Consider the following 56,099-nt stretch of genomic DNA (forward strand, 5'->3'; position numbering starts at 1 on the left):
GTCCTGATTCCGTCGGCCGGTCGGCGGATGCGCGCCGATCGGGCCGTGCTTCGGCACGCTATGAGGTAATCGCTGCCTACGGATCGCTGCCTGCGGTCGGTCGGGGCTGCGAGCGGTGTCCGCACCGCTGCTCCGGTGGAGACGGAGCCGTCAGGCAACCGGCGCGGGGCTTCGCCCCTGGCCTGGGCGTTGATCGCCAGAGAGGCGGAGGGGCGAGCGGCCCGCAGCTACGCCGTCAGTTCGAGACGGGGCAATCCGCATACGGCCGTCTGAACACGGGGGGCTGTGTTGACCCGGGCGGTTGAGCCGGCTCGCCTCTCACCTCCGATCCGGGAGCGGATTCAGCAGACACCCGTCGGGCGGGTTCAGCCGCCCGTGGTGCGGCGACGCAGGAAGTTCAGCACGGTGGCCTTGAAGACGGGTCTGCCCGCCGGGTCGAGCAGCTCGGCGAGCGAGCGGACGAGCCCGCGATCGGGCTTGGAGTTCGAGGCCTTGGCCTCCAGCACGGTGACGCGAAGGGTCAACACGTCGCCCGGGCGGACGGGGCGCAGCCAGCGCAGCTCGTCCGCGCCGGGGCCACCCAGGCTCGCCACGCTGGACAGGTAGTGCCGGGCGAACAGCCGCATCATCAGCGCCGCGGTCTGCCAACCGCTCGCGATCAGGCCGCCGAACGGCCCGTCGGCCGCGGCGACCGGATCGACGTGGAAGAACTGCGGGTCGTATTCCTTGGCGAACTCGACGATTTGCCTCTCGTCGACGGTCGCGGTGCCGAACACATAGGTCGAACCCGGCACGTAGTCTTCGAAGTAGCGCTGGTCGATCGGGGTGGTCAACAACTGCTCATCGGTGGCCTGAACCATACCGCTGTGATTCCTTCCCTGCGTCGACTCTGAACGCCGGCAGTCTAGGTGTTTTCCCCAGAAGTTGTGTCGACCACTGGGCCGTTTCAGTTCGGGCACTGGTCGGGTGATGCGGCCGAGGTGAAATCCTGCGCGATCACTCCCGGCCGGCGCCGGACGGGACGGCAAGGGTGCCACCGGCGCCGAGGCAGCCAGGACCGAGACTCCCGTAAGTCGACAGGGTGTCCGGAAGCTCCGTCTATCCGGTGTGCGTCGATTTCCGTTCCGCGGGGAGGAAATCCGTGTCCGCGGCCGGGGAGGACGGGATATCGATCGGCCGGGTAAGTGACAACAACGGTCCGGTCATCGCCGTGGTGACGACCGCCATCACCACCATGAGCGAATACAGTTCGCCGTCGAGCAGGCCGAGCTGGCGGCCGGTGGTGAGAATGATCAGTTCGGTCAGCCCGCGGGTGTTCATCAGGGCGCCCATGCCCCACGCCTGCCGGTTTCTCAGCCCGGCGAGACGGGCGCCGAGGAATCCGCCGCCGATCTTGCCGCTGACGGCGACCACCAGGATCAACGCGAGTACGCCGGCCCCGTTCCCGTCAATGCTGGAGAGATCCACCTGCAACCCGGCGACGACGAAGTAGACCGGAAGCAGCAGGCCGCCCATCCGCTTGGCGAAGTGGGCGATTTCGGCGCAGCCTTCGGGGTCGTCGCGCGGCAGCAGGAGACCGAAGACGAACGCGCCGAAGATGAAGTGCTGGCCGAGGAGTTCGGTGATCCCGCCTGAGGCCAGCGCGCCGACGAAGACCACAGCGAACCGGTCCCGGTGCGGCTGCCGCGCATCCCACAGCAGGCGGCGCAGCAGGGGGCGGGCCGCGAGCAGCACGGCCGCGTACGGGGCGAGGAGCAGCAGCCGCCACGGGCTCGCCCCGGAGGGGTTGACCACGGTGACGACGAGGATCAGCAGTGACCAGGCGACCACATCGGCGATCGACGCCGCCGCCAGCGCGAGCGTGCCCAGCCTGGTGTGCTGCATCGCGTGGTCGGTCAGGATCCGGGCCAGCACCGGGAACGCGGTGACCGATAGTGCCACGGCGAGGAACAGGACGAACCCCATGGGCTCGCGCGGGTGGTATCGCCCGGCGAGTAGTAGGCCGAGGCCACCGCCGAGCAGCAGTGGCAGCGCCGTGGCCGTCAACGCGACGCTCACCGCCGCCCGCATGCCGCCGGTGCGGCCGTGGTCGACCTCGAGCCCTATGGCGAACATGAACAGCGCGACACCGATGCCGGCCAGTGCGCCCAGCGCGGGCCGCACCTCCGTCGGGATCAGCGTCCTTGCGAGCTCGCCGTGCAGCATTGTGGGACCGAGCAGGATGCCGGCGACGATCTCGCCGACCACCGCGGGCTGGGCGAGCCGCACGGCAAGCGCGCCGCACAGCCGGGCCAGCACCACGATCAGGACCACGTCGGCGAACAGCAAGGCGGCTGCGCTCATCGATCCCTCCTCACCTCGTCGGAGAACTCGGTGAACAACACGTTGACCTCGCTGGGACGTGCGAGGAACCGAGGTGTCCGCAGCCCCGCAGCTCCGTAGTTGGCGCGGATGATGGCGCGGGCGGCCGCGGCGCCCTCGGCGGGCGGCATGATGACGTCCCGGCGCTCACCGCCCGTACCGTGACGCCGTAGGACAGGGTGAGTCCGGCCGGCTCTCCTTCTGTCGCGAAGCCGCCGTCCCGTGTCCCGCCGGGGGTCAGCGCTCTTCGCGGCCGATGCCGAGCGGCTTGGTTACCAGGTAGAGGCCCGACGCGGCGTCGTGGAGGTCGCTCGGGTCGATACGCAGCGGCGCGAGGTTCGAGGGGCCTGCCTCGTCCGCATCCACCCGCCGCTGTGCCCGCTCCGCCTCCTCGATCAGCTCGGTCATGGCCCCGGTACCGTCGGTGCCCCCCGCGTCGCGCAAGTCGCTCAGGCCGGCCACGATCTCGACGAAGGCGGCGTTCGACCGGTCGCCGGTGAGCCGTTCCTTCTCCCGCACCATGCGTTGGGCCAGCCAGAAGTAGCTGTCTTTGCCCTCGTACTGCTCATAGACACCGGAAACCAGCACCAGCAGCCGCGCGTAGGCGTTGCGGTACAGCGTTTCGTAGAACGCCGTGGCCTCGGTCTCGGTGACCTCGCCGCGGAGGGTGGCAAGGATCGACGCCGAAGCGAGCATGGCGCTGTAGAGCGCGAGGTGCACGCCGGTGGACAGCAGCGGGTCTAGGAAGCAGGCGGCGTCGCCCACCTCGAAGAACCCCGGGCCGCAGAACCGGTCGGCGACGTAGGAGAAGTCCTGTTCGACCCGTACGGGCTCGGTGAACTCCGCTCCGGCCATCAAGTCGCGGACGGTCGGGGACTCGTCTACGACGCTCAGCAGCATCTCGCGCGAAGTCCCGTACTTCGGGCGTTTCTCGAGGAAGCTCTTCTGGTGCGTGACGAATCCGACGCTGTGCACACCGCCGCGCAGTGGGATCACCCAGTACCAGCCCTCGGGGTGCGAGATGACGTCGATCCCGCCGGCCGGGGTGTTCGGCAGAGTCTTGCCGCCCTTCCAGTAGCCCCAGATCGCCACATTGCGGAAGATCTCGTGCGGACTCCGGTTCCGGAAGTGCTGAGCCGAGAGCACTCCGGCCCGCCCGGACGCGTCGATGACGTAGTCGCACTGGGTCCGGACGATCCGTCCCCCCTGCGCGGGGTCGGTCCATTCCACGGCGCACGCGCGGGCACCGTCGAAGACCACGCGCTTGACGGTGGCGCCTTCGCGCACATCGGCGCCTTGCCCGGCCGCATGGTCCAGCAGAATCTTGTCGAAGTGGTCTCGCTCCACCTGCCACGAGGAGACGTTGGTGCCGAACAGTTCCGACCAGTCGATGGTCCAGTCCTCCTCGGCGCCCCAGCGCAACAGAGCGCCGCGCTTGGCCGGGTAGCCCTGCGCGTCGATCTTGTCCACGACACCGGACAGCCCGAGCACGACCCGGCAGGACGAGGCGAGCGATTCACCGATGTGGTAGCGCGGGAACCGTTCGCGCTCCAGGAGCAGTACGTCGACTCCGTTGCGGGCGAGCAGTGCCGCCGCAGTCGAGCCGCCGGGGCCGCCCCCGATCACCAGCACCTTCTTGGTCATATGACTCCCTTCGCCGTGAGTGGTGTTCCGGACACCGGCGCGCACCGGGTTACCGATAATTCGGTCCTCCCGGCGGAATGCGGAATGGGCTCGCGAATTCACCGAGCTCGTCGCCAGCCGACCATATTGACGACCATTCCGGGATGTCAAGGCGGAATTGATTTACTGTTGCGCCAGGACCGCTTAATGGTCGTTAAAGCGACTCTTTAGCGGTCCCTGATAACGTCCACGGACTATCCGCTGACGCATGTTGGTGTAATTTCCGCTCGGTTGCTTTGGGGGGTTCATGTCCAGCGTCGACGAACATTCCGGCTGCGCCTTCGTGACCGGCGTTTCGCGGGGTATCGGCCGCGCTGTCGCCCTGCGGCTGGCCCGGGAGGGCCATGACGTCGCCGGGTGCTTCCGATCGGGTGCCGAGGAGGCGGCGGCGGTGGCGGACGAGGTCGAGAAGCTGGGTCGGCGCGCTCTGTTCGCCGCTTGCGACGTCGGCGACCGCGAAGCGGTCGAGGAGCTGGTGGCGCGGGTGGAAGACGACGTGGGGCCCATCACGGCGCTGGTGCCCAACGCTGGGATCACCCGCAACAGCCCGGCTGCGTTCATGCCGCCCCAGGCCTGGCAGGACGTCATGGACGTGAACCTGAACGGGGTGTGGCACGTCTGCCAGCCGGTGCTGTTCCGGATGATGCGCCGCCGGCGTGGTGCCATCGTCACGATCTCCTCGATCGTCGGCATTCGCGGGTTCGTCACGATGGCCAATTATGCGGCGGGTAAGGCCGGACTTATCGGACTGAGCAAGGCGCTGGCGAAGGAGGCCGCGCCCCACGGAATCCGGGTCAACGTCGTCGCGCCGGGGATAACGGAAACCGCGTTGCTGGCGGACATTCCGGAGAAGGCGCGGCCCAAGGCGCTGGAGAATATCCCGCTCGGCCGTTTCGCCAAGGCGGAGGAGATCGCCGACGCCGTCATGTTCCTGCTGTCGGACCGGGCGTCCTACGTGACCGGGCAGGTGCTTCAGGTGGACGGTGGCGCCGCGATGTAGCTGCGCTGCCCCGGCGAGACGGGAGTGACATGGCTATCGGCATTTTAGGCCTCGACTCGTACCTGCCCGACCGGGTGGTGACGAACGCCGAGGTCGCGGACTGGGCGGGCACGACCGAGGAGTGGATCAAGGCCACGACCGGCGTCGAGGAGCGCCGCTATGCGGCGGCGGAGGAGGCGACGTCCGATCTGGCCGTCGCCGCCGCGCTGAAGGTGCTCGACGAGGAGACGCGGGGGAACCTGGCCGCGATCGTGCTGGCGACTTCCACCCCGGACCAGCCGCAGCCCGCGACGGCCGCGCTCGTGCAGCGGAAGTTGGGCCTGCCGGGCGTGCCCGCGTTCGACCTGAACGCGGTGTGCTCGGGATTCCTCTACGCGCTGACCGTGGCCGAAGCGGTGCTCGCCCGCTGGTCGCCCGAGGCGCGTGCGTTGGTGATCGGCGCCGACAAGTACTCAACGATCATGAACCGGGCCGACCGGCGCACGGTGAGCCTGTTCGGCGACGCCGCCGGGACGGTCGTGCTGGGCCGGGTCCCCGACGGGTTCGGCATCCAAGCCGCGCACCTGGTCACCGACGGGCAGTACAGCGAGATGATCGAGGTACGGGCGGGCGGGACAAGGATGCCGGACGGGACGCCGGAGGAACGGCTGTTCCGGATGAACGGGTTCACCGTCCGGGAGTACGTGCTGAACGCGCTGCCCAAGGCCGTGCGCCAGGTGCTCGACGAGACCGGAACGGCACTCGGCGAGATCGACCGGTTCGTGCTGCACCAGGCGAATCCGTACCTGGTCGAGAGCTGCGCGGCGGAACTGGGTGTGCCGCTGGAGAAGTTCCCGCTCACCTGTGTGGAGCTGGGCAACACCGCGGTCGCATCGGTGCCGGTGACGCTTGCCGCGGCACACCGGCAGCGGCCGCTGCGCCGCGGCGAGCGGATCCTGCTGGCCAGCGTGGGAGGCGGGCTGAGCACCGGCGTCGTCCTGCTCACGTGGTACTGAAAAAAATCCCTTTGATGCGAGGAGGAGCTGAACACCATGGCAACGAACGCGGGCTGGCACGAAGTGGAGCAGTGGGTACTGGACCAGCAGGACGCCCGGGACCGCCGGGACTCACTCGAAGCGGACCTCGACCTCTTCGACACCGGAATCCTCACGTCCCTGCAGGCGATAGAGCTGCTGGTGGTGATCGAGCGGGCCGGCGGCGAGAAGGTGGACCGGATGTCGATCGAGCCGGACGATTTCCGGACGCTGCAGGCGATGCGGCAGAGGTTCTTCCCCGACCGGACACACCAGGCTTCCTGAACTCGTGGACAGCTATGTGCTGCACGCGGAGCGGCCCGGTGACATGGACAGCCTGGCCGCCCGCCACCGGCCCCGGCGCGCGCCGGGGCCGGGTGAGGTCGAGATCGAGGTGCGGGCGGCCGGGGTGAACTTCGCCGACGTGCTGGTCGTACTCGGTATGGGGACGGTGTTCGGCGAGAGCGACGCGCACGAGCTCGGCCTGGACGGGGTGGGCACGGTGGTCCGGGTCGGGTCCGGTGCGCCTGGGGCGCACGTCGGTGACCGGGTGCTCTTCTTCCACGAGGGTGCGTTCGCGTCGCATGTGACGGTGCCGGCCGAGCTCGTGGTGGCCGCGCCGGCCGCGCTGTCCGACGCCGAGGCGGCCACCCTGCCCGTGGCCTACCTGACCGCCTGGTATGCGCTCGTCCGGTTGGCCGGGCTCGGTGCCGGGGAGACAGCGCTGATCCAGTCGGCGGCGGGCGGCGTCGGGCTCGCAGCGATGAACGTGGCGCGCTTGCACGGGGCCAGGGTGCTGGCGACGAGCGGGACCGAGCGGAAGCGGCAGTACCTGCGGGAGCTCGGCGTCGAGCATGTGCTGGACTCGAGGTCGGTCGCGTTTGCCGACGGGGTGCGGGAGATCAGCCCGGACGGCGTCGACGTGGTGCTCAACTCGCTGGCCGGCAAGGCGCAGCAGGCCGGGCTCGGCCTGCTGCGCCTGCACGGCCGGTTCGTCGAGATCGGCAAGCGGGACATCTACGGCGGCGGCACGGTCGAGCTGGCACCCTTCCGGCACAACATCAGCATGCACAGCGTCGATCTGCTGCTGTTGTCGCGGGTGGACCGGCCGCTGGTACAGGCGCTGTTGGCCGAGCTGTCGCCGTTGTGGGCGGACGGGCGCCTCGAACCGTTGGCGCACGAGGTGTATCCGATGCGGGAGGCGCCGACCGCGATCCGGACGCTGACGACCGGGCGGCACGTGGGCAAGGTGATCCTCACCGTGGACGGGCTGTGAAGGTGTTCGCGGCCGCGCCTCCGCCATGGCGGACACCGGAGCCCCGGCTCACCGGACCTCAGGGTCCGGCTTGGGCCAGGACCTCGCCGAGCCGGTCGCACATCCAGTCCAGTTGGTCGGGCTCGATGATGAGGGGTGGGGCGAGTCGGATGGTGGAGCCGTGGGTGTCCTTGGCGAGTACGCCGTGGTTCAGGAGATGGAGGCAGGTCTCGCGGCCGGTGGTGAGTGCGGGGTCGAGGTCGATGCCGGCCCACAGGCCGCGGGACCTGACCGCGACCACGCCGCGGCCGGTCAGAGCCTCCAGCCGATTGCGCAGCCGTTCGCCCGATGTGGCCGCACGGGCCTGGTATTCACCGCTGCGCAGCAGCTCCACCACGGCATGGCCGACGGCGGCGGCGAGCGGGTTGCCGCCGAAGGTGGAGCCGTGGCTGCCGGGGCGGATGACGTCGAGGACGTCGTGGCGGGAGACCACGGCGGACACCGGCACGATGCCTCCGCCGAGGGCCTTGCCGAGGATGTAGACGTCGGGGGTGACGTCCTCGGCGTCGCAGGCGAAGGTGGTGCCGGTACGGCCGAGTCCGGACTGGATCTCGTCCGCGAGGAACAGCACGTTCTCGCGGGTGCAGACATCCCGCACGGCCTGGAGGTAGCCGGGCGGGGGGATGAGTACGCCGGCTTCGCCCTGGATGGGTTCGAGGAGCACGGCCACGGTGGTCTCGTCGACCGCCGCCTCCAGCGCCGCGCTGTCGCCGTAGGGAACGCTGCGGAAGCCGGGGGTGAAGGGGCCGAAGCCGTCGCGGGCGACGGGGTCGGTGGAGAAGCTGACGATCGTGGTGGTGCGTCCGTGGAAGTTGCCGTCGGCGACGATGATCGTGGCGCGGTCCGGGGCTACGCCCTTGCGGTCGGCACCCCATTTGCGGGCGACCTTGATCGCGGTCTCGACGGCCTCGGCACCGGTGTTCATCGGCAGCACGAGATCCATGCCGGCCAGGTCGGCGAGGTCCCGGCAGAACGGACCGAGGCGGTCGTTGTGGAAGGCCCGGCTGGTCAGGGTGAGGCGGGCCAGCTGCTCCTGGGCCGCGGCCGTCAGCCGGGGGTGGGCGTGGCCGAAGTTGAGGGCGGAGTATCCGGCCAGGCAGTCGAGGTAGCGGCGGCCCTCGACATCGGTGACCCAGGCGCCCTGGCCGGAGGCCAGCACCACGGGCAGGGGAGTGTAGTTGCGGGCGGTGGTCGTCTCGGCCAGCGATACGTGGTGCCGAGTGGCGGAGCCGGGGTGGGGCATGCCGTGCGCTTCGGTGGTGGTCATGAGGTGGTCCTTGGGTGCGGAGGTGCGGAGGGGGAAGCGCGCTAAGGGCGCTAACGGCGCGGAGGCGCACCGGAGTTCAGGCGAGTGGTTCCGCGGCGGCCAGGTAGCCGGCGAGCATGGCGTGGGCGACGTCGAGGATCCGCTCGTCGGGGGGCAGGAACGTGGGCGAGTGCAGTTGTTCGGTGCCGCCGTGGGTGCCGACGAACAGCATCAGCGACGGCAGATGTGCGCAGAAGAAGGAGAAGTCGTCGGAGCCGGCGGAGCGCAGGTCGTCACCGGCGCTCAGGCCGAGCGTGCCGAGCAGCGGTCTGGTGGCGGCGGTCAGCGCCGGGTCGTTGTCGAGCACGGGCTCGCCGCGGATGATGTCCGTCTGCGCGGTGCAGCCATGGGTCTGTGCCACCAGTCCGGCGACCTCCGCCAGCCGGGTGTGCAGCATCTCGCGGTCGTCGTTGCCCAGCGCGCGCAGGGTGCCGCGGGCTTCGGCGGTGCCGGGGATGACGTTGGCGGCGGTACCGGCCGCGAGGGTGCCGACCGTGAGTACCACATGCGACATGGGGTCGGTACCGCGGCTGACCAGGCTCTGCAGGGCGACGACGACATGGGCCAGGGCCACGACGGGGTCGCGGGTGAGGTGCGGGTAGGCGGCGTGGCCGCTGCGGCCCCGCACCGTGATCGTGAACTCGTCGGCCGAGGCGTTGACGCCGCCGGGGGTGCAGGCGACGGTGCCGGGCGGCAGCAGCGGCTGCACATGCGCTCCGATCACCGCCCGGCACTGCTCCCGCTCGAGGATGCCGTCCTCGACGATGTCCCGGGCGCCGGAGGGGTAGGTCTCCTCCCTCGGTTGCAGGACGGCCAGCAGGGGGGCCGGGCCGCCGGTGCGGTCGACGGCCCGGGCCAGGGCGGTGAGCGCGGCCAGGTGTACGTCGTGGCCGCAGGCGTGCATGAGGCCGGGGTGTGCGGACGCCCATGCCGCGCCGCTCTTCTCCTCTACCGCGAGGGCGTCGAGTTCGGCGCGGACGGCGACGGCGGGGCCCGGTCCGCCGATCCGGACGACGGCGCCGGTGTCGGCGACCTTGGTGGCGGAGCCTGCGGGCAGCGCGGCGAGCACCAGGTCACGGGTGGGGGCTTCGGCGCCGGACAGGCAGGGGCGGGCGTGGATGCGGTGGCGCAGTGCCGCGGCGGCCGGGAGCTCCTCATCGAGCGCGGCGGCCAGGGCGGGCAGGTGGGGGCCGGTCATGCGTGGTCCTCCAGCCGGTAGACGCGGCGGGCGTTGTCGTGGCCGGTCATGCGCACCACCTTGAGCGCTTCATCGACGTCCCACTCCCCGCTCTCGGTCCACGCGGCGAGGGCCTTGGCCATGCCGCGACGCCACAGCAGGGCGCCGAGGTGGTGCAGTTCCGGCGGCCCCCAGGCGTCGGAGGAGAAGAGGATCTTGGCGAAGGGGGCGAGTTCCAGTGATTCGGCGATGACGGCGGCGGAGCGTACGCCGGTGTAGTTGATGCCGAGGCCGACGTCGAAGTACACGTGCGGGAACACCTGGGCGAGGTAGCCCGCGTTGCGCTGGAAGGGATAGCAGTGCAACAGCAGCAGGTCGGTGCCGTGCGGTTCCACGTTCTTGATGAACCGGGTGAGCAACAGCGGGTCGCAGCGGTGGAGTTCGACGTCCGGGTCGCCGTATCCGGCGTGCAGCTGGATCGGCAGACCGCGGTCGACACCGCACCACAGGGCGAAGCGCAGCAGTACCGGGTGGCTCACGCGGAGGGTGCCGGTGGCTTCGTACTCGGCGAGCCAGGCGCCCGCGGCGGCGGTCACCTCGTGGTCGTCGGGGCGTCCGGGGTCGAAGTCGAAGCCGTGGCGGTAGGCGATGATGCTCTTGAGGCCGACCGCGGTGACCGTGCGCGCGGCCAGGGCCGCCCGGAACCGGTCGGGGAGTCCGGCGGCGGTGACCCCCTCGCGCACCACGTCCTCCAGCACGGCTTCCAGGCGCACCACCTCGTCGACAGGGCGCCTTGAGGCGGCCGCCATGCCCTGGAGGCCGAGGATGTTCTCCCCCTTGTAGCCGGTCTCCAGCAAGTAGTGGCCGATGCCCGAGGCTTCGAGCAGTCTGCGGTTGACCTCGTCGGTGCCGAGTGCGGAGCGCCTGGCCAGGTAGGCCTCGGGGTCGGCGTGCGGTTCGAGGCCGAGGACCGGGGCGCACCAGCGGCGGACGGCGAAGCCGATCTGCGAGTCGAACTGGGTCATCCACGGCGGGATCGGGCGGTCGGACTCGGTGAGCAGCTGCTCCAGGGCCCCGCGGTCGGCGTCGTGGCGGAGGGCTCCGTGGACGTGGTGGTCCACCAGGGGGAGCCGGGTGATCTCCGCGAGGAGTCGTTCAGTAGACATTGCGGACCTTCCGAATGCGTGCGGCGTCGTCCAGACCGTCCAGCTGGGCGAGTTCGGAGCGTTTGACCGAGAGGTGCGTGGCCAGCAGGTGTGGGTCGAACCAGGACCGGACGACGTGGTCCTTCTCCAGGGCCTCCAGGGCCTCCTCCAGGGTGGCGGGCAGAGGCGGCGCCGACGCGAGAGCGGACCGGTCGGTGTCCTCGGGCCACACGGTGGGCTCGTCGTAGTCCCCGGTGAGACCGGCCAGGCCGGCCCGGACGAGGACGGCCAGGGCGAGCCAGGGGTTGGCCGTGGCGTCGGCGGCCCGGTATTCGAGGTTGAACTGGGCGGCGGGGCCGGAGCCGGCGAGCTCGGTGGTGGGGCAGATGCGCAGCAGCGCCTCGCGGTTGCGCTCGGCCAGGAACGCACCGGCGGCGCTCCAGCGGTCCGGGGTCAGGCGCAGGAAGGACACCGGGCTCGGCGCGGTGAGGGCCGTGAGCGCCGGGGCGTGGGCCAGGACGCCGGCGCTGAAACGGGCGCCGAGCGCGGAGAGCCGGCCGGGGCGCTGCGGGTCGTACAGCGCGGGGCGCCCGTCGGCGTCGCGCAGACTCAGATGGAGGTGAACGCCGTTGCCCACGCCCGCGGCGTCCAGGAGCGGGGCGAAGGTGACGGGCAGGCCACGGCGGCGGGCCAGGTCGCGGACGAGTTCCCTGAGGAGGACGGCCCGGTCGGCCGCGACCGCGGCAGCGGCGGGGCGCAGGGTGACCTCGAACTGGCCGTCGCCGTACTCCGGAATCCAGGTCTCCGGTTCGAGGCCGGCGTGCTCCAGCAGCCGTACCAGATCGGATCCGAAGGGTTCGGCCTCCCGGAAGCGCCGGAGCGAGAACGGAGCACTCGCGGGCAGGCCGTCCAGCACGAATTCGTGCTCGAAGGCGGCGACAACCTCCAGGCCGGTGCGTTCGCGCAGCTCCGCGAGGGCGTCCCGCAGGAAGGTGCGCGGGCAGCATCCCCAGGACTGCCCGTCCGGCAGCGTCTGGTCGGCGAGGTAGAGCAGCATCCCCGGAGCGGTGCCGTCCGCCGGGATGCCGACCGCGGTGCCGGCGTCGGGGACCAGCCGCAGGTCGCCCCGGGAGCCGAAGACGTTGTCGGGGGCGATCGGGCCGAACGAGGAGATCGCGAGGTTCGCGGGGACCCAGCCGGTGCCGCTGCGCAGGACCGCGTCGTGTTCCGAGGGCGGCACGGCACGTCCCCGTACCTGACCGGCCAGATCGCAGGTGGCGACGAAGACCGTCGCGTAGTCGTCGGCGCGGGGAGTCATGAGATCACCTTCATGTTGTCGGCGGCCGGAGGCTCCGGGCTCCGCTCCTGGTGGGGGCCCTGGCCTCCGTTCAGTTCACTGGTGAGACGGGCGCCGATGCGCCCGGCGAGGGAGGGGGCGAACAGGACCACGGCGAGTCCTGTCGCGCACCAGGCGGCGGCGATCCAGGGGAAGTAGCTGTAGGGCGCGCCCTGGCCGGTGGACTGCCGGTAGAAGACGAAGCAGAGGTAGCCCAGACCGGCGAGCGGGATGACCAGTTCGCGGCGGGGGATGGCGCCGCGGCGCGAGAGGGTGAAGACGATCACGCCCGCGCCGGCGACCGCGTAGACGACCAGGACGCACAGCACGCCGATGGTCGCGTACCAGTAGTAGGTGTCGAAGGCGGTGGTGCCCAGGCCGTACATGACGGCCGTGAGTGCGGCGGCCAGGGCCCCGCACAGCCACAGGGCCCTGGTGGGGGCGCCGGTGACCGGTTCGGTGCGGGCGAGCCCGGCCGGACCGAAGCCGTCCCGGGCCAGCGCCGAGACCATGCGGGCCGCGGCGGCGGACGAGGACAGTGCGGCGGCGAAGGCGGAGGCGACCGCGGTGAAGGCGATGACGAGCGAGAACCAGGTGCCGAGGTAGTCGTCGGAGAGCGTCACCAGAGCCGATTCCGCCCCGGCGAACTCCTTCACGCCCTTGCCGTCGGTGCCGAACCCGATGGTCTGGACGAACATCATCAGGAGGTACAGCACGCCGGTGAGCAGCACGCTTCCCGTCAGGGCGCGCGGGATGTTGCGCCTGGGGTCGTCGGTCTCCTCGCCCAGTGACGCGCATGCCTCGAAGCCCGCCCAGGACAGGAAGGCGAAGACGGTCGCCGTCATGACGGCGCCGAAGGAGGCCCCGCCGGGGGTGAAGACCGACAGGTCGAGGGACTGGTGGCGGGGTGCTGATCCGGTGCCGGTACGCCCGATGACGACGAGGGCGAGGACCAGCATCGCCGCGATGCCGATGCCTTCGGTGATCAGCAGGGTGCGGGCGGTGAGGCGGGTGTCGCGTGAGTTGAGCAGGGTGACGCCCAGGGCGGCGACGACCGCGACGGCCGCCCACGGGCCGGTGGAGGTCAGGCCCAGCGCGTGCAGAAAGGCGTGGGCGAAGACCCCGGTCGCGGCGAGCGTGCACACCAGGAAGGCGAGGTAGGTGCCGAGCAGGGCGAACCCGCCGAAGAAGCCGGCGCGGGGCCCGATGGTGGCTCCGGCCAGGGCGTAGACGGAGCCGGCGTGGTGGAAGTGCTGGGTCAGCCGCCAGAAGCCGTAGCCCACGAGGCCGACACCGAGCAGACCGAGCAGGAAGACCAGGGGCACGGCCTTGCCCACGGTGGCCGCGACGCCGGCCCCGTTGAGGCCCATCGCCAGGGTCGGCCCCATGAGGCCGACGGAGAGGGCCAGGGCTTCCCACAGCCGCAGTTTGCGTGAGGGATGAGGATGATCGGGCACAACACACTCCCGAGCAGGAGGGGGGCCGCAGGGGCGCGGCCCGAGACACCCTCATGAAATATTCGTTACAAGTGGAGCGTCAAGGGGCGTGTTGAAATGAATTTTTCATTCCCCGGCCTCTCCGGACCACTCCTCCTCCGCGGCCCGCATCCGCTCGTCGGCCGCCGCTCCCAGGCGCGCATGCACCGCGGCGACCAGGGCGTCGACGAGCGCCAGGGGTGCGACGATGCTGTCGAACGGACTCGGCGCCTCGACGCGCGCCGGGAGCACCACATCGGCGAACTCGGCCACCGGTGAGAGCCACGGGTCGGTGAACAGCACGATCTTGGCCCCGCGTTCGTGCGCGTGCCGGGCGAGGCGCACGGTGTCGTCCTGGTAGCGGCGGAAGTCGAAGACCACGCACACGTCCCGTCGGCTCAAATCGAGGCGGAATCCCGCATCGCGTCCCGGTGCCGCGGAGTGCAGGAGGGTCCCCGGACGCAGCAGCCGCAGGTGCAGGTCGAGGTATTCGGCCAGGAGCTGCGAAAAGCGTCCGCCGAAGCAGGCGATCCGCTTGGCCGGGTCACAGATCAAACCGACCGCTTGGTCGAACTCCTGCTCGGGGAGGGCGGTGAAGGTCTGGCTCAGCGTCGCGCTGCTCACCTGTTGCGCCGCCTCGACCAGTTCGGAGGTGGGGGACTCCGCGCCGATCACCGGCGCCAGGGTCAGCGGAGAGGCGTGCCGTGCCTGCACCTCCTCGCGCAGCGACTGCTGGAAGTGCCGGTAGCCGTCGAAGCCGAGCCGGGCGACGAACCGCACCACGGTGGGTGCGCTGACGCCGGCCCGGGAGGCGAGTCCCGAGGCGGACTCCAGCCCGGCCGCCGGGTAGTTGGCCGTCAGTGCCCGGGCGATCTTCCGCTCGGCAGGAGACAGGCCTCCCTCGACCTGCCGCACCCGCTCGGCCACGGTCGCCCCCGGGCCGGTGTCCGCCCCCCGGCCGGCGTCCCGCTCCGCCGGCTCCGGGTCCGCGCCGCCCTCCGTGTGCTTGCTGTGCTCTGCGGCCCGACCAGCCATGCGTGTCCCCTCTCCGGCCTGCGTGACGCGACGATCGTGACACAGCCGGGAAACCGGGCGCCGCAGTGGACCGCGGGGGTTTCGAGGCCCGCCGCGCCCTCCGCGCGCGGCTTCGGCGCGGTGATCCGGCCCGGCCGAGAAAAAGTGTGAATAACCTGTTCCATCCCCTTTGTGAGGGAGTACCCTGAATCTAGGCCTACGGGGCGAGCGAGGGAGTCCGACCGGACTGGCCTCGGGGAAGGCAGCTCTGGTTGCCGCCGAGGACGTGAAGGAAGGCCGGGCTGAGAGGCCGGAAGGTTGGAAGACCGGACGGCGACCCCTAGCACCTGATCCGGACAATGCCGGCGAAGGGAGCCCACCTCGTAGGTCGTTCGTGTGCGTGGAGCAGCTGCGCGTCGCTCAGTCGCTGCGCATCAGATCCGCACACTTCTCCCCGATCATCATCGTGGTGATGCAGGGGTTCACGGCCGGCAGGAACGGCATCACCGAAGCGTCGGCCACCCGCAGGCCGGTCACGCCCTTCACGCGCAGGTGGGGGTCGAGGGGCGTCGCCTGATCATCGGGGGCACCCATCTGAACGGTGCACGCGGGGTGGTAGACGGTGTTGTGCGTGGCGCGGATGTAGTCGAACAGGTCGGCGTCGGAGTGGGTCGACGGGCCGGGGGCGAGTTCGGTACCGGCCCACTGGACCATGGGCGCCTGGGAGACGATCTCGCGGGCGAGGCGCAGGCCGTGGGTCATCACGCGGATGTCGTGGTCGTGGGTGAAGTACCGCGGGTCGACCTTGGGCTTGTCGCGGAAGTCGCGGGTGCGCAGCCGCACCGTGCCCAGCGAGCGGGCGCGGGTGACATTCGGGGTGAGGCAGAAGGCGTTCTCCGAGGTGGGATAGCCATGCCGGTAGGTGTTCATGTCGAAGGGCACCTGGCCGTAATGGAACATCAGGTCCGGACGGTCGAGGCCGGGCTCGGTGTTCGTGAAGATGCCGATCTCCCACCACTGGGTGGACGAGTTGACCATGGGCTGCTTGGCGTTCCACATGATCACGCCCTCCGGGTGGTCCTGGAGACAGGAGCCGACGCCGGGGGAGTCGACGATCGGCTCGACACCGGTGGCCCGCAGATGGGTGGCCGGGCCGATACCGGAGAGCATGAGGAGTTTCGGGGAGTCGATGGCGCCGCAGCAGACGACGGTCTCGCGGCGGGCCTTGACGGTGCGGGTGTGGATCAGGTCGGGGGCGAGGTAGTCCACGCCGGTGCAGTGCCGGGCGGAGTCGAAATTCAGACGCTTGGCCTGGAGCCCGGTGCGCACCTCCAGGTTCCGGCGGGTGCCCATGAGCGGGTGGAGGTAGGACACCGAAGCGGACGAACGAGTCCCGTCCGGACGGCAGTTGATCTGGAACCAGTTCGCGCCCCGGACGACGGTCTGACCGGTGTTGAACGGTGTGGTCGGGATGCCGGCCGCGACGCAGGCCTCCAGGAGGGCCACCCCGCACGGGTCGTGGGGCGGGACGGTGCGCAGGGTGACCGGACCGCTGCGGCCGTGGTGGTCGCCGGGGGCGTCGTTGTTCTCCAGCCGCTGGTAGAGCGGGAAGCAGTCGGCCGCGCTCCAGCCCGTACAGCCCATCGCGGCCCATTCGTCAAGGTCCTCGGCCGGGGCCCAGAAGGCGATACAGGAGTTGTGCGAGGAGCAGCCGCCGAGCACCTTGGCGCGGGCGTGCCGCAGGAAGCTGTTGCCGTTCTCCTGCGGTTCGACCGGGTAGTCCCAGTCGTAGCCGGACTCCAGCAGTCCCATCCAGCGGTCCAGGCGCAGCACGTTCTCGTCGCCGACGTCGGAGGGGCCGGCCTCCAGCAGGCAGACGGTGGCCGTCGGGTCCTCGCTGAGCCGGGCCGCCACGACGGCGCCGGCCGTGCCACCGCCGACCACGACGTAGTCGAACTCGTCCACAGGGGCCTCTTGGGACATCGCGCCGTCTCCTGATCAGGGGGTGGGGGCGTTGCTGTTGCCCGGGCCGCCGCTGTCGGGGGCGACGGCGGCGTGCATGGCCAGGACTCCGGTGCGCTTGCGCTGGACGAACCAGTAGTAGGTGAACCCGCCGATCGCCACGACGCCGATGAACAAGAAGGCGCCCCACCGCAGGTACCAGTGCTGCGGGCCGGTCGCGTTGTACACCGCGGCGCGCGGCCAGGCGAGGTTGAGGGACATGCCGAAGCCCCAGAGCACGGCGAGGATGTTGACCGGGATGCCGAACTTGCCCAGGCTGAACCTCCCCCGGGCCGGAGTCCACTTGCCGCGCAGCCGCTGGAACAGCATCGGCAGGGTGACCGCCAGGTAGGCCAGGTAGATCATGATGATCGCGATGCTGGTGATCACCGAGAAGATCTGCGGCTGGTTGACGTTGATGAGGAGGATGCCGATCGCCACCAGGCCGATGATCACGGCCGGCAGTACCGGCGTCTGGAAGCGCGGGCTGACCTTGGCGAGCAGCGAGGCGGCCGGGAGGTTGTTGTCCCGGGCCATCGCGAACGCCAGCCGGATGCCCGCGGTGTGCACCGCCAGCTCGCACACGGTGATCGCAATGACCACACACCAGAGCACGATCTGCCCGACGGTCGAGCCGAGCGTGGAGAGCACCACGTACTGCAGGCCGTCCACGGACAGCTTCGCGGAGTGCAGATCGGGCACCGAGAGCAGGGCGAAGAGGAGGATCAGACCGCCGATGAGGAAGGACGCGACCAGCGCCCGCAGGATGGCGCGGGGCGCGTTGCGGCCGGGGTCCTTGGACTCCTCACCGAGCGAGGAGGCGGTGTCGAAGCCGTACATGACGTAGGCCGAGGCCAGGGACGCGGTCAGGAACGCGCCGAAATAGCCGAGGTTCTGGCCGCTGCCCAGACCGAAGGTGTTGAGCACCACGCCGGGGCCGCGGGTGACGTGCGCGGCGAGGAGGAGGACCAGAACGATGGCGGCGATGAGCTCGATCGCCACGCCCGCGGAGTTGATCCGTGCCATCAGCTTGACCCCGAAGGCGTTCACCAGGGTGGTGAAGGTGATCAGGATCGTGCCGAGCACCACGGCGTTCTCGGCCGCGGACTGGCCGGTGCCGTCGCCGATGAACTGGAACCACGACGAGATCTGCGGCAGCGTCACCTGGTACGCCAGCGCCACCGCGGACAGCGACACCATGGTGGCGGTCAGCATCATCCAGCCGCCGAGCCAGCCGATGTGCGGGCCGCCGAGCTTCTTGGACCAGTTGTAGACCGACCCGGCAACCGGGTAGCGGGCGGCCAGCTCGCAGAAGCACAGCGCCACCATCAGCTGCCCGAGGAAGACCATCGGCCAGGACCACCAGTACGCCGGGCCGCCGTGGGCGATGCCGAAGTAGAACAGCTGGAAGGTGCCGGTGAGGATGGAGATATAGCTGATGCCGGCGGCAAAGGTGTGGAAGTTGCCCAGGGTGCGCTTGAGTTCCGGCTTGTAGCCGAGTTCGGCGATCGCCTCGTCGTCGTGCCCGTGGCCGGCCCCGGGACCGGGCCGGGACGCTGCGGGATCGGTCACTCGAACCACCTCTGCGGACGTGGCGCGGTATTGCGCCAGACGTGCTTGGCCTCCTGGTACTCGGCCAGTCCCGCGGGCCCCAGCTCGCGCCCGATGCCCGACTGCTTCATCCCGCCCCACTCCGCCTGCGGCACATAGGGGTGGAAGTCGTTGATCCATACCGTGCCCGCCCGCAGCCGGCCGGCGACCCGGTGCGCGCGCCCGCTGTCCTGCGTCCAGACCGCCCCGGCCAGCCCGTACACCGTGTCGTTGGCGAGCGAGACCGCCTCGTCCTCGGTGCGGAACCGCTCGACGGTCAGTACCGGGCCGAAGCTCTCGTCGCGCACGACGGTCATGTCCGGGGTGCACTCGTCCAGCACGGTCGGCAGGTAGTAGAACCCGTTGGCCAGCGACGGATCGTCGGGCCGGGCGCCGCCGCAGAGCAGGACGGCGCCCTCGTCGAGCCCTGCCGCCACATACGCCTCGATCTTCGCGAGGTGCGCGGCCGAGATCAGCGGGCCGGTCCTGGCGTGCTCGTCGAACGGCCCGCCGAGCCGGATCCGCTGGGCGCGGGAGACCAGTTCGTCGACGAACGCATCGTGCAGCTCTTCCTGGACGAGCAGCCGGGCGCCCGCCGAGCAGACCTGCCCGGAGTGCAGGAACACCGCCATCAGTGCGTAGTCGACGGCGGTGTCGAAATCGGCGTCCGCGAAGACGATGTTGGGGTTCTTGCCGCCCAGCTCCAACGCGATCTTCTTCACCGTGGGCGCCGCGGCGGCCATGATGCGCCGGCCGGTGAGCAGACCGCCGGTGAACGACACCATGTCCACCCGGGGGTCCTCGGTCAGCGGTGCGCCCACCACCTGGCCGGTGCCCAGCACCAGGTTGGCCGCGCCGTCCGGCAGCCCGGCCTCGGCCAGCAGCCGCATCAGGTGAATGGCGGTGTGCGGGGTGAGCTCACTGGGCTTCAGGATGAAGGTGTTGCCCGTGACCAGGGCAGGGGCGACCTTCCAGGCGGTCTGCAGCAGCGGGTAGTTCCAGGGGGTGATCAGCGCACAGACGCCGACCGGTTCGTGCCGTACCGAACTGGCGATCTCCGGGGCACCGGCGTCCACCACCCGGTCGGTCCCGCCGGCCGCGCCGAGGTTGCCGAAGTGGCGGAAGCAGTTGGCGATGTCGTCCATGTCGTAGGCGCTCTCGACCAGCCGCTTGCCGGTGTCCAGCGACTCGGCCCTGGCCAGCGCGTCCTTGTCGCGCTCCAGCAGTTCGGCGACGCGTAGCACCAGCCGGCCGCGCTCGGCCGCCGGTGTCCGCGGCCAGGCCCCGTCGTCGAACGCCGTCCGGGCGGCACCGATCGCCGCCGCCACGTCCTTCGGCCCGCCCTCGTCGACGGTCGCGACCAGCGTGCCGTCCGCCGGGCAGCGGATCTCGCGCACCTGCCCGTCGGCCGCTGCGGTCCATTGACCGCCGATGAACAGCTCCGGCATGGTGGTGCCTCCGGTCTCCGGCTCGTACGAGGCGGCAGCGTCGGCCGCGGTGCCCGGCCGACGGCATCGGGCCGACGGGCGGCCTCCGTGCGGGCCTCGGTAACGATCACTGAACCGAGAGTAAGACGGGCGGTGCGGCTCCGCACGGTACGAGGGGCCGGGGGAGAGGGGAGCGCCGCCGGGCGGGGCCGACGGAGTGATGCCCGCGGGCGCACGGGAGAATGGCGGGATGGGCAGCGAGCTGGGCCGAGGGCAGAGGCAGGAGCCGGGGCGGGTCCCGGAGCCGATGCGTATCCCGGAGCCGGGGCCGGAGCCGGGGCCGGAGCCGGGGCCGGTTGGCGAAATGTCCCCGCACTCGGCCCCCGATGCCGCGGCGTACCTTTCCGGCCGCTGGGACATCGAGCGCACCGTGTGCGACCTGCGGACCGGCACCGAGGGCAGCTTCCGCGGGACCGCCGAGTTCCGGCCCGACCCGGCCGGGGAGGGGCTGCTCCACGTCGAGGAGGGCCAACTGCGGTGGGGCGCCGCGGTGCATCCGGCGAGCCGCACCCTGCGCCTGCGGCCCCGCCCGGACGGCACCGCCGAGATCGGCTTCGCCGACGGCCGGCCCTTCCACGACCTCGATCTCAGGACCGGCCGCTGGCGCGCCGTCCACCCCTGCGCCGAGGACCGCTACGAGGGCACGTTCACCGTCACCGCGGCGGATACCTGGTATCTGGAGTGGCGGGTCGGCGGGCCGGCGAAGGACCAGCTGCTGCGCTCGGCGTACCGGCGGCTGGGGTAGGAGCGGCGGCGCCGGACGCGAGCGACCGCCGGCCGGTACGCGGACGCACGGACGGCGCCGCCGGGCACGGATGTCCCCGGCGGCGCCGTCCGGTGTGCGGGGAGCGAGGGCTCAGGCGGCGGGCAGCTTCCCGCGTCCGAAAAGCTTGCGCTCGTCGTGCAGCGCGAACGGAGTGGTGCGCAGATCGGCGATCTGGATACCGAAGATCTTCAGCTGCAGCATCAGCTCGGTCTTGAGGTCGTACCCCGCGCGCAGTTCCCACGCCGGGGCACCGCCGTCACTGGCCCCCGCGGCACGTCCGGTGAGGTGGACGGAGAGTTCACCGCCGACGCCCGCGGTGTCGTAGAGGAACACCTGGGCGCGCGTCCCGACGCGGGCCGTCGCGGAGGCCGCGCCCTCGACGCGGGGAGTGGCCCCCTTGGTCTGCTGGTACGCCTCGTGCAGCGGCTGCCACCCGTGCTGCCGGTCGTACTTCGCACCGACGGCGAACGCACCGGAGGTGCGCTGGTCGGCGTCGAGCACGATGCGGCCGCCCGCGGTGAAGCGGTAGGTGAAGGTGACCTCGGTGCTGACCACGACGGGGACCGGGCCCACCCAGAAGACGTGCCGTCCGGTCACCGCCGCCAGCGGCACCGCGATCTGTCCGGTGTCGGCGGTCTTGCGGACCTTGCCGTGCACCTGCCAGCCGTACCCGTACGAGCCGCCGAGGCCGATGGCCGCGCGCTGCGGCAGCAGGTTCAGCCCGCCGCGCTTCTCGTACTGGAAGATCAGCTCGGGCCGGAACGTCACCTCGCCGGCCAGCCGCGCGGGAGACTTACCGGTCGCCTCCACGCCCTTGGGCAGCGGCACGTTGACGCCCAGCCGCAGGGTGGTGAGCGCCTTGCGCGCGTCGGGCGACAGCGTGCCTGCGGAGGGGGTGGGGGTGGGGCTGGGGCGCTTACCGGTAGGAACGAGCTGGGTGCGGACCCCGGCGGAGTCGGACGCCGACGGGCTCGGGGAGCCGGTGGCGGTGGCGTCAGGGGTGCCCGACGGAGTGGCCGGGGCGCTGGACCCAGTCGCCGGGCCGCCGGCGTCCGTACCGGTGCCGGAAGCGGGCTTGTGCACGGTGACACCCGAGGAGAGCGGCCTGACCGAGACCTCACCGGGCCGCAACGCCGTGCGCTGGTCCACCTTCTGATCGCCCAGCAGCTCCGAGAGCGTCGCGGGAGCGGTGGTCACCCGGACCTTGCCGTCGTGGGAGCCGGTGACCTTGCCGACCTTGAACAGCGCACCCGAGGGGGCGTGCCGGTTGGGCGCGGCGGCGATCACATCACCGGTCCGTACGGTCTTGCCGGCGGACGGCTTGAGTTCCGCCTGCTTGCGGTGCGCGTCGTACGAGGAGAGCTGCACGGAGACCGAATTGCCCGTACGGGTCGGCGCGTCGGACGGCCTGGCGACCGCGGCACCGCCCTCAGGACCGGAGGCCCGGGCATCGTCCGGCACGGCACCGGGGACCGTCGCCCCGGTGGCCGGTATGCCGGCCGAGGACGCGCGCGGGGTGTCGGGGCCCGAGAGCAGCGCATGGGTGCCGAGGGCCGCGGGGACGAGTACGCCGACCGCGGCGGCGGGCACCGCGATACGGCGCCAGGAAACAGCCATGGGATTCCTTGGTGGTGCGGGGGGTGTCGGGGAGGAACAGCGGGGCCGGGCGCCGAACGCCGGACGAATACCGGACGGCCGGGGAAAAGTCGTCCAGGATCGAACATCTGTAGGGGTTCGGGCGGCTTCCTCGTAGCATGGCGACGAATGATCGCTTTCGCCATGGGGAAAGACACCGAGTCGGGAGGGGACGGGTGGAGACTTCCACAACGGTGCCGGAGGCCGTCGCCGCGCTGCACGCCGGGATAGGCGCCCTCACCGACGAGGTCATCGGCGGTCTGCGGGCCCAACTCCCCTCCTATGCGGCACTGTCGGTGGAACAGCTCCGACCGCGGGTGCAGGCGTCCCTGCGCAACGGCCTGTCGTTGGTGCAGCGCTGGTCCGAGGAGCGCAGGACACCGCAGGGACAGGGCGACGGGCGGGCGTACGGCATTCCGGAGACCCACCTCGACGAGGTGACGGCCCTGGCGCGTTCACTGCCCGCCGAGGAGATCATCTCCGCCTACCGGATCGGCACGGATATCGTCTGGCGGCGGTTCGGCGAGGAGATGGCGGCCCGGCGCGGCACCGCCGAGGACCTGCTGCCGATCGCCGAGACGCTGCGTGCCTGGGCCGACGCCAACACCCTGCGCATCGTGCGCAGTTGCCGGGCCGTGGGAGCCCAGGGCGAATCGATGACGGACCGTCGGCGCGCGGCGCTGGTCCGCGCCCTGCTGCTCGGCGAGGTGCGGTGGGGCGCCTCCGGTCTTCCGGGCGGCGCGTGGGACGCCGGGCCGGCCGGCGGCGGCACCGGCGAGGGGCACCGCGCCGGCGGCTACCCCGATGACGGGCACCGCGCCGGCGGTTACCCCGACGACGGGGCCGCCACGGAGGGCGGGTACGACCACGGTGCGCTCCGTCTGCCCTTCCGCGCGCGCCTGCCCGAGGAGCCCTCGCCCGGCGCGCCGGACCGCCCCCCGGAGCCCGGACCCGCCCCGCAGGCCGGCTCCCATCCCGGCCCCGGCGACCGCGCCTTCGACCGGATCACCGCCCTGCTGCGCCCCTGGCTCGCCCTGGACGAGACCGGGAAACCTCTGGTCACGACCGTGGACCGGGAGGTGGCGGGGCTGCTGACGGGGCGACCGGGAGGGCTGTGCCGCGGCCTGGTCCTGGGGCTCGGCGCCCCGGTACCCGCGTCCGGACTCGCCGCGGAGTTCACCCGGGCGACCCAGGCGCTCCGGGCCGCCGTCGGTTTCGGACTCGTCGGGGCGTTCACCCGTGAGGAGCTGGGGCTGCGGGCGACGGTCGTAGCGCTCCCGGCCCTGGGGGAACAACTGGTGGGACTCCGCCTGGCGCCGCTGGCCGAACGGGGTGAAGACGGCACCCAGTTGGAGGAGGCAGCTGCCGCCTATCTGCAGCAGGGGCTGCGACTGGAAGCCGCCGCGCGGACCCTCTACGTCCACCCCAACACCCTGCGCAACCGCCTGCGGCGCTTCGAGGAGATCACCGGCACCAGCCTCCGTGACCCGGCCGATCTGGCGGAGGTCTGGTGGGCGCTGACGCACCGCAGGATCCACGGGCCGGCGAGCTGAGGCGCCCGCCGGACCCGGTGCCGACCGGCTCGGGCCGACGGGTCGACGGGTCGACGGGCTACCGGGCTACCGGGTCGCCGGGCGCCCGTGCCGGCCGGCGGCTCAGGCCTTGACCGCCCGCAGCGCATACAGCAGCGGAATGATGGGCTCCGACGGCGGGAGGCGCCACCAGCCGTTCTCGGCCGGCACCATGGCGTCGAACCGCTTCCAGGGCAGCAGCTCGGTCTCCCGGACCAGTTCCACGGCCAGCCCCGCCCCGATCACAGCGGAGATGACCTCCCCGAGCCCGTGCCGCCACTCGTAACTCGTCGTGGCCCCCTGTACCGGCGGCCCGTCGGTGTACGTGGACGGGGTATCGCTCCTGAGCGGACCTCGGCCGCCCAAGTAGTCATGATGGAGCTGAAGTTGCTGCCGGTCCGGGCTCGGCGTCGGCCCCAGGGAGTCGAGCAGGGGATGGAACTCGACGAGGTAGAACGTCCCGCCGGGCCGGAGCAGCGCACTGACGATCCCGGCCCAGGTGGGCAGATCGGGGAGATAGCACAGCGCGCCCTTGCCCGTGTAGATCACATCGAACCGGCGCTCACCCAGCGCCTCCACGGCCCGGTGCACATCGGACCGGACGAACTCCACACTCCGGCCGCCCTCCTCGGCCAGCCGCCGCGCCTCCGCGACCGCCGCCGCGGAGAAGTCGAGGCCCACCGTGCGCGCGCCGCGCTCGGCGAACGCGGCGGTCTCGGTGCCCAGATGACACTGCAGATGCAGGACGTCCCGCCCGGCCAGCTCGCCCAGATCCGTCCACTCGAACGGCGCGAACCAGTCCTCGGCGGTCCGGGAACCGTCCAGGCCGTAGAACCGGCTGGCCACATGGACCGGCGTACGGGCATCCCAGTTCGCCTCGTTGGCGCGCACCATCTCCTCGGTGGTGGGCGCCTCGGCGGTGGGTCCCGCGGTGACGGGTGATGCCCCCGGGGAGGTCGACAGCTCACTCTGCTCTGTGGTCATCCCTCTCTTGTACCGGCCGGACGGGGGAGCCGGCCAGTACGGCCGGGCGCGGGGCCCCTCGGTGTCATTACTCGTGGGTGTAAACCAGGCCGATGGTGGTAGGCGACTTCACACAACGCCCCGCTCCGCAACGGCTGTTGCTCGGGTGCCTGCCGAGGCGGAAACCGGATGCGGCCCGGGCCCGGGGGTGCTCCTGCCCGGGGCCGGCCGCGCGGGGGGCGTGCCCGGCGCTGGGTGTCGCCGGGGGAACAGGAACGGGCCGCCGCCCGTGAGTGGCGTGGCGGCGGCCCGTACCCCCGCCAGGGGCTTCGGCCCCTGGGCGTGGGGCCCGGTACGGGGGCCTGGCCAGGGGTCTGAATACGGTTGACGTCGGCACCGGGAAGGCGACCTGGCTGATTGAACACCCCGCATTCGTACGCTTGTTGGGGCGCTCGTCCGTGCCGACCGGCCGGCATCCGCCACTTCTTCCCGAGGGACCCTGCCGCTCGTCTGCAACAACCGCCTTCCGATGGGTATGTTGGGGGCTCGCAGCGTGTGGTCACTCCTGTACGGAGCGATCACCCCTGCCCCATGGCTGATGACTGTCGAAGCGACGGGAAAGTGTGGAATGAGCCAGGAACCACGACCGCAGTCCGGTGTCGTCGATGTCAGCATCCCGAGTGTGGCGCGGATGTACGACTACTACCTGGGCGGCAAGGACAACTACGCCGTTGACCGCGAGGCCTGTGAAGAGCTGAGCAAGGTCGTCCCCAGTACCCAGGTGCTGGCGATCAACAACCGGCGTTTCCTGCGGCGGGTGGTCCGCTGGCTGGCTCGCGAACACGGCATCCGTCAGTTCATCGACCACGGCTCAGGCCTGCCGACCCAGGACAACGTCCACCAGGTCGCCCAGCAGGTCGACCCGGACTCCCGCGTGGTGTACGTCGACAACGACCCCATCGTGCTGGCGCACGGCCGCGCACTGCTGGAGGAGAACGCCCACACCGCCGTCATCCAGGCGGATATGCGGGACACCGAAGGCATCTTCGGCAGTCCGGAGGTCGAGCGGCTGATCGACTTCGACCGGCCCGTCGCCGCGCTGTTCGTCTCGGTCCTCCACTGCATACCCGATGCCGACGACCCGGCCGGGCTCATCAAGAGGGTCGCCGACCGGCTGGCGCCCGGGAGCTTCCTGGTGGTGTGCCAACTGGTCAGTGAGGACGCCGCCACCCGCGACTTCGTCACCGAATTCATGCGGGTCAGCACGCACGGCCAGTGGGGCCGGGTGCGGCAGGCGCATGAACTGGCCGGGTTCCTGGAGGGGCTGGAGATCCAGGAGCCGGGTCTGGTGGAGGTCTCCACCTGGAAGCCGGACGCGGACCTCGGTCCCAGGCAGCTCACCCAGGAGTGGATCGAATTCGGCGGAGTGGCCCGCAAGTTGTAGCCCCACGGACCACATGGACCGCACAGGCAAGGCAGACCGCACAGGCAAGACAGACCGCTCAGGCAAGACAGACCGCACCACAGACAAGGGGGGCGGGGCGCCCGATGAGCAACCCCGCCCCCTGTCGCGTCCGGTTCCGCGCCTCAGCTCTCCTGCTTGAGCAGCCGCTCCAGGATCGCCAGGGACTCGCGGGGCGACTCGGACTGTGCGCTGAGACGGTCCATCACCGCCAGGTAATGATCGACATCATCGCGCTTGTCCAGATAGAGCGCGCTGGTCAGCTGCTCCAGATAGACGATGTCCGGCAGATCCGGCTCCAGGAACCGCAGGATCGTGATCGGACCACCGGCCGCCGCCAGACCGCCGAGGCTGAACGGCGCGATCTGCAGCGTGACGTTCGGCAGCTCGGCCATCTTCAGCAGATGTCTCAGCTGGCCTGCCATCACCTCGGGACCGCCGAGCGGACGGCGCAGCGACGCCTCGTCGATCACGGCCCATACCCGCGGAGCGTCCGGGACGGTCAGCAGCTCCTGACGCTGTACGCGCAGCTGCACCCGTCGCTCGATCTCCTCCGGAGCGGACCGCGGATGACCGAGCTGCGCCACCGCGCGGGCGTAGTCCGCGGTCTGCAACAGGCCCGGCACGAACTGGACTTCGTAGGTACGGATCACCGAGGCGGCCTCTTCGAGGCCGATATGCGTCTCGAACCAGCCGGGCAGGACATCGTTGTACTGGTGCCACCAGCCCGGACTGCTGGTCCTGCGGGCCAGCTTGAGGAAGTCCGAACGGACCGCGTCGTCCGTGACGTTGTAGAGCGTCAGCAGATCGGCGACATCCCGCTCCTTGCAGCTCACCCGGCCCAGCTCCAGGCGGCTGATCTTCGCGTGCGAGCCCCGGATGGCGTCCCCGGCGGCCTCCCGGGTGATGCCCGCTCCTTCTCGCAGCCGGCGAAGCTGGGTGCCCAGCACGATCCGCAGGACGGTCGGGCCGCCCCGTGGATGCTCCAGATAGCGGCGCAGGGACGGATCGCTGCTCGGCTGCGCGGCGGTCATGCTGACTCCCCTGAGTGGTCGGGCGAACGCCCAGTGTCCCACCGCCCCGCGCACTGCGTACAGCCGGGGCGACTATCCGAACGACATATGCGCCAATCGCGACGGCGCACCGTCAGTGGCCGGCGATGAGATCGTCGAAGTCACCGTCCTTGGCTCCCTGGACGAAAGCCACCATCTCGTCACGGGTGTAGACGAGCGCCGGACCCGAGGTGAACCGGGAGTTGCGCACCGCCACCCCGCCGTCCGAAAGAACGGCCAGTTCCACACAGTTTCCGCTGGGATTGCTGCGGCGGCTCTTGCGCCAGACGGCGCCTTCGATGCTGGTCGCCTGTATGCCGTTGGTCACCGGCTTCATAACAGTTGCTCCTTGCTGGAGGTCTCTCCTCCGACCGATCCCGAGCCTGCGATCACCTTGGCGTGAACAAGCCCCTGAGCGACCGTCCTTGCTGATGTAATTGCAGATGCACTTGCATGCTGTGACGGCTGACGAGGATATTAGCTCTCCGAGGCAGTCCGGCCCAGCCCCGAAATCCCCCTCGCGGAGATGTTGATGACCACACATCCGGCAGAGACCGTGCACGACGCCCTTCGGGAGGAACCGTGTGAGGGCGGATGGTGGATGCCCGCCCCCGACGGCTTCGCCGCCTGCGCCCTCAGTGGCTCGGCGCGCACCGTGCCGGAGGCCCGGCGGTTCGCCCGGGTGACTCTCGCGGGCTGGCAGATGTGTGCAGATGTGGCCGATGACGTGGCCCTGGTCGTCTCCGAGCTCGTCAGCAACGCCCTGCGCTACGGCGGCAAGTCCGCCGGGGACGACAGCGCCGCCGGGGCGCCCGTCCCCTTCTGCAACGCCTGGCTCGCGCTGACCCGGCAGAACTCCACCGTGCTGTGCGCGGTCTCGGACGCCGGAACGGACGCCCCCGTCGTCAAGCCGCAAGACGCCCTGTCGGAATCCGGACGGGGGCTGCACATCGTCGACCAGCTCAGCGACTCCTGGGGCTGGACACCGCCGGACCGGACCGGGAAGACGGTCTGGGCGACGGTGTCGAGGCGCGGCTGAGGCGGGCCCGTGCGGGGGGCGGGCCCGCCTCAGCCCGACACGGACCTGCCGTGTGTGACGATTCCCGGGTTGCCGTCACCCGAGCGGAAGGCCCGAGAAGCCGATGGATCTGCTGTCCCTGCACTACTTCCGAGAGGTCGCGCGCCGGGAGCACGTCAGCCGGGCCGCCGAGGAGTTAAGGGTTGCCCAGCCCTCGGTGAGCCGGACGATCGCCCGGCTGGAGGCCGAGCTGGGCGTGCCGCTCTTCGACCGGCAGGGCCGCACCATCCGGCTCAACCGCTATGGCGCCGCCTTCCTGGCCCGGGTCGAGCGGGCCTTGAACGAACTCGACGACGCGCGGCGGGAGATGGCCGATGCCGCCGGGCTGGACGGCGGCTCCGTCGCCGTGGCCGCCGAGACCCTGTTGCCCCTCACCGAACTGCTGGCCGGCTTCCGCGCCGCGCACCCCGGGGTCACCGTCCGCTGCCTGCAGTCCACCCCCGAGGTGATGCACGCTCAGTTACGGTCCCGGGACGTCGACTTCTGCATCGCCTCCCAGCCGCTGTCCGGGCCCGGTCTGAGCGCGGTGCTGCTGCTGCGCGAAGAGGTACTGCTCGTGGTGCCCGCCGGTCATCCGCTGGCCGGCCGGGAGCGGGTCACGGTGGCCGAGATCGCCGATGAGCCCTTCATCACGACCAGGACGGGGCACTGGCCCCGCGCGCTGCTGGAGCGGCTGTTCGGCGCGATCGGGCGGCGACCGGTGATCTCCTGCGAGGGCGATGAACCGGGTGCCACGCACTTCCTGGTCGCGGCCGGGCTCGGCATCGGCCTGATCCCCGCGCTCGGCCGCACCGAACTGCCGCAGGGACCGTTCGCCTGGCTCCACCTCGACGCCCCTGACTGCGTACGGACCCTGAGCCTGGTCCGGCGCGAGGACAGCTACCTCTCCACGGCCGCCGGGCGGTTCCGTGACATGGCCGTGGCGCACTTCGCCGAGCGGGCGTAACGCACCCTTTCCGCTGGGGAGTCGGGGCGCGGGTACTTTCAGGTGCGGCCGGTCCCGCACTGTGGGCGCAGCGGCCTTGCGGGGCAGCGGCGCTCAGTTGCCGCGGCGCACCCGGGCCGCCTTGCGGGCCTCGGCGAGCTTGCGGGCTTCGGTGGCCTTGCGGGACTTGCCGCCGGTGCCGCGGGAGGCGTCCTTGCTGGTGCCCAGGCCGCGGAAGGGGGCGTTGGCGTTCTTGGCCCGGGGTGCGGCGAGCCCGCCGTCGAGCGGGGTGCCGGAGGGCGCCCTGGCCCCGGTGATCCGGCTCAGCTCCGCCTCGCCCGAGCGCACCTTGGTGATCGTCGGCTCGATGCCGGCCTCGGCCATCAGCCGGCTCACCTCGCGGCGCAGGCCGGAGGGCACCAGCGTGACGACGCGGCCGGACTCACCGGCCCGAGCCGTGCGGCCCGCGCGGTGCAGATAGTCCTTGGGGTCGGTGGGCGGGTCGACGTTGACCACGAGATCGAGGTCGTCGACGTGCAGGCCGCGGGCCGCGACGTTGGTGGCCACCAGGACGGTGATCTGGCCGTTCTTGAACTGCGCGAGGGTGCGGGTGCGCTGTGGCTGGGACTTGCCGCTGTGCAGGGCCGTTGCGTGCACCCCGACGGCCCGCAGGTGCCGGGTCAGCTGATCGACCGCGTGTTTGGTGTCCAGGAACAGCAGTACGCGGCCGTCGCGGGCGGCGATCTCCGTGATGACGGCGTACCGGTCGGGGCCGTGGACGACCAGCACATGGTGGTCCATCGTCGTGACCGCGCCCGCGGATGCGTCGACCGAGTGGACGACGGGATCGTGGAGGTAGCGGCGCACCAGCCGGCCGACGTCGCTGTCCAGGGTGGCGGAGAACAGCATCCGCTGGCCGTCGCGGTGCACCTGGTCGAGCACCTGGGTGACTTGCGGCAGGAAGCCCATGTCACACATCTGGTCGGCTTCGTCGAGGACGGTGATCCGTACCCGTCCCAGGCGGCAGGCCTTCCGCTCGACCAGGTCGTGCAGGCGACCAGGGGTGGCGACGATGACCTCTGCCCCGTCGCGCAGCGCAGCGGCCTGCCGGCCGATCGACATACCGCCCACGACCGTGGCCATCCGCAGCCGGAGGCCGTCGGCGTACGGCGTGAGCGCTTCGGTGACCTGTTGGGCCAGCTCCCGGGTAGGTACCAGGATCAGCGCGAGGGGCTGCTTCGGCTCCGCGCGCCGCCCGGCCGTCCGGGCGAGCAGCGGCAGACCGAAGGCGAGCGTCTTGCCCGATCCGGTGCGCCCGCGCCCCAGGACGTCGCGTCCCGCGAGGGCGTCGGGCAGCGTGGCCGCCTGGATCGGGAAGGGTTCGCGCACGCCGCGCTCGGTGAGCGTGCGCAGCACCTCGGCCGGCAGGCCCAGATCGGCGAAGGAGGCGACAGGGGGCACCGTCGAGGCGAGGGGCACCGCCTGGTCGACGTCGCCGTGCGAGGTGGCGGGGCGGTCCGGGTGGTTCATGAAGAGCCTTCCGCAAGGGGGAACGTACCGAGGAAGGCCCGGCAGGAATGAGCAGCCGACGAACAAGGGGAACGGGACGGACGGCATCGCGGACCGTCGCAGCAGTCCAAACATGTGAGGTTAACACACAGTGACAGTTCGCCCTGGCGGTGTGTGGTGCTGATCGTTCCGCCGCGCGTCGGGGAGGGCCGGGACATGCGGGGCCAGGCGGTGCGAGGACCGGGCGGCCTGCGACGGTCCCCGGCCCGCGACCGCCCGGCCGGCGGCCTATGCCCCCGCCGTCGCCCCCTCTCCCAGCCCGAACGCCTCCAGCAGCCGCTCCGCCGCCAGCGTCGCGGTGATCTCGCCGTCGCGCACCGCCTGTTCCACTCCGGGGCCCAGCCGGCGCACCTCCGGGTGCTCCTGGAGGCGGTCGATCAGCCGGTCGCGGACCATCGACCAGGTCCAGTCGACCTGCTGCGCGCGGCGCCGCTCGGCCAGTGCGCCGGTGGACTCCAGGAGGGTGCGGTGCTGCTCGACCCGCTCCCAGACCCCCTTCAGGCCGGTGCCCTCGCGGGCGCTGCAGGTCAGGACGGGCGGGGTCCAGGCCGCGTCGGCGGGCTGCAACAGCCGTAGCGCACCGGACAGTTCGCGGGCCGCCGAGCGGGCGTCCCGTTCGTGCGGGCCGTCGGCCTTGTTGACGGAGACCAGGTCCGCCAGCTCCAGCACACCCTTCTTGATGCCCTGGAGCTGGTCGCCGGTGCGCGCCAGGGTCAGCAGCAGAAAGGTGTCGACCATGCCCGCCACGGCGGTCTCGGACTGGCCGACGCCGACCGTCTCCACCAGGACCACGTCGTAGCCCGCGGCCTCCATCACCACGATGGACTCCCGGGTGGCCCGCGCCACCCCGCCCAGCGTGCCGGAGGTGGGGGAGGGGCGGACGAACGCCGCCGGGTCCGTCGCCAGCCGCTCCATCCGGGTCTTGTCGCCCAGGATGGAGCCGCCGGTACGGCTGGAGGACGGGTCGACGGCGAGCACCGCCACCCGGTGCCCGGTGCCGGTCAGCAGGGAGCCGAGCGCGTCGATGAAGGTCGACTTGCCGACGCCCGGCACCCCGCTGATGCCCACTCTGCGGGCCGCGCCGGAGTACGGCAGCAGCTCGACCAGCAGCCGCTGGGCCGCCGCCCGGTGGTCGGGCCGGGTGGACTCCACCAGGGTGACGGCGCGGGCGATCCAGGCGCGGGAACCCGCGCGGACCCCCTCGGCGTACCGTTCGACATCGATCGTCGCAGGCATGACCCCCCGCTCAGAGCTCGTGGCCGAGGACCGACGCCAGGTCCCGCACCAGGTCGTGCGCGGCCTCCGGGATGACCGTGCCGGGCAGGAAGACCGCGGCGGCGCCCATGTCGCGCAGCGGCTGCACGTCCTGCGGCGGGATCACCCCGCCCACCACGATGGTGATGTCCTCGCGGTCCTCGGCGGCCAGTGCCTCCTTCAGCGCGGGCACCAGGGTCAGGTGCCCGGCCGCCAGCGAGGACACCCCGACGATGTGGACGTCCGCCTCCACCGCCTGGCGGGCGACCTCGGCCGGCGTCTGGAACAGCGGGCCGACATCGACGTCGAAGCCCAGGTCGGCGAAGGCCGTGGCGATCACCTTCTGGCCGCGGTCATGGCCGTCCTGGCCCATCTTGGCCACCAGGATGCGCGGCCGGCGCCCCTCGGCGCGCTCGAACTCGGCCACCAGGTCCCGGGTGCGCTCGACACCGGAGGAGGGGCCCGCTTCGTCTCGGTACACACCGGAGATCGTACGGATCTGGCCGGAGTGCCGCCCGTAGACCGACTCCAGGGCGTCCGAGATCTCGCCGACGGTCGCCATCGCGCGCGCGGCGTCCACCGCCAGCGCCAGCAGATTGCCCTCCAGCCCCTCGCCGGGGCCGGATTCGGCCGCCGCGGTCAGCGCCCGCAGCGCCGCCCGGCAGGCGTCCTCGTCGCGCTCGGCGCGCAGCCGCTTCAGCTTCTCGATCTGCTGGGCGCGCACCGAGGAGTTGTCGACCTTGAGGACTTCGATCTCCTCGTCGGTCTCCACCCGGTACTTGTTGACGCCGATCAGCGCCTGCCGCCCCGAGTCGATCCGGGCCTGGGTACGGGCCGCGGCCTCCTCGACGCGCAGCTTGGGGATGCCCGCGTCGATGGCCTTCGCCATCCCGCCGGCCGCCTCGACCTCCTCGATGTGCTGCCAGGCCCGTCGCGCCAGGTCGTGGGTGAGCTTTTCGACGTACGCGCTGCCGCCCCACGGGTCGATGACCCGGCAGGTGCCCGACTCCTGCTGCAGGAACAGCTGGGTGTTGCGGGCGATCCGGGCGGAGAAGTCGGTGGGCAGCGCCAGCGCCTCGTCCAGGGCGTTGGTGTGCAGCGACTGGGTGTGGCCCTGCGTCGCCGCCATCGCCTCCACACAGGTGCGGGTGACGTTGTTGAACACGTCCTGCGCGGTCAGCGACCAGCCCGAGGTCTGCGAATGGGTGCGCAGGGAGAGGGACTTGGGGTTCTTCGGGTCGAAGCGCTGGACGAGCCGGGCCCACAGCAGCCGGGCCGCCCGCAGCTTGGCGATCTCCATGAAGAAGTTCATGCCGATCGCCCAGAAGAACGACAGCCGCGGCGCGAAGGAGTCCACGTCCATGCCCGCCGCCATGCCCGCGCGCAGGTACTCCACCCCGTCGGCGAGGGTGTACGCCAGCTCCAGGTCGGCCGTCGCGCCCGCTTCCTGGATGTGGTAGCCGGAGATGGAGATGGAGTTGTAGCGCGGCATCTTCTGCGAGGTGTACGCGAAGATGTCGGAGATGATCCGCATCGAGGGCTGCGGCGGATAGATGTAGGTGTTGCGGACCATGAACTCCTTGAGGATGTCGTTCTGGATGGTCCCGGCCAGCTTCTCGGGCGGTACGCCCTGCTCCTCGGCGGCCACGATGTAGAGGGCGAGAACGGGCAGCACCGCGCCGTTCATCGTCATCGACACGGTCATCTTGTCCAGCGGGATGCCCTCGAAGAGCTGCCGCATGTCGTAGATCGAGTCGATGGCGACGCCCGCCATGCCGACATCGCCGGTCACCCGCGGGTGGTCGCTGTCGTAGCCGCGGTGGGTGGGCAGGTCGAAGGCGACCGACAGGCCCTTCTGGCCGGCCGCGAGGTTGCGGCGGTAGAAGGCGTTGGACTCCTCGGCGGTGGAGAAGCCGGCGTACTGCCGGATGGTCCAGGGCTGGTTGACGTACATCGTCGGGTACGGGCCGCGCAGATACGGCGTGATCCCCGGGTACGTGCCCAGGAAGTCCAGGCCGTCGAGGTCCGCGTCGGTGTACAGCGGCTTGACGTCGATGCCCTCCGGCGTCTCCCACGTCAGGTCCGCCACGCCCTTTCCGGTGGACCGCGCCACGGCCTCGGCCCACTCGCCGGTGCCGCCGGCGGCGTCCACCGCGGCCGGCTTGCCCAGCTCGACCGCGCTGAAGTCCGGGATGGCGCCCGTCTGCTGTGTCGTGTCGTTCATCACGCCACCTCCATGACATCCAGGGCCGAGGACAGCACCTCGACCGCGTCGCAGCCCGCGAAGACGAAGGAGTCCACCCCGGCCGCTACGAATTCCTCCCGGCGCTCACCCGGCTTGCCGGCCAGGTGCACCCGCAGCGCCCCCGCCGACTTCAGCGCGGCCGCCACGGCCGCCGCCTGCTCGCCGTACACCGCGTCGCTCGAACACAGACAGGCGATCCGCGCGCCGGAGCGGGCGAACGCCTCGGCCACCGACTCCGCGTCCACCGGCGCGGCCTCCTTCACCGTTTCGATGCCGCCGGCCTGGAAGAGGTTGGCGGCGAACGTCACCCGCGCGGTGTGCGCCGCGACCGGGCCCAGCGCGGCCAGGAAGACCTTCGGCCGTTCACCGCTCGCCGCCAGGCGGTCGTCGGAGCGCGACCGCAGCCGCTCGTAGGCATCGTCCCTGCGCACCCGCGGCAGCCCTCCGCCGATCGGAGCGGGCGCCGGCTCGCGGTGCACCGGGGCCTCGGCGAGATGCGGGAACTCGCTGACACCGGTGATGGGTTCGCGCCGGTGGGCGAGGTCCTTGCTGCGGCGCTCCCAGGTGCGGGCCAGCCGTCCGGCGATCATCTCGGACCGCAGCGCCGCGGCCTGGCCGCCCGCGCCCTCGATCTCCTGGAAGAACGCCCAGGCCGCACCGGCCAGTTCGTCGGTCAGGCTCTCCACGTACCAGGAACCGCCCGCCGGGTCGATCACCTTCGACAGGTGCGACTCCTCCAGCAGCACGGACTGAGTGTTCCGGGCGATCCGGCGGGCGAACGCATCGGGCACCCCCAGCGCGGCATCGAACGGCAGCACCGTCACCGCGTCCGCGCCGCCCACGCCCGCGGACAGCCCGGCGACCGTGGTGCGCAGCATGTTCACCCACGGATCCCGACGGGTCATCATCACCGTGGAGGTGACGGCGTGCTGGCGCTGCGCACCGGCGGCGGGGGAGGCTCCGCAGACCTCGGCGACCCGCGCCCACAGCCGCCGGGCGGCGCGCAGTTTGGCGATCGTCAGGAACTGGTCAGCGGTCGCGGCGTAGCGGAACTCCAGCTGCCGGCAGGCGTCGTCGATGCCCAGGCCGGACTCCGTCAGCTGCCGCAGGTAGGCGACACCGGTCGCCAGCGAGGCACCCAGCTCCTCGGCCGCGGAACCGCCCGCCTCGTGGTACGGCAGCGCGTCCACGGCCAGCGCGCGCACGCCGGGCGCCTCCGCGGCGCACCGCGCGGCGATCCGGGCGGCCGACTCCCCCTGCAGGCGCAGCTTGGCGTCGTCGCCCGTACGGGCCAGCAGACCGAGCGGGTCGGCGCCCAGGCAGCCGACCGCGTCGGCGAGCGGCGCGCCGGACGCGGTGTACAGGCGCAGCAACTCCTCGGCGGCCGGCGCGAAATCGGCGCCGGCGTCCAGCACCACCGCGGCCAGGTCCAGATAGACACCGTCGAGTGCGCGTTCCAGTCCGTCCACCGGCAGCCCGCCGTCGCCGACGGCCAGCCAGAGGGAGGTGACGCCGTTCTCCAGATCGGCCAGTACCGCTTCATTGGCGCGCACAGGATCGGTGTGGACATGGCGCTGGCGTACGTCCCACCCGGCGACGGTCGTGCCCTCGGGCCGGCCGGCCCGTACGAACGGCGGGAAGCCCGGAAGGCCCAGGGCGCCCGTGGCGTCCTCGGCGGTGTAGAGCGGGCGGATGCGGATGCCGTCCTGCAGATCGGTGGCGAGCGCATCCTCGGCGGCGGTGCCCGTCGCTTCTGTGACGCCCGATTTGCGCAGCACGCCTTCGACGAGGCGCTGCCACTGCTCTCGATCGGCATCGGGGAAGGCGGCGGCCAGGGGGAGTTCGGGGGACTCGGCGGTCATAGCAGCAGGCTAGGCGAACGACCGTTAGCTGGAGCAGGGGCTCCAGCTGTGACCTTGCACTCGTTGACCTCCCATGGATCTTCATATTTATGCGCCGGAAGGGGCAGGTGGGACGTAGGTGGGACGGTTCGGCCGTACGGTGCCGAGTCATCCTTTTCCCCGCGGGGTGCGCCTGCCGTCTGCCGCCGCGGAGGTTCCGTAGCGTGGGCCCGGCACCCTCCCCGAGCTCTCAAGGAACCGGGGGATGCCGGAGGAGCGCGATGTCCGAGGCGCCAGTGATCCGTACGGCGGCCGCCGCCGCCCTGCTCCTCGCCGTCGCCGGGCTGCTGTGGGCGCTGCCGGGGGCGGCCCCTCCCGGCAGCGCCGCGGACTGCCGCGGGCGCCGGATCGCCTCCTGGTCCCCCGATTCCCGGCATACCGCGGAATTCGCCCGCTACGGCGACGACAACACCCGGGTGGACGACTGGACCGGCGGTGACGGACCCACTCGGTTCGCCTTCCCGACGGCCGCACGCTCTGGCTCTTCTCCGACACCTTCCTCGACCGGATCCAGCCGCCGCCCAACCCGCAAAGGGAGTGGCACCGTTGGCGCACCGCCGACGCCGGGGGCGCCCCGCTCCTGCGGCACAACTCCGCCGTGGTGATGTCCCGTTCGGGCCGGCCGGTGCGCACCCTGACCGGCGGCACCGCGGCCGCTCCCGGCCCGTTCTTCCCCGATCCGCCCGGCGGCGGCCGGCGCTGGCCGGTCCGCGCGAGCGTGGAGCCCCGTACGCCCGGCGCGCACGAGAAGGCCGTCCGGGTGCTGCTGTGGAACCGTGCGCCCGGGACCGGGCCGTGGATCTTCGGCGTGCCGCACGGCACCGAGGTGGCCACGCTGTCGCTGCCCGGCCTGCGCCTGGAAGGCATCACCGAGACCGTCGGCCCGACCTCCGCCGACCCGGCCCGGCGCGTCCTCTACGGCACGGCGGCGGTCCGTGCCGGCGGCTGGACCTACGTGTTCGGCGGCGACGACCCGCCCTCGTCACCGGCCTCCAGCGCCTATGCCGCACGGGTTCCGTACGGGCGGCTCGCGGACCGCAGGAGCTGGCGGTTCTGGGACGGTGCCCGCTGGCAGCGGCAGGCCGGGCGGGCCCGCCCGGTGCTGCGGGCCGGGGGCAGACGCGGGGTCGGCAGCGCCTTCTCGGTGGTGCGCGACGGTCCGGCCTGGCTGCTGTTCACCATGGACACCGGTGGCGGTGGGGCGGCCGGGCTGCGGGCGCTCACCACCTACTGGTCCTGCTCGCCGCACGGCCCCTGGCACGGGCCGGGCGGCCGCCTCACCCCGCCCCGCCCACCGGCGCCCGACCCGCGGTACGTCGCCGCCTACAACCCTCAGGTACACCCCGAATTCACCGCGAACGGGGAGCTTCTGCTCAGCTACGACATCAATTGGCTCGGCCCGCCCGGCGTCCCGCCCGATGCCCGGCTCAACGGCGATGTGGAGCTCTACAGGCCGCGGTTCCTGCGAGTGCGAACGGGGCCCGCCGGAGGGTGACGGCGGTGCGGGCGGGCGCCGGCCCGACCGGCTTCACGCTTCACGGGGCCGGACGGGCCCGCGGAACGGAACCGCTCAGCCCGCCGGGTCCGGTTCCGCCGGCTCCGGGCCCGGTCCGGTCGTGCCGCTGCCGCTGCCCGTGCCGCTCTGCGGCGTACCGGTTCCGGTCGGACTGGGCTCCACGACGGGGAAGGCATTGTTGCCACCGCACACCATGGGGCCCACGCGCACGGACTTGCTCACCAGTGTCACGGCGACCTCCCCCGACGGCTTGTTCCCCGGCACCCGGGCATTGGCCGCGGTGCACACCAACTGGTTCAGCGAGGCGGAGTCCAGCCGCTTCACGTTCATCGGCAGGCTGATCACGACACTGCCCACATGGGTGGTCACGGACAGCGAACCGGGGAACTTCGGCAGCACGCTGGACAGGCCACGCATCCGCTCCGCGTGGTTCGGCCCCTTCATCAGCAACGCGATGGCCAGCTCCGGGTCGACCGGCACTTTCGCCCGCCGGGTCGCGGAGCGCAGGCCGGAGGGCCCGTAGAAGAACAACTGGACATCGGCCGCGGGCTGGCCCGGTGACTTCACGCCGGTGGCGGGCTCACCGGCGTCGATGACATCGGTGGGGGCGATACCGCAGCCGGTCAGGCCGCCGGCCAGCGCGCCGGTGAGTACGCCGGCCAGCGCGGCGGTGAGCCCGCCGGTCAGCATCCGCCGGCGGGCACGCGTCGCACGCAGGGCGCGGGGGGCGTTCGTGGCGCTCATGCGTGCCTCTCCTTTCCGGCTGCGGAGCGGAGGCCGCCCCGGTCGTCCTCCGCGGTCTGCCCGTCGGCCGCCGCCGCGTCGTCCGGCGGGCCGCCGCTTCCTGCGGCCGCCGGCTCGCCCGCCTCCTGGTGGCGCAGCGGCAGATCCACCGTGAACACCGCGCCGCCCTCGGGGGAGTTGGCGGCGCGCAGGGAGCCGCCGTGCAGCCGTACGTTCTCGCTCGCGATGGCCAGGCCCAGGCCGCTGCCCTCCGAGCGGGCGCGGGCGGAGTCCGCCTTGTAGAAGCGGTCGAAGACGTGCGGCAGGACCTCGGGGTCGATGCCGGGGCCGCTGTCGGAGATCTCGATCAGCAGCCGGTCCGCGCCCGGCTCCGGAGGGTGCAGCCGCACCCGGACCGGCTCGCCGCCGTGGTGCAGGGCGTTGCCGACCAGGTTCGCGACCACCACATCGAGCCGCCGTGGATCGAGCCCGGCTCGTACGTCCGCGGGCAACTCCGCCGTCACCCGCTTCTGCCAGGCCCGGGCCTGGAGGGTCTTGCGGATGGTCTCGCCGACGTCCACCTCGTCCAGATGGAGCGCCGCGGCCCCCGCGTCAAAGCGCGACACCTCCATCAGATCCTCCACCATCCGCGCCAGCTTCCCGGTCTCCTGGCTGATCAGCCGGACCGCGGAGGCGGTGTCGGGGTCGAGGGAGTCGGCGTCCTCGTCGAGCACATCGGTCACCGCGGTCATCGCCGCCAGCGGGGTCCGCAGCTCGTGCGAGACATCAGCCGCGAACCGCCGGGAGTTGGACTCCAGGCGGCGCAGCTCGGCCATGCTCTCCTCCAGCCGGGCCGCCATGTCGTTGAACGTCCGGGACAGGTCCGCGATCTCGTCGGCGCCCTTGACCTCCAGCCGGGTGTCCAGCTTGCCCTCGGCGATCCGTCCGGCGGCCTGCCGCAGACCCCGTACGGGCCGCAGTACGCCGCGCGCGGCGAGCAGCGCCAGGACCACGGTCAGTACCAGTACCGGCAGCGCGCCCCGCTGGGCCGCGCTCACCAGCGCCTCGACGTTGGACTCCTCGGCGCTCAGCGAGAGTTGGGCGTAGACGGTCAGCGCGGAGGCCCGGCCGTCGGACTGCCGGACCGGCATCCCGATCAGCAGCCAGGGGTCCCCGCCGCGGTCCACGCGCTGGAAGGCCGGCACATGGCGCTTCTCCACCGACGCCTTGAGGCCGGCCGGTATCACGACCTCGCCCCCCAGGCTGCCGTCGCCACTGTCCCGTGCGCCGCTGTAATGTACGGAAATATCCCATTCGCGGGACTTTCCGGAGCGCTCCAACTGGACGCGCAGGGAATCCAGATCCGCCTGGGACGGCGGGACCGGGAGCTCGGGGGCCAGCGAGTTGACCTGCGCTCTCAGGTCGTTGACGGCAATGTCCTGGGAGCGCTGCAGTATGGCGTTACGGGCCTCCTGATAGGTGAGCAGAGCGGTGGTCAGCGCACTGACGGCGGCCACCACCAGGAACCCCACGACGAGCCGGGCCCGCAGCCCCCGCAGCAACTGGGGGTTCCCCGTACGCAGGCGGGGCAGGGCCGGCATCCGGAGGCCGGGGCGCTTCACAGGGGTCCGAAGCGGTAGCCGAAGCCGCGCACGGTCTGGACGTAACGGGGGCTGCGCGGGGTGTCCTCTATTTTCGTCCGCAGCCGCATCACACAGGCATCGACCAGCCGCGCATCGCCGTGGTAACTGTGCTCCCACACATGCTCCAGCAGCTGCTGGCGGCTGAAGACCTGCCCCGGAGTGGCGGACAGGAACAACAGCAGCTTCATCTCCGAGGGGGCCAGCGCCAGGTCCTGGCCGCCCTTGCCGACGACCAGGCCGGCGCGGTCTATGGCCAGTTCGCCGTAGGTCTCGACCGGGGCGGGTCCCGGCTCGGCGGCGGCCGGTGCGCCATCGGCGGGCAGCGCGGTACGGCGCAGCACGGCACGCATCCGTGCTTCGAGGACTTCGCCGCGGGCCGGCTTGACGATGTAGTCGTCGGCGCCGGCCTCCAGGCCGAGCACCACGTCGAGATCTTCGCCACGGGCGGTGAGCATGATGATCGGCAGCTGCCGCTCGGCGCGGATCAGCCGGCAGACCTCGAAGCCGTCCTTGCCGGGGAGCATCAGATCCAGCAGCACGATGTCCGGGCGGAAACCCGGCAGGACCTCCAGCCCCTCCTCACCGCTGGCCGCGGCCGCCACTTCATGGCCGCGCCGCCGTAGGGCCAGGGACACACCGTCCCGTACGGCGGCGTCGTCCTCGATCAGAAGTACACGTGGCATGGGTCCAGTATCAATAAGTTTCATGATGGATCGGTAACAGGAGCAGCCTGCCCGGGCTCTGCTGCATCTCACGTGGTGCAAGGCGGTGCGCACAACGCGGCCACCGCCGGTCGGTACGCACACGAGCAGGGGTAGGGACGGGGACGGGATGGCACGGCGCTTCGGTATTCAGAGCGGCATCATCGGGGTGGCCGCGGCGGCGGTGGTGTCGCTCGCGGTCGCGGGGACGCTCGCCTTCGGTGATTTCGGGGCCACTTCACAGGCCGAGGCCGACACCGTCGGCTCCGGCCAGGCCGAGCGGGCCGCCCCCGTCAAGGTCGATTCCTCGATCGTGCACGCCTCGGACCGCCCCGGCCGCAGCCTGAACATCACCATCGACGACGGCCCGGACCCGGTCTGGACCCCGAAGGTGCTCGCCGTGCTGAAGAAGCACAACGTCAAAGCGGTCTTCTGCATGATAGGTCCGCAGGCCAAGGCGCATCCGGACCTCGTCAAGCAGGTGGTGGCCGCGGGGCACAAGCTCTGCGACCACACCGTCAGCCACAACACCGGTATGGATCACCAGCCGGAGAGCTACCAGTCGCAGCAGGTGCTCGACGCGCAGAAGATGATCGAGGACGCGGCGGGCGGCGCCCGGGTCGAGTACTACCGCGCCCCCGGCGGCGCCTTCACCCCCTACAGCCGGAAGCTGGCCGCGGATCACGGGATGCGGCCCCTGGGCTGGAACGTCGACAGCAAGGACTTCGAGGGCGGCACCCTCGAGGGCATCAAGGCGACGGTGCGCGGTGAACTCCCCAACGGGCCGACGGTCCTGTTCCACGACGGCGGGGGCGACCGCTCCCGGACCGTCGAGGCGCTGGACGGGCTGCTGCCGTGGATGCAGCAGCAGGGGTACGGGTTCGGGTTTCCGAAGCGCTGAGGTGGGCGGGGGCGGGTGACCGCCACCCACCGGACACCCGGGGCCTGTCCGTCACCGACCTGCCGGACAGGCCCCGGTGTGTGCCGTCGCCTTCCACTCCTCCGGGGCGACGGCCTCCTCCCCCGGCCTCATGCCGTGCGCGGCTCGCCGCTGCCTGCCGCGCACGGCCCGTCTGTCTTACGCCGCGCCGAACAGCTCCGCGAGGCCGCGCTCCATACCGAGGTGCGCCGGCTCGCCGCCCGCGGGTACGGCCTCGTAGGAGCGGGTGAGGAACAGCCGGACGTCCGCGGTCCTCAACTGGACCAGGGCGACGCCTTCCTCCGCGTGGAACTCCATCACCGTGCGGTCCGGACCGGACGGCCGTACCCGCACATCACCCCGCCCGGCCGGTCTCCGAAGCCCCTCGTCGAGCAGTTCCCGGGCGAAGGCCCAGTCCACGGCGGAGCCGTCCAGTGAGATCTCCGGCGGGAAGAACATCCGTACCGCCAGGGGATCGGCGGGCTGGTAGTGCAGCACCGCGGGCACCGCGTGCGGGCCGAAGGTGGTGGCGATGAGGCGGACCTGGACGGCTTGGTCGATCACGGTGTTCATCGCGCTGATCCCCCTGCGGCTGTCGGGTCATGGGCAATGGCTCGTCCAGTAAGACGGTGTGCCCACGCTCGCCGTGCACGCCACATCGGTGTGAGATGTGTCTCATGTGGCCGGAGGGATCGCCCGGCGGTCCGTCGTACGCGCTGTGTTCCTCGTGTGCGCCGCGCTCGGCGTGCGCGGCGCGCGGGACTCACGGGGCGGGCGTGCTGAATGCCTGGGGGGAGGTGCCCTTTCTGCTAGGGCAGTCGCTGCTCCGGAAGGTGGTCCGGCGCCCCGGGGTACGTCAGGAACTCCTCCAGGATCCCCGGGGCCGCCATCGCGGCGAAGGCCGGCGCCTCGGTTGCCGCAAGGTCCGGGATGCGATAGCCGTCCTCGCCCGCCGCGACCGCGGCGGTGAGCGTGACCAGGCCGGCCCGGCGGGTGAACGGCGAGGTCGAGAGCGTCCAGGCGGCGATGGCCTCGCGCCGGAGGGCGAGGGTGTCGCGGCTGAAGGTGCCCGAACGGGCGACCAGATAGGGGCCATCGATCCCGTGCCCCAGGTTGCGGTACGCGTCCCGGGCCAGCCACAGCACGAGCGCCGTGGTGACCAGCGCGTAGACCCAGGCACAGTGCAGCAGGACGGGGGTGAACGCCGCACCGGGACCGGCCAGGACGGCAGTGCCGGGCAGCACCGCCCACAGCAGTCCGCGCACCCGGCGCCGGCGCAGGGCGACGCGGGGGTGCGGTGCCAGCGCGACCGGTGACGCGCCTGCTGCCGGGAACGGCGACCGCAGGGCGCCGCCCGCCACCCGCAACGCCTCCGGTCGTGGCGCCGGCGGCAGCAGCCCGCTGCGCTTGCGGTTCTCCTCGCGGTTGCCCAGGCCGCCCGCCACTGCCCGCACCAGCGCTCCGCCACCGGCCCTCAGCAGCAGTGGTTCGCGCAGCAACACCCCGCGCAGCCGCGCCCGTTCGATGGTGACCGACCGAGTGGTGAACAGGCCGCGGCGTACCCGCAGGGTGCGTGCGTCGGTCCACTCCAGGCAGTAGTCGAACCAGTTCTCGACGTACAGGGCGACGGCGCCGACCGAGCCGAGAGCGAGGACGACGAGCAGCGCCGCCGGAATCGTCAGCCAGAGGGCGCTCGCGCCGAACTCGGTGAACGCCCGCTGGACGACGCCGAGTTTCCAGGCCTCGATGCCGATGCCGTCCAGGACCCGGTAGACCGAACCGGCCACCACGAACACCCCGCCGATGACCCAGAAGGTGAGCGGCGCGTACCGCAGCCAGCGCCAGCTGATACGGGCTACCACCGGGTCGTTCGCCGCCCCCTCGGCGTCCGCGTACGCCAGCAGCTCGGCGCGCAGCCGTTCCGCGTCGTGGACCGTCAGCGCCTCCAGCGACAGTTCGCTGCGGCCGTCCCCCGAGCCCGCCGTGCCGGCCCGCAGCACGGTGACCCCCAGCAGCCGGTGCAGCGGCGACGCGGTCAGATCGACGGTGCGGATGCGGTGCAGCGGCACACTGCGCAGCCGGCGCGTCAGCAGTCCGCTGCGTATGTCGAGGGTGGGCGAAGTGTGGCCGTGGCCACCGGAAGTACCCGTTTCCGTGCCGTCCGGGCTCCCGGGGAGCGTGACCCGGAACTCCGTACGGGCCCAGCGGATCAGGCCGACGGTGGTGACGACGGCGAACGAGGCGGCGATGGCGGCGAGCGTGATCCAGGCCTGGGCGGTGATCCGGCCGCCGGTGGCCAGTGCCGTCAGCGCCAGCGAACCGAGCGGTGCCGCCATCCAGCCGCAGTGCACCAGCAGGGTGCGCGGATCCAGCCGCCGCCACCGGCCCGTGTCGGAGGGGGCGACGGACGGGGGGACGGACGGGGCGGCAGAGGGAGTGGTGGAGGCGGCGGGGGCCGTGCCCGGTATGCCGTGGTCCACGCCGGGCGCGGAGGGCTCGTGTGGCGTGCTCATGCGGCATCACCCGGTACGTCCTGCGCCGCCTCGCCGATCCGCCGCGACAGCTCCTCGGCGTCCGCGTCGGACAGTCCCGCGATCTTGATGTCGCCCGCGGTCGAGGCGGTGGTGACGGTCACCGTCGCCAGCCCGTAGCGCCGTTGGAGCGGTCCGCGCACGGTGTCCACCGTCTGCACCCGGGTCAGCGGCGCGATCCGCCGCTTCTGCCAGAACCAGCCGCCCGCCGCATAGACCGCACGCTCGCCCAGTTCCCAGGCGTGCACCGCATACCGCCACCGTGGCATGACCGCGAGGTAGCCGACGGCCGGCAGCACCAGCACGACCAGCAGCAACGGGCCCAGCCACGGCAGTGCGCCGGGGAAGAAGAGGAGGGCGAGGACCGTCATGACGAGGGCGACGAGCAGCATCGGTCCGCTGAGGGTCAGCAGGGCCTGGGCCGTCCACCAGCGGCGGGCCCGGGGATCGACTCGGTGGCGGGGTGGGCGCAGCAGCGGGGCGGCATGCTCGGGCATGGGAGTCACCGGTTTCCAAGTCAAGCGTATTGAGTGCCGGTACGTTATAACGGTACAAGCGACTTGTAAAAGCGGGCCGGCCCTCCTGAGCCGGCCCCCTGAGCCGGAGTCATGTGCCGTAGCGATGTGACGCGTCGGCGCCATGCGAAGGCCGCGCACGGGAGGAGGGAGGTCATCCGTGCCCAAGAAGGTGGACCACGAAGCCAGACGCCAGGAGATCTCCGAGGCGTTGTGGCGGATTGCGAGCAGCCGCGGGCTGGACGGCGCGAGCCTGCGCGATGTCGCGGCGGAGGCCGGGATCTCGCTCGGCCGGCTGCAGCACTACTTCCGCACCCGGGACGAGATGCTGCTCTTCGCCCTCCGGCACATCAACCGGCTCGCCGCGGACCGGATCCGCGCCCGCATCGAGTCGCTTGCCGAGGGGGCGGGCGGGGAGCCGGCGAGGGAGCCGACGCCCCGTGAGGTGCTGCGCGCCTGTCTTTCGGGCATGCTGCCGCTCGACGCCAAGAGCCGTACCGGGCTGCTGGTCAGCGCCGCCTACTTCGCCCGCGCCGTACACGACGAGACCCTGCGCGCGGAGGCCGAGAACGGCATCCCCCAGCTCCGTGCCTTCTTCGCCGGTCAACTACGGCTGGCCGCGGACCGTGGTGAGCTGCCGCCGGAACGCGCCACCGAGGACGAGGCGATGCTGCTGATCAGTACGGCCGACGGGCTCGCCACCTACGTCCTGCTGGGTGTGCACGACCCCGAAACCGCGCTGCGGCTGCTGGATCTGCAACTGGCGAACCTCTTCGGGGCGGAGCGGGCGTGAACGGAAGCCGGGCCGGGGCTCATCGCCGCGAGCGCGGGTGGGGCGGCCGCGCTCCTCGGTGGCCGTGGTCCTCTGCGGCCGCGGCGGCTCGTGGTGGCTGCGGCTGTCGGGGCCCGCGGCTCTCGGGGTCCGCGCCCGTGCCGTCGTCCTCGGGGAGGGGGAGAGGGCTACGCCTCGCGCAACAGGGCGACGAGATCGGCCTCGACATCCAGATGCCGCGCCTCCTCACCCTTCGCGACGATCTGGTACGACCGGGTCAGAAAGGTCCGCAGCTCCTGCGCGTCGAACTGCACCACGGCCATGCCTCCTACGGCATGGAACTCCACCACCACGGCGTGGGTGTCGTACGGCCAGATCTGCACATCGCCCGCCCCGGCCGGCTCGCACAGGCCCTCCTCCAGCAACTCCCGCGCGAACGTCCAGGTGACCTCGGCCCCGTCCAGCGACGCGGCGGGCGGAAAGACCAGAGCCACCGCGAACGGATCGGCGCGGTCATAACGCAGGCTCGCCGGAATCACCTGCGACCGGGGAGCGGTCGCGATGAGACGGGCCTGAACGGCTTGGTCGATGACGCTGGACATCGCCGGCTCCCTTGTAATCGGTGCGGATCCTCGCTGCTGTGACCACTAGGACGCGTAGGTCATCGCGCCAGGTGCATTGGATTCCTGCGTGACCTGCATCACGGGCCTTTGAATGTACGTAAATGCCCTCTTTGCTGTGCGTCAGGGGGTGCGATGGGGGCTCGGCCGACTGAGGTGATGGGGCGTCAGGTGTGCTCGCGAGGCTGGTGGTGTGCGCTGTGGGGGTGGGCGGGGTGTGGAGGGGGCGGCGTCCGTGGGGGTGGGCGACGGCATCGGCGACGGAGCGAGGGGACAGGTTTCGGCAGCCGCGGGCGGTGGTCTGGACGACCGGTTCGGGCTGGGCTAGCTTCCAGCCCACAACCAGAGCGGGGTGGGGCGAAGTGCGGCGCACGGGACGCTTGTTGCGCGGGGAACGGGCCCGGGAACGGAACGAGGACCGGGAACGGGCCCAGAACCGGGAGCCGGGACGGGCCCGGGAAGGGTGTCGGGGCACGCGGCGGGCGCTGCGTACCCGCAAGGATCGAGGGCGGGCGGCGGCCATGGCGGCCGGTATGGCGGTACTTGCCGCCATGACAGCCGGGCCGGCGACCGCGGCCCCGGCGGGTTCGCCCGCGATGCCGCCGGTACCGGAAGGCGCCGAGCCGGCAACGGCGGCATCGCTCACCGCCCCGCACGCCGGCTGGCGGCTCAAGGACAGCGGCAGCACCGCCCGCTTCCGCGGCCTGGCGGCTGTCAGCCGTACGACCGCCTGGGTCGCCGGTACGGCGGGCACCGTGCTGCGCAGCCACGACGGCGGCAAACGCTGGAGCGACGTCTCCCCACCCGGTGCCGGCGCCCTGGAGTTCCGTGACATCGAGGCGTTCGATGCGCGCCGTGCGGTGGTTCTGGCGATCGGTGAGGGGGAGGCCTCGCGGGTCTTCCGCACCGACGATGCCGGCACCACTTGGACCGAAAGCTTCCGCAACACCGACCCGCACGCCTTCTACGACTGCCTGACCTTCTTCGACCGGCGGCACGGCCTCGCGCTCAGCGACCCCGTCGACGGCAGATACCGCATCCTGTCCACCGCGGACGGCGGACGCAGTTGGCGCGTACTGCCGTCGAAGGGCATGCCGCCCGCCCAGCCGGGCGAAGCCGCATTCGCCGCCAGTGGCCAGTGCCTGGTCTCCGCCGGCAGCAGTGATGCGTGGATCGCCACCGGTGGCGCGGCCACCGCCCGCGTCCTGCACACCGCCGACCGCGGCCGTACCTGGTCGGCCACCGACACCCCGATACCGGCGGGCGACCCGGCCCGCGGTGTCTTCGCGCTCGCCCTCCGCGACCGCACCCATGTCCTGGCCGTCGGCGGTGATTTCCGCCCCGACCAGCCCTCCCCGCACGCCGCCGCGGTCAGCGACGACGCCGGCGGAACCTGGACACCGGCCGCCGAACCCTCCAAGGCCTACCGCTCCGGCGCCGCCTGGCTCCCGCGTTCCCGGCGCCTCGCCGTGGCGGTCGGCCCCTCCGGCAGCGATCTGACCCTCGACGGCGGCCGCACCTGGCACACCTTCGACCAGGGTTCGTACGACACCGTCGACTGCGCCCCGGACCTGGGCTGCTGGGCCACGGGCGAGCGAGGACGGGTCGCACGACTGGAGCCGTGAGGGCGGAGCCCGCCGGCGCAAGCGCGGGCCCGCCTCCGGGTGGCTCTCGCACGCCGCCGTGCTCCCACCCACCCCGGTGGCCGTCGTTACTCCATCAGGCTGCCGAGCCGCCCCTCAAGCACCACCAGCAACTCGGCCAACCCCGCTGAAAGTTCCTCTTGGCGCCGATCGCCGACGCCTTCGAGCAGCGCCGCCTCGTACCGCAACTGTTCGGGCAGCAGCCGGTCGATGGTCGCGCGTCCTTCGTCGGTGAGTGAGAGATGCGCGACGCGGCGGTCCCGGTCGTCGGGGCGGCGGGCGATCAGCCCGCGCTCCTCCAGTTGCCGCACGCGTTTGGTCACCGCGGCACCGGACGCAAAGGTCTCGCGGGCCACCCGCCCAGGGGTCAGCTCACGGTCCATCCGGCGCAAGGCGCCGAGGATGTCGAATTCGGGACGGGTGAGTCCGGCCTTCCGCAGTGGCGCATCTGCCGCCTGCTGCAGCAGTGCGGAACAGCGGTTGAGCCGCCCGATCACCGCCATAGGGCCGGTGTCCAGCCCCGGGTGCACCTGCTGCCACTGGCGCAGCACCCCCGCGACGATGTCCTCGGTCACCCGCACACTCCTCTCGGCCATGCCGTGTACGCCTGTAATTGTGCCTGCCGCGGCGCCGGCCGCCGCGCCGGGCGGTACCGCGGGTCAGGCGGCCGGAACCGGTGCCGGACGCCGGCGCACGAGGCCGGCCAGCGTCCGGTGGCCCTGCTGCTCGGCACGGGCGATCCGCTCTTCGGGGAGGGCACGCTGCCACCACTCGCCGGCCGCCACCTCCACGGCTTCGCGGAGCTCGACCAGCCCCGCGGCCAGCCGGTCACGGGCCCAGCGGATCTCCTGGTCCCGGTCGGCTTCCTGGGGCCAGTGGGTCTCTTGGCCCCGGTCGGTACCCCGGGGCGGGTCACCTTCGTGGGCCCAGCCGGTTTCCCGGGTGCCGTCCGCCCCGGGAGTGGTACTCGCCGCGAGCAGCCGCAAGGCGGCGGTCTCCGCGGCCGCAACCCGCCCCAGGGCGACCTCGATACGGTTCGCGGCCCGCCGATTGGTGATCAGGACACAGCAGGCCAGCCCCACCACCGCGCCCACCACGGTGTCGATCCAGCGGTCGGCGATCAGCGTGCCGGCCGGCAGCCGCCTGCCGAACTCGGTCAACAGCAGTGCCATCGGTGTGACGCACACCGAGCCGAGCCAGTAGTTACGGGTGATGCAGGCCTCCGCGCCGAGCTGGAAGACCAGCGCCAGCCCGACCATCGCGAGCTCCCCGAGGTGCGTCAGCGGCAGCAGTGCGGTGTAGAGCAGCAGACCGAGAAGGTTGCCGAGGGTCCGTTGGAGCGCCCGTTGCCAGGAGAGCGTGGTGTTGGCCTGGTAGATGGAGGCCGCGGTGACCACGGCCCAATACGGGTGCCCGACGCCGACGGCCATCGACACCCAGCCCGCCAGCACACACCCGGCGGCGACCCGGGCGCCGATGGGCAGCAGCGGTGACCCGGGCGCGAGCCGGGCGAGCACCGCGCGCAGGCCACGCGGACGGCCGGGCGCAGGCCGCCACGGCTCCCGCACCTCCTCGGCCACGCCCACCAGCTCCTCGGCCTGCACGGCCGAGAGCGCAACCCGGGGCAGCGGCCGCCCGCTGCGCAGCTCACGGGCCCAGGTGCCCAGCCGGTCGGCTTCACCTGCGGCGGACCGGCCGTCGTGGCCCAGCACCGATTCGGCCCGCACCAGCAGTCGTTCGAGCCCGGCCCGTGCGGTGATTCTCGCCGGGGTGTGCACCGGAACCAGAAACAGTGTGTGCCAGGCGGCGTTCACGGCTGCCGCAGTGGCGTGCCGCGCCTGCGCCACACCGGCGGGTTCCTCCCGGGTACGCAACAGTCCTGCCGCGGCCTCCAGCGCGCGGGCGACGGCGATCCGCTCCGGCCCCTGCGGCCGTATCAGGGCCGGTGCCATACAGACCAGCCAGGCGAGCCCTCCGCCGCCGAGTGCCACGGCCATATGCAGGGGGACCTGTCCGAGGTGCTGCGGCACGAAGAAGGCCGAGGCCGTGATGAACGTCGGGATGATGTTCGCCGGCGGGCCGATGCGCGTGGCGTCACAGACCATTTTGTGGACCGCGGCCAGCAGTGAGGCGCCCACGACGAGCAGCGCGGCCGACGTGGTCAGCGAGGCGGCGGTCAGCGCGATGCCGAGGCTCGCCACCATTCCGAGCACCACCCACAGCAGAGTGCGGGCGCGGGCGGCGTACGGAAGACCGTGCGCGTACAGGGCGCACATCGCCCCCGCCGAGGTGTAAAGGATCAGATCCAGCCGGCCCAGGAAGAACAAGGTGAGATCGGGGATCGCCAGCGCCGCCACCGCGCTCAGTGCCGGTTTGTGCCAGATGTCGACGGGCCGGCGCAGCCGCACGGTGCTCCTGAGGGGCAGCGGCCGGGCCCGCACCGCACCTCCCGACACGGTGTACGCGCTCTTCCCGGACCGTCTGGCGTGCTTCCCCATGGCAAAAGATTAGCAGGTGTTTTACTTGCAAAATATATGCGCCGCGTCACGTCGGGCCTCACGGAACAGAGCTCCGAACCGGGAGGGGGGAGTACTGGTGCAGGGGAGCGACAATGGCCAGGTGCCAGCCGCCAAGAAGAAGACGACGACCGCGAACGCGTCACCGGAGCGCCGCCGCGAACTGCTCCACATCGCGGCGGAGGTATTCGCCGCACACGGCTACAACGCCACCACCGTCCGCCGCATCGCCGATGAGGCGGGCATGCTCGCGGGCAGCCTCTATTACCACTTCGACTCCAAGGAATCGATGCTGGACGAGATCCTGTCCAGCTTCCTGACCGAGCTGTGGGAAGGCTATGACGCCGTACTCGCCGCCGGGCTCGGTCCCAGGGAGACCATCGAAGCCCTGGTCACCGAGTCCTTCCGGGAGATCGACCGGCATCGCCCGGCCGTCGCCATCTACCAGAAGGAGTCCAAGCACCTGGCCGGACAGCCCCGCTTCGGCTATCTCGCCGACTCGCAGCGGAAGTTCGAAAAGGCCTGGCTGGGCACACTGGAACGCGGCGTGGCCGATGGAGTCTTCCGGGCCGACCTCGACATCCGGCTTACCTACCGCTTCGTCCGCGACACCGTCTGGGTCGCGGCGAGCTGGTACCGGCCGGGCGGACAGCACAGCCCCGAGGAGATCGCCCGCCAGTACCTCTCCATGGTGCTGGACGGCGTCGCCGTACGCGCCTGACCCACCCGTGAGGGGTGCGGCGTCCCGCGCAGTTCAGCTACGGCGCAGCGACCTGCCGGTGCACGCTCAGCAGGAACTGTTCTTCACGAACAGGGCCCGCGACGCCCACGTCGTGCCGTAGCGGATGTCCTTCGTCGTGCCCTTGGAGAGGCGTCCGTGGGGGTCGCGCTGATGCGGGACGATGATCGTGTAGCACGCGGTGCGCCGGCTGCACAGGTTCGTCAGGCGGACATAGCGCTGATGGCCCTTGTTGAAGTACTTCCGCACCACCACACAGTGCGGCGGCAGGTCGGCCGCTGCCGCGGTCGAGGCGCTGACCAGTGTCAGAGAGGCGCTGCACGTCACCGTTGCCAGCGCTATGGCCATGATCTTCCGCACGTCATCTCCCCCGCTGGAAACCTCGGACACCCCCGCGAACCCCACCTCGGGTTCGCACGTTCATTCCCATTGTCCATACCCACCCAGGGAAAAGCAGCCCCGGGGGTCACACAGGGACAAGGGCGCGACATAAGAGCAGCCCTTCCGCAACCGTTCCGGGGGCCGGGAGCGAGCCGGGATGGTCGGACCGCGGTGGCCGGGCCGCGGTGGCCGGGCCGGGATGGTCGGACCGCGGTGGCCGGGCCGGGATGGCCGGGCCGGGGTGGCCGGGGCAAGCGGGGCGAGGGGGAGGGGCAAGCGATCCGCGGGGCGGGGCGACGATCCACGGGAGTCTGGCCGACCGAGAGCCTGCCGACCGCCGATGGCCGACCGATGAGGCCGACCTATGAGGCCGACTGATGAGTGCCGCCAAGCGCCGGCCCCGGCTCCGGCTGTCGGCCTGGGTCACTCGCCCGAGGGCGGGCGGGCCGCCACCACCTTCAGTCCCCGATCCGAGAATTCACGGCGGACCGCCTCCTTCGCTCCGTTGTCCGTGATGAACGTGTCAAAGACATCCGCGTCGCCGACCCTGGCGAAGCAGCGCTCGCCGATCTTCGACGAGTCCGCGACGACCACGGCACGCCGGGCACGCTCGGCCATCAGACGGTTGACCCGGGCCTCCGCCTCGTCGTGCACCGTGGCCCCCATCATCGGGTCCATGCCGTTGGCGCCGATGAACGCGATATCGACGGAAATCTGCTGCAGCACCAACTCGCTGAACGGCCCGACCAGTTCAAACGACCGCGAGTGCGCCACCCCACCGGTGAGCACGATCTTGATCTGCGGCCGCACGGCCAGCTCATTGGCGATGTTGAGGGAGTTGGTGACGATCGTCAGATGCGGCTGCGGGCCGGCCTCCGCGAAGTCCGGACGGGTGGCAAGCACCCGCGCGATCGCCGTGGTCGTCGTGCCGCCGCTCAGCCCGACCACATGCCCCCGCTCGACGAGCTTCGCCGCGGCCTGTGCCACTGCCTCCTTCTCTTCCGACCGGTGCGCATGCTTGTACCGGATGGGCAGGTCGTACGCCACCGAACTGAGCACTGCCCCGCCCCGGGTACGCGTCAGCAACTGCTGCTCGGCCAGGGCGTCCATGTCGCGCCGCATCGTGGCGGCCGAGACCTCCAGCTCGGTCGCCGCCTCCTCGACGTCCATCCGGCCTCGGTCGCCGAGCAGCTCGAGCAGTGCGTTCATCCGTTCATGGCGCTTCATGGCGCGAGCCTAATTCGTCTCAGCAGGTCACAGCGACGCGCCGTGGGCTCCCTCGTACTCCGCCGCGCCGGCCGGTCCCCTCCGCTGTGACGAAGCGCCGCCGAGTCGGTGGCCGCCTGCCGCCGTCTCGCCCCGGGGCGTCTCACCCCCGGGCCGGTGCCTGGGCTGCGTACTGGTCCGGCACCGTCGCCGGAGTGCCCAGTACCTCCAGCAGCCTTGCCGCTTCCTCGGCCACTGCCTCCCGGGCGGGCTTGAGGTACTTCCGGGAGTCCACGAGAGAGGGGTCGGCGCCCAGCGTGTGCCGTATCGAGTGAGTGAAGACGGAGACCAGATGAGTGGAGATATTGATCTTCGTCATTCCGGCGGCGATGGCCCGCCGCAGCTCGTCGTCGGGCACACCGGACGAACCGTGCAGCACCAGGGGCACCGGCAGAGTGGTGTGCAGCGCCTCGATGAGGGCCTTGTCCAGTACGGCCGTGCGCTCATGCATGGCATGGGAGGAGCCGACGGCGACGGCGAGAGCATCCACCCCCGTCGCGCGGACGAAGGCCAGGGCCTCGTCCGGGTCCGTGCGCACCCCTGGCGCATGGACCCCGTCCTTGCCGCCGACCTCGCCGAGTTCCGCCTCGACATAGGCGCCACGTTCATGGCACCAGGCGGTGAGCTCGGCGGTGGTGGCCACATTCTCTGCGTAGGGAAGCGCGGAGGCATCCACCATGACGGAGCCCACCCCGGCGGCGATGCCCTGGTGGACCAGCCCGGCATCGGTGATGTGGTCGAGGTGCACCGCAATCGGGGCCGTGGAGCCTTCGGCAAGGGCGAGCGTGGCGCGGGTGAGGGGCAGCAGGCTGCCGTGGTAACGGATGCAGTTCTCGCTGATCTGCAGGATCAACGGGATCTCGGTGCGCTCGGCGGCGGTGACGAGCGCTTCGGCCGTCTCCAGATGAATGACGTTGAAGGCCGCGGCACCGACCCGCGCCTCACGCGCGGCGTCCACGATCGATGAGGTCGGAACGAGGGGCATCGGAGGCTGGCTCCCTTGCGGACGGGACTGATGACGGGGGAGACGGGTGACGTGGGAAAGACGGGCGTCTAGGAGGCGGACGGCGTTTCGAGCATCACCGAGCGGGTCAGGCCACGAGGGTGGTCCGGGTCCAGGCCCCGGGCGCGGGCCCGCTCCAGCGCCACCCGCTGGACCAGCACCAGATCGGCCAGCGGATCGCGCGCATGGCACACAAAGCGCGCCCCGGTCCGCTCCACATCGGCCTCCAGTCCTTCCGGTGCCGGGCCGAACAGCCAGGTCACCCGGCCGGGTGCGGCTATCGAGATCGGACCGTGGCGGTACTCCATGGCGGGGTACGACTCGGTCCAACTCTGCGACGCCTCCCGCATCTTGAGTGCCGCCTCGTTGGCCAGGCCGAACGTCCAGCCCGTCCCGAGGAACGCGAACTGCTCGGCGTCCACCCATTCCTTGTCCACCGGCGCGGCCAGCGCCTCCTCCGCGTCGGTCACCGCCCGGGACACGTCCTCGCCCAGCTGCGCACGCAGCATCGTCAGCGCAGTCGTCGCGAAACGGGTCTGCACCACCGACTCCTCATCGGCGAAGGGAAGCGCGACCACCTCGTCGGAGACAGCCGCTGCCGGTGTCGCGGGGTCACCGAGGATCGTCACCGTCGGGATGCGCCCCTTGACCGCCTCGAGTACGCGCAACACCTCGGTCGTGGTGCCGGACCGGGTGATCGCGACCACCGCGTCGTAGCCGCGGTCGGTGCCGAGGAACGCCTCGGAGGCGGCGAAGGGGTCCGTCACTCCCTGTCCGGCTGCCTCGCGCAGTGCCGCGTACGACTGCGCCATGAACCATGAGGTGCCGCAGCCGACGACGGCCACCCGCTGTCCGGCCTTGGGCAGCGGGCTCGCGGCCGCCCCGATCCGCGCGGCCTCCCGCCAGGTCTCCGGCTGGCTGTGCAGTTCCTGCTCCATGTACGAGATCTCGTTCATGGCCCACCCTCCTGCGATGTGCGTGTGCTCATCGGTCTGCGTATCTGTGCGTCCGTACGTCTGCGTCGCTGCGTCTCTGTGCGTCCGCAGAGGTGCGTGAAAGTGCAATATTTGTTGTCGTTGCAATCGACTGTACGCAGAAAGTCGTCAGGCTTCCATCCCTCGTTCGGGCGGATGCGCCAGAGGGGAGGGGTGGATCGGTGGCTTGGTGGGGACTTGTGAGTCGGTCTCATCTGGGTAAATGTGGGCATGTCGCGGGCCGTCGAGAGTGCGTGCGGGGAGGTTCAGGGAAGCGCCGGGAGGTGCGAGAAGGTGTTGACAGCTGCGTGAAACTCGCCGAATACTTGCAAGATCACGCACAAGCTTCGAGCATGCAGTTCAAGCACGCAGCCCAGCCGCGCAGCTCAGTCATGCAGCAAGGCCCGCTCCGCCGCACAGAGGACTTCCCATGTCCATTGCCACGCTCTCCGCGACGCCCCCGCCCCCGTCACCCGGGACCGCACGCCGCACCGGCAGACTGTTCGCGCTCACCGGCGCCGTCGTCGGCGTCATCTACGGCTACGACACCGGCAGCATCTCTGGTGCCCTGGTGTTCCTGAGCAAGGACTTTCATCTCACCGAGGCCGAAAAGGGCCTGGTCAACAGCATCCTGGTGTGCGGCTCCATCGTGGGCGCGCTGATCGGCGGCAAGCTCGCCGATGCCCTGGGCCGCAAGGCGGCGATGCTGATCGTCGCCGGCTCCTACGCCGTATTCGTGGCGCTCTCCGCCGTCGCGCCCAACGTCGTCGTGCTGGACACCGTCCGTTTCCTGCTCGGCATCGCCATCGGCATCTCGATCGTCGCCGCCCCGCTCTATGTCGCCGAATCGACTCCGGCGCGTATCCGCGGAGCCTCCGTGGCCGCCTACCAAGTCGCCACGGTCGCGGGCATCGTCATCACGTACTTCGTCAACTGGGGCCTGTCCGGCGGAGGTCACTGGCGCTGGATGCTCGGTCTCTCCGCGCTCCCCGCCGCACTCGTTCTGATCCCGTTGCTCAGGCTGCCCGATACCCCACGCTGGTACGTCCTCAAGGGGCGCACGGAACGAGCTGTCGAGGTCATGGCCATGACCGACCCGGACGTCGATCCGCGTGCGGAGGTCGCTGTCGTGGCGTCCGCGCTCGTCCAGGAGAGCGGTGGATCGGCGCGCTCCTTGCTGCGCAAGCCGTACGCCCGTGCCGCGTTCTTCGTCGTCGGCCTCGGTTTCTTCTGCCAGATCACCGGCATCAACGCCGTGACGTACTACAGCCCGCAGATCTTCGAGGAGATGGGCTTCACCGGCAACGGCCAGA

Annotated in this window: 49 protein-coding genes and 1 pseudogene (2 of these 50 running past the window's edge); 16 read left to right on the forward strand and 34 right to left on the reverse strand. The window is 71.4% G+C overall.

Annotated features, from left to right (window positions below):
* On the forward strand, positions 1-7 hold the end of the coding sequence (locus ABZ851_RS17405; protein WP_361127910.1) for an AfsR/SARP family transcriptional regulator. It extends 788 nt beyond the left edge of the window; only the last 7 of its 795 coding nucleotides appear in the window; its start codon lies off the left edge, out of view; it ends in the stop codon at positions 5-7.
* A gap of 358 nt (positions 8-365) precedes the next feature.
* Here the strand turns inward: ABZ851_RS17405 and ABZ851_RS17410 are convergent, their stop codons facing one another.
* The 4 genes from ABZ851_RS17410 to ABZ851_RS17425 form a co-directional block, all read right to left on the reverse strand.
* Positions 366-860 (reverse strand): MaoC family dehydratase, encoded by a 495-nt coding sequence (locus ABZ851_RS17410; RefSeq protein ID WP_361127913.1) that lies wholly within the window; start codon positions 858-860, stop codon positions 366-368.
* A gap of 238 nt (positions 861-1,098) precedes the next feature.
* The gene (locus ABZ851_RS17415) at positions 1,099-2,343 is read right to left on the reverse strand and encodes a cation:proton antiporter (protein WP_361127916.1); all 1,245 of its coding nucleotides are present in this window, start codon (positions 2,341-2,343) and stop codon (positions 1,099-1,101) included.
* The gene (locus ABZ851_RS17420; protein WP_361127919.1) at positions 2,340-2,492 is read right to left on the reverse strand and encodes a hypothetical protein; all 153 of its coding nucleotides are present in this window, start codon (positions 2,490-2,492) and stop codon (positions 2,340-2,342) included. Before ABZ851_RS17420 ends, ABZ851_RS17415 begins: the two co-directional genes overlap by 4 nt.
* 106 nt (positions 2,493-2,598) lie before the next feature.
* The gene (locus tag ABZ851_RS17425) at positions 2,599-4,005 is read right to left on the reverse strand and encodes an NAD(P)/FAD-dependent oxidoreductase (RefSeq protein WP_361127922.1); all 1,407 of its coding nucleotides are present in this window, start codon (positions 4,003-4,005) and stop codon (positions 2,599-2,601) included.
* Between the two features lie 286 nt (positions 4,006-4,291).
* Between ABZ851_RS17425 and fabG the strand changes: the two genes are divergently transcribed.
* Genes fabG through ABZ851_RS17445 form a run of 4 tightly spaced genes read left to right on the forward strand, consistent with a single transcriptional unit; the run spans position 4,292 to position 7,333 of the window.
* On the forward strand, positions 4,292-5,044 hold the full coding sequence (gene fabG, locus ABZ851_RS17430) for a 3-oxoacyl-ACP reductase FabG (RefSeq protein WP_361127925.1): 753 nt from the start codon (positions 4,292-4,294) through the stop codon (positions 5,042-5,044).
* A 29-nt stretch (positions 5,045-5,073) separates the two neighbouring features.
* Complete coding sequence (locus ABZ851_RS17435; protein ID WP_361127928.1) at positions 5,074-6,039, forward strand: ketoacyl-ACP synthase III; 966 nt, start codon at positions 5,074-5,076, stop codon at positions 6,037-6,039.
* 36 nt (positions 6,040-6,075) lie between these two features.
* The gene (locus ABZ851_RS17440) at positions 6,076-6,342 is read left to right on the forward strand and encodes a phosphopantetheine-binding protein (protein WP_361127931.1); all 267 of its coding nucleotides are present in this window, start codon (positions 6,076-6,078) and stop codon (positions 6,340-6,342) included.
* A gap of 4 nt (positions 6,343-6,346) precedes the next feature.
* The gene (locus ABZ851_RS17445) at positions 6,347-7,333 is read left to right on the forward strand and encodes a zinc-binding dehydrogenase (RefSeq protein ID WP_361127934.1); all 987 of its coding nucleotides are present in this window, start codon (positions 6,347-6,349) and stop codon (positions 7,331-7,333) included.
* Positions 7,334-7,391: 58 nt separating this feature from the next.
* On the opposite strand, the gene rocD is transcribed toward ABZ851_RS17445, so the two are convergent.
* From rocD to ABZ851_RS17490, 9 genes are all read right to left on the reverse strand, one after another.
* A complete protein-coding gene (rocD, locus tag ABZ851_RS17450) occupies positions 7,392-8,639 on the reverse strand; it encodes an ornithine--oxo-acid transaminase (protein WP_361127937.1) in 1,248 nt (415 codons plus the stop codon).
* Between the two features lie 76 nt (positions 8,640-8,715).
* Complete coding sequence (locus tag ABZ851_RS17455) at positions 8,716-9,876, reverse strand: M20 family metallopeptidase (RefSeq protein ID WP_361127940.1); 1,161 nt, start codon at positions 9,874-9,876, stop codon at positions 8,716-8,718.
* The gene (locus tag ABZ851_RS17460) at positions 9,873-11,021 is read right to left on the reverse strand and encodes an amidohydrolase family protein (protein WP_361127943.1); all 1,149 of its coding nucleotides are present in this window, start codon (positions 11,019-11,021) and stop codon (positions 9,873-9,875) included. The genes ABZ851_RS17455 and ABZ851_RS17460 overlap by 4 nt, the downstream gene beginning before the upstream one ends.
* Positions 11,011-12,318: a glutamine synthetase family protein gene (locus ABZ851_RS17465; protein WP_361127946.1), complete on the reverse strand. Its 1,308-nt coding sequence runs from the start codon at positions 12,316-12,318 to the stop codon at positions 11,011-11,013. The genes ABZ851_RS17460 and ABZ851_RS17465 overlap by 11 nt, the downstream gene beginning before the upstream one ends.
* Positions 12,315-13,793, reverse strand: coding sequence for an APC family permease (locus tag ABZ851_RS17470; protein ID WP_361127949.1), 1,479 nt, complete (start codon positions 13,791-13,793; stop codon positions 12,315-12,317). Before ABZ851_RS17470 ends, ABZ851_RS17465 begins: the two co-directional genes overlap by 4 nt.
* 105 nt (positions 13,794-13,898) lie before the next feature.
* Entirely contained in the window at positions 13,899-14,846 is a 948-nt protein-coding gene (locus ABZ851_RS17475; RefSeq protein WP_361127952.1) for a MurR/RpiR family transcriptional regulator, read from the reverse strand.
* A gap of 399 nt (positions 14,847-15,245) precedes the next feature.
* The gene (locus tag ABZ851_RS17480; protein WP_361127955.1) at positions 15,246-16,808 is read right to left on the reverse strand and encodes a GMC oxidoreductase; all 1,563 of its coding nucleotides are present in this window, start codon (positions 16,806-16,808) and stop codon (positions 15,246-15,248) included.
* Between the two features lie 15 nt (positions 16,809-16,823).
* Positions 16,824-18,398 (reverse strand): amino acid permease, encoded by a 1,575-nt coding sequence (locus tag ABZ851_RS17485; protein WP_336047910.1) that lies wholly within the window; start codon positions 18,396-18,398, stop codon positions 16,824-16,826.
* Complete coding sequence (locus tag ABZ851_RS17490) at positions 18,395-19,864, reverse strand: aldehyde dehydrogenase family protein (protein WP_361127959.1); 1,470 nt, start codon at positions 19,862-19,864, stop codon at positions 18,395-18,397. The genes ABZ851_RS17485 and ABZ851_RS17490 overlap by 4 nt, the downstream gene beginning before the upstream one ends.
* A gap of 343 nt (positions 19,865-20,207) precedes the next feature.
* Here ABZ851_RS17490 and ABZ851_RS17495 point away from each other — a divergent pair, with 343 nt between their 5' ends.
* Complete coding sequence (locus tag ABZ851_RS17495; protein WP_361127962.1) at positions 20,208-20,648, forward strand: DUF6314 family protein; 441 nt, start codon at positions 20,208-20,210, stop codon at positions 20,646-20,648.
* Positions 20,649-20,759: 111 nt separating this feature from the next.
* Here ABZ851_RS17495 and ABZ851_RS17500 read toward each other — a convergent pair whose 3' ends face one another.
* Positions 20,760-22,286 (reverse strand): hypothetical protein, encoded by a 1,527-nt coding sequence (locus ABZ851_RS17500; RefSeq protein WP_361127965.1) that lies wholly within the window; start codon positions 22,284-22,286, stop codon positions 20,760-20,762.
* Positions 22,287-22,480: 194 nt separating this feature from the next.
* Between ABZ851_RS17500 and ABZ851_RS17505 the strand changes: the two genes are divergently transcribed.
* The gene (locus ABZ851_RS17505) at positions 22,481-23,857 is read left to right on the forward strand and encodes a helix-turn-helix domain-containing protein (protein ID WP_361127968.1); all 1,377 of its coding nucleotides are present in this window, start codon (positions 22,481-22,483) and stop codon (positions 23,855-23,857) included.
* A gap of 102 nt (positions 23,858-23,959) precedes the next feature.
* Here the strand turns inward: ABZ851_RS17505 and ABZ851_RS17510 are convergent, their stop codons facing one another.
* Positions 23,960-24,859: a class I SAM-dependent methyltransferase gene (locus tag ABZ851_RS17510; RefSeq protein ID WP_361127972.1), complete on the reverse strand. Its 900-nt coding sequence runs from the start codon at positions 24,857-24,859 to the stop codon at positions 23,960-23,962.
* Between the two features lie 607 nt (positions 24,860-25,466).
* On the opposite strand from ABZ851_RS17510, the gene ABZ851_RS17515 reads away from it, so the two are divergent.
* Positions 25,467-26,282: an SAM-dependent methyltransferase gene (locus ABZ851_RS17515; protein WP_361127975.1), complete on the forward strand. Its 816-nt coding sequence runs from the start codon at positions 25,467-25,469 to the stop codon at positions 26,280-26,282.
* A 143-nt stretch (positions 26,283-26,425) separates the two neighbouring features.
* Here the strand turns inward: ABZ851_RS17515 and ABZ851_RS17520 are convergent, their stop codons facing one another.
* Positions 26,426-27,334, reverse strand: a complete 909-nt coding sequence (locus ABZ851_RS17520; protein ID WP_336047902.1) for a helix-turn-helix transcriptional regulator — start codon at positions 27,332-27,334, stop codon at positions 26,426-26,428.
* Between the two features lie 112 nt (positions 27,335-27,446).
* Positions 27,447-27,689, reverse strand: a complete 243-nt coding sequence (locus tag ABZ851_RS17525; protein WP_361127979.1) for a DUF397 domain-containing protein — start codon at positions 27,687-27,689, stop codon at positions 27,447-27,449.
* Positions 27,690-27,884: 195 nt separating this feature from the next.
* On the opposite strand from ABZ851_RS17525, the gene ABZ851_RS17530 reads away from it, so the two are divergent.
* Positions 27,885-28,391 (forward strand): ATP-binding protein, encoded by a 507-nt coding sequence (locus ABZ851_RS17530; protein ID WP_361127982.1) that lies wholly within the window; start codon positions 27,885-27,887, stop codon positions 28,389-28,391.
* Between the two features lie 103 nt (positions 28,392-28,494).
* The gene (locus ABZ851_RS17535; protein WP_361127985.1) at positions 28,495-29,376 is read left to right on the forward strand and encodes a LysR family transcriptional regulator; all 882 of its coding nucleotides are present in this window, start codon (positions 28,495-28,497) and stop codon (positions 29,374-29,376) included.
* A 93-nt stretch (positions 29,377-29,469) separates the two neighbouring features.
* Here the strand turns inward: ABZ851_RS17535 and ABZ851_RS17540 are convergent, their stop codons facing one another.
* From ABZ851_RS17540 to mutA, 4 genes are all read right to left on the reverse strand, one after another.
* On the reverse strand, positions 29,470-30,885 hold the full coding sequence (locus ABZ851_RS17540) for a DEAD/DEAH box helicase (RefSeq protein ID WP_361127988.1): 1,416 nt from the start codon (positions 30,883-30,885) through the stop codon (positions 29,470-29,472).
* A gap of 267 nt (positions 30,886-31,152) precedes the next feature.
* Positions 31,153-32,160 (reverse strand): methylmalonyl Co-A mutase-associated GTPase MeaB, encoded by a 1,008-nt coding sequence (gene meaB / locus ABZ851_RS17545; protein WP_361127991.1) that lies wholly within the window; start codon positions 32,158-32,160, stop codon positions 31,153-31,155.
* 10 nt (positions 32,161-32,170) lie between these two features.
* Entirely contained in the window at positions 32,171-34,402 is a 2,232-nt protein-coding gene (gene scpA, locus ABZ851_RS17550; RefSeq protein ID WP_361127994.1) for a methylmalonyl-CoA mutase, read from the reverse strand.
* Positions 34,402-36,285, reverse strand: a complete 1,884-nt coding sequence (gene mutA, locus ABZ851_RS17555) for a methylmalonyl-CoA mutase small subunit (protein ID WP_361127997.1) — start codon at positions 36,283-36,285, stop codon at positions 34,402-34,404. Before mutA ends, scpA begins: the two co-directional genes overlap by 1 nt.
* A gap of 260 nt (positions 36,286-36,545) precedes the next feature.
* Between mutA and ABZ851_RS17560 the strand changes: the two are divergent.
* Positions 36,546-37,819, forward strand: a pseudogene (locus tag ABZ851_RS17560) (hypothetical protein).
* 75 nt (positions 37,820-37,894) lie between these two features.
* On the opposite strand, the gene ABZ851_RS17565 reads toward ABZ851_RS17560, so the two are convergent.
* From ABZ851_RS17565 to ABZ851_RS17575, 3 genes are read right to left on the reverse strand one after another with little or no spacing between them, the layout of a single operon-like run.
* Positions 37,895-38,584 (reverse strand): hypothetical protein, encoded by a 690-nt coding sequence (locus tag ABZ851_RS17565; RefSeq protein ID WP_361128000.1) that lies wholly within the window; start codon positions 38,582-38,584, stop codon positions 37,895-37,897.
* The gene (locus ABZ851_RS17570) at positions 38,581-40,164 is read right to left on the reverse strand and encodes a HAMP domain-containing sensor histidine kinase (RefSeq protein ID WP_361128003.1); all 1,584 of its coding nucleotides are present in this window, start codon (positions 40,162-40,164) and stop codon (positions 38,581-38,583) included. Before ABZ851_RS17570 ends, ABZ851_RS17565 begins: the two co-directional genes overlap by 4 nt.
* Before the next feature lie 17 nt (positions 40,165-40,181).
* Positions 40,182-40,889: a response regulator transcription factor gene (locus tag ABZ851_RS17575; protein WP_088801012.1), complete on the reverse strand. Its 708-nt coding sequence runs from the start codon at positions 40,887-40,889 to the stop codon at positions 40,182-40,184.
* 148 nt (positions 40,890-41,037) lie between these two features.
* On the opposite strand from ABZ851_RS17575, the gene ABZ851_RS17580 reads away from it, so the two are divergent.
* On the forward strand, positions 41,038-41,808 hold the full coding sequence (locus ABZ851_RS17580; RefSeq protein ID WP_361128007.1) for a polysaccharide deacetylase family protein: 771 nt from the start codon (positions 41,038-41,040) through the stop codon (positions 41,806-41,808).
* 177 nt (positions 41,809-41,985) lie between these two features.
* On the opposite strand, the gene ABZ851_RS17585 is transcribed toward ABZ851_RS17580, so the two are convergent.
* The 3 genes from ABZ851_RS17585 to ABZ851_RS17595 all read right to left on the reverse strand — a co-directional run bounded on the left by ABZ851_RS17585 (position 41,986) and on the right by ABZ851_RS17595 (position 44,854).
* A complete protein-coding gene (locus ABZ851_RS17585; protein WP_361128011.1) occupies positions 41,986-42,399 on the reverse strand; it encodes an SsgA family sporulation/cell division regulator in 414 nt (137 codons plus the stop codon).
* A 236-nt stretch (positions 42,400-42,635) separates the two neighbouring features.
* Positions 42,636-44,339 carry a PH domain-containing protein gene (locus ABZ851_RS17590; protein WP_361128014.1) on the reverse strand — a complete coding sequence of 568 codons (1,704 nt, stop codon included), beginning with the start codon at positions 44,337-44,339 and terminating at the stop codon, positions 42,636-42,638.
* The gene (locus tag ABZ851_RS17595; RefSeq protein ID WP_361128017.1) at positions 44,336-44,854 is read right to left on the reverse strand and encodes a PH domain-containing protein; all 519 of its coding nucleotides are present in this window, start codon (positions 44,852-44,854) and stop codon (positions 44,336-44,338) included. Before ABZ851_RS17595 ends, ABZ851_RS17590 begins: the two co-directional genes overlap by 4 nt.
* 178 nt (positions 44,855-45,032) lie before the next feature.
* Here ABZ851_RS17595 and ABZ851_RS17600 point away from each other — a divergent pair, with 178 nt between their 5' ends.
* Entirely contained in the window at positions 45,033-45,665 is a 633-nt protein-coding gene (locus tag ABZ851_RS17600) for a TetR/AcrR family transcriptional regulator (RefSeq protein ID WP_361128020.1), read from the forward strand.
* A 167-nt stretch (positions 45,666-45,832) separates the two neighbouring features.
* On the opposite strand, the gene ABZ851_RS17605 is transcribed toward ABZ851_RS17600, so the two are convergent.
* On the reverse strand, positions 45,833-46,246 hold the full coding sequence (locus tag ABZ851_RS17605; protein WP_361128023.1) for an SsgA family sporulation/cell division regulator: 414 nt from the start codon (positions 46,244-46,246) through the stop codon (positions 45,833-45,835).
* A gap of 539 nt (positions 46,247-46,785) precedes the next feature.
* Between ABZ851_RS17605 and ABZ851_RS17610 the strand changes: the two genes are divergently transcribed.
* Positions 46,786-47,889, forward strand: a complete 1,104-nt coding sequence (locus ABZ851_RS17610) for an oxidoreductase (RefSeq protein WP_361128026.1) — start codon at positions 46,786-46,788, stop codon at positions 47,887-47,889.
* An 86-nt stretch (positions 47,890-47,975) separates the two neighbouring features.
* Here the strand turns inward: ABZ851_RS17610 and ABZ851_RS17615 are convergent, their stop codons facing one another.
* Together ABZ851_RS17615 and ABZ851_RS17620 are read right to left on the reverse strand one after the other, a co-directional pair.
* Entirely contained in the window at positions 47,976-48,482 is a 507-nt protein-coding gene (locus ABZ851_RS17615; protein WP_336047883.1) for a MarR family transcriptional regulator, read from the reverse strand.
* A gap of 84 nt (positions 48,483-48,566) precedes the next feature.
* Entirely contained in the window at positions 48,567-50,405 is a 1,839-nt protein-coding gene (locus ABZ851_RS17620; RefSeq protein WP_361128030.1) for an FUSC family protein, read from the reverse strand.
* A gap of 121 nt (positions 50,406-50,526) precedes the next feature.
* Here ABZ851_RS17620 and ABZ851_RS17625 point away from each other — a divergent pair, with 121 nt between their 5' ends.
* Positions 50,527-51,144 (forward strand): TetR/AcrR family transcriptional regulator, encoded by a 618-nt coding sequence (locus ABZ851_RS17625; protein WP_361128033.1) that lies wholly within the window; start codon positions 50,527-50,529, stop codon positions 51,142-51,144.
* 66 nt (positions 51,145-51,210) lie between these two features.
* On the opposite strand, the gene ABZ851_RS17630 is transcribed toward ABZ851_RS17625, so the two are convergent.
* The 4 genes from ABZ851_RS17630 to ABZ851_RS17645 form a co-directional block, all read right to left on the reverse strand.
* Complete coding sequence (locus ABZ851_RS17630) at positions 51,211-51,522, reverse strand: hypothetical protein (protein ID WP_361128036.1); 312 nt, start codon at positions 51,520-51,522, stop codon at positions 51,211-51,213.
* 444 nt (positions 51,523-51,966) lie between these two features.
* Positions 51,967-52,770: a DeoR/GlpR family DNA-binding transcription regulator gene (locus ABZ851_RS17635; protein ID WP_088801021.1), complete on the reverse strand. Its 804-nt coding sequence runs from the start codon at positions 52,768-52,770 to the stop codon at positions 51,967-51,969.
* A gap of 142 nt (positions 52,771-52,912) precedes the next feature.
* On the reverse strand, positions 52,913-53,794 hold the full coding sequence (locus ABZ851_RS17640) for a class II fructose-bisphosphate aldolase (RefSeq protein ID WP_361128041.1): 882 nt from the start codon (positions 53,792-53,794) through the stop codon (positions 52,913-52,915).
* 68 nt (positions 53,795-53,862) lie between these two features.
* Positions 53,863-54,768, reverse strand: coding sequence for an SIS domain-containing protein (locus ABZ851_RS17645; RefSeq protein WP_361128044.1), 906 nt, complete (start codon positions 54,766-54,768; stop codon positions 53,863-53,865).
* A gap of 448 nt (positions 54,769-55,216) precedes the next feature.
* Here ABZ851_RS17645 and ABZ851_RS17650 point away from each other — a divergent pair, with 448 nt between their 5' ends.
* Positions 55,217-56,099: the 5' portion of a sugar porter family MFS transporter gene (locus tag ABZ851_RS17650; protein ID WP_361128047.1), read on the forward strand. It continues 584 nt past the right edge of the window; 883 of the gene's 1,467 nt are visible here — the first part of the coding sequence; the start codon lies at positions 55,217-55,219; the stop codon falls past the right edge of the window.

It is taken from the genome of Streptomyces sp. NPDC047049 (assembly GCF_040643995.1).
Classification (GTDB): Bacteria; Actinomycetota; Actinomycetes; order Streptomycetales; family Streptomycetaceae; genus Streptomyces; species Streptomyces mooreae.

Bases quoted from the DNA above. Each gene is read 5' to 3' on its own strand.
- ABZ851_RS17410 (WP_361127913.1), bottom strand. From the start codon at position 860: ATGGTTCAGGCCACCGATGAGCAGTTGTTGACCACCCCGATCGACCAG.
- ABZ851_RS17415 (WP_361127916.1), bottom strand. From the start codon at position 2,343: ATGAGCGCAGCCGCCTTGCTGTTCGCCGACGTGGTCCTGATCGTGGTG.
- ABZ851_RS17420 (WP_361127919.1), bottom strand. From the start codon at position 2,492: ATGCCGCCCGCCGAGGGCGCCGCGGCCGCCCGCGCCATCATCCGCGCC.
- ABZ851_RS17425 (WP_361127922.1), bottom strand. From the start codon at position 4,005: ATGACCAAGAAGGTGCTGGTGATCGGGGGCGGCCCCGGCGGCTCGACT.
- fabG (WP_361127925.1), top strand. From the start codon at position 4,292: ATGTCCAGCGTCGACGAACATTCCGGCTGCGCCTTCGTGACCGGCGTT.
- ABZ851_RS17435 (WP_361127928.1), top strand. From the start codon at position 5,074: ATGGCTATCGGCATTTTAGGCCTCGACTCGTACCTGCCCGACCGGGTG.
- ABZ851_RS17440 (WP_361127931.1), top strand. From the start codon at position 6,076: ATGGCAACGAACGCGGGCTGGCACGAAGTGGAGCAGTGGGTACTGGAC.
- rocD (WP_361127937.1), bottom strand. From the start codon at position 8,639: ATGACCACCACCGAAGCGCACGGCATGCCCCACCCCGGCTCCGCCACT.
- ABZ851_RS17455 (WP_361127940.1), bottom strand. From the start codon at position 9,876: ATGACCGGCCCCCACCTGCCCGCCCTGGCCGCCGCGCTCGATGAGGAG.
- ABZ851_RS17460 (WP_361127943.1), bottom strand. From the start codon at position 11,021: ATGTCTACTGAACGACTCCTCGCGGAGATCACCCGGCTCCCCCTGGTG.
- ABZ851_RS17465 (WP_361127946.1), bottom strand. From the start codon at position 12,318: ATGACTCCCCGCGCCGACGACTACGCGACGGTCTTCGTCGCCACCTGC.
- ABZ851_RS17475 (WP_361127952.1), bottom strand. From the start codon at position 14,846: ATGGCTGGTCGGGCCGCAGAGCACAGCAAGCACACGGAGGGCGGCGCG.
- ABZ851_RS17480 (WP_361127955.1), bottom strand. From the start codon at position 16,808: ATGTCCCAAGAGGCCCCTGTGGACGAGTTCGACTACGTCGTGGTCGGC.
- ABZ851_RS17490 (WP_361127959.1), bottom strand. From the start codon at position 19,864: ATGCCGGAGCTGTTCATCGGCGGTCAATGGACCGCAGCGGCCGACGGG.
- ABZ851_RS17495 (WP_361127962.1), top strand. From the start codon at position 20,208: ATGTCCCCGCACTCGGCCCCCGATGCCGCGGCGTACCTTTCCGGCCGC.
- ABZ851_RS17500 (WP_361127965.1), bottom strand. From the start codon at position 22,286: ATGGCTGTTTCCTGGCGCCGTATCGCGGTGCCCGCCGCCGCGGTCGGC.
- ABZ851_RS17510 (WP_361127972.1), bottom strand. From the start codon at position 24,859: ATGACCACAGAGCAGAGTGAGCTGTCGACCTCCCCGGGGGCATCACCC.
- ABZ851_RS17515 (WP_361127975.1), top strand. From the start codon at position 25,467: ATGAGCCAGGAACCACGACCGCAGTCCGGTGTCGTCGATGTCAGCATC.
- ABZ851_RS17520 (WP_336047902.1), bottom strand. From the start codon at position 27,334: ATGACCGCCGCGCAGCCGAGCAGCGATCCGTCCCTGCGCCGCTATCTG.
- ABZ851_RS17525 (WP_361127979.1), bottom strand. From the start codon at position 27,689: ATGAAGCCGGTGACCAACGGCATACAGGCGACCAGCATCGAAGGCGCC.
- ABZ851_RS17530 (WP_361127982.1), top strand. From the start codon at position 27,885: ATGACCACACATCCGGCAGAGACCGTGCACGACGCCCTTCGGGAGGAA.
- ABZ851_RS17535 (WP_361127985.1), top strand. From the start codon at position 28,495: ATGGATCTGCTGTCCCTGCACTACTTCCGAGAGGTCGCGCGCCGGGAG.
- ABZ851_RS17540 (WP_361127988.1), bottom strand. From the start codon at position 30,885: ATGAACCACCCGGACCGCCCCGCCACCTCGCACGGCGACGTCGACCAG.
- meaB (WP_361127991.1), bottom strand. From the start codon at position 32,160: ATGCCTGCGACGATCGATGTCGAACGGTACGCCGAGGGGGTCCGCGCG.
- scpA (WP_361127994.1), bottom strand. From the start codon at position 34,402: ATGAACGACACGACACAGCAGACGGGCGCCATCCCGGACTTCAGCGCG.
- mutA (WP_361127997.1), bottom strand. From the start codon at position 36,285: ATGACCGCCGAGTCCCCCGAACTCCCCCTGGCCGCCGCCTTCCCCGAT.
- ABZ851_RS17565 (WP_361128000.1), bottom strand. From the start codon at position 38,584: ATGAGCGCCACGAACGCCCCCCGCGCCCTGCGTGCGACGCGTGCCCGC.
- ABZ851_RS17570 (WP_361128003.1), bottom strand. From the start codon at position 40,164: ATGCCGGCCCTGCCCCGCCTGCGTACGGGGAACCCCCAGTTGCTGCGG.
- ABZ851_RS17575 (WP_088801012.1), bottom strand. From the start codon at position 40,889: ATGCCACGTGTACTTCTGATCGAGGACGACGCCGCCGTACGGGACGGT.
- ABZ851_RS17580 (WP_361128007.1), top strand. From the start codon at position 41,038: ATGGCACGGCGCTTCGGTATTCAGAGCGGCATCATCGGGGTGGCCGCG.
- ABZ851_RS17585 (WP_361128011.1), bottom strand. From the start codon at position 42,399: ATGAACACCGTGATCGACCAAGCCGTCCAGGTCCGCCTCATCGCCACC.
- ABZ851_RS17590 (WP_361128014.1), bottom strand. From the start codon at position 44,339: ATGAGCACGCCACACGAGCCCTCCGCGCCCGGCGTGGACCACGGCATA.
- ABZ851_RS17595 (WP_361128017.1), bottom strand. From the start codon at position 44,854: ATGCCCGAGCATGCCGCCCCGCTGCTGCGCCCACCCCGCCACCGAGTC.
- ABZ851_RS17605 (WP_361128023.1), bottom strand. From the start codon at position 46,246: ATGTCCAGCGTCATCGACCAAGCCGTTCAGGCCCGTCTCATCGCGACC.
- ABZ851_RS17610 (WP_361128026.1), top strand. From the start codon at position 46,786: ATGGCGGCCGGTATGGCGGTACTTGCCGCCATGACAGCCGGGCCGGCG.
- ABZ851_RS17620 (WP_361128030.1), bottom strand. From the start codon at position 50,405: ATGGGGAAGCACGCCAGACGGTCCGGGAAGAGCGCGTACACCGTGTCG.
- ABZ851_RS17635 (WP_088801021.1), bottom strand. From the start codon at position 52,770: ATGAAGCGCCATGAACGGATGAACGCACTGCTCGAGCTGCTCGGCGAC.
- ABZ851_RS17640 (WP_361128041.1), bottom strand. From the start codon at position 53,794: ATGCCCCTCGTTCCGACCTCATCGATCGTGGACGCCGCGCGTGAGGCG.
- ABZ851_RS17645 (WP_361128044.1), bottom strand. From the start codon at position 54,768: ATGAACGAGATCTCGTACATGGAGCAGGAACTGCACAGCCAGCCGGAG.